This is a genomic window from Burkholderia sp. AU6039 (assembly GCF_002223365.1).
In the GTDB taxonomy this organism is placed as follows: Bacteria; Pseudomonadota; Gammaproteobacteria; order Burkholderiales; family Burkholderiaceae; genus Burkholderia.
The window spans coordinates 2,285,559-2,340,822 of the sequence record NZ_NKFK01000005.1 but is presented as its reverse complement, the minus strand read 5'-3'; the positions used below and the strand labels follow the sequence as shown (position 1 = coordinate 2,340,822).

Sequence of the window (55,264 nt, the reverse complement as noted above, 5' to 3'; positions counted from 1 at the left end):
TTCGGGCTGCACAAGGGGTACGCGCTGGCGGCGATGTGCGAGATTTTCGGCGGCGCGCTCGTCGGCGGGCATACGACCTACGGTGACACGCTGCAGAAGACGAGCGCGATCGTCAACGGGATGCTGTCGGTGCTGATCGACCCGAACGCGTTCGATGCGGCCGACGCGCAGCGCGAAGCCGATGCGTTCGTCGCATGGGCGAAGGCGTCGCCGCAGGCCGGCGATACGCCGGTGCAGGTGCCCGGCGAGCCGGAGGAAGCGAGCCGCGCGGCGCGCGGTGCCGGCGGCATACCGGTCGATCGCGCGACGTGGCGGCAGATTCGCGAGAGCGCGGCGGCGATCGGCTTCGACGAAGCCGAGCTCGACGCGTGGACGCAGCGCTGCAGGGCATCCGCATGAGCTGGCAATCGGAACAGGCGCACGGCGAGGAGATCGCGTATCAGCTCGCGCCGCTCGGCAACGTCACGGTCGTGCGGTTCTTCAGCGGCGCGGCGATGCGGCTCGACGGCGTGATGTTCGGTTTCATGTCGCGCGGGTCGCTGTTCCTGCGTGTGGATGACGTGAACCGTCCGGCGTTCGTCGCGGCGGGGATGGGGCCGTTCTCGTACGAGCGGCCCACGCGCACGGTTTCGCTCGACGGCTATTACGAAACGCCGGCCGACGTGCTCGAGGATGCCGGCGCGCTGTTCGACTGGTGCCGCAGCGCCTATCGCGCGGCGCTGTTGGCGGGGCCGCCGAAGCGGAAGGCCAGGGCGGTGCCGAAGGCGAAGCCGGCGCAGGAAGTGAAGCCGGCGTCGAAGCGGGCCGCCAAGCCGGTATCGGAAGCGTCGTCGAAGTCAGCGCCCCAGCAGCAGGCTAAGCCGGCGTCGAAACGAGTCGCCAAACCGGCATCGAAAGCGTCGCCAAAGCCTGCGCCGGCACAGGAAGCCAAGCCGGCGTCGAAGCGTGTCGTCAAGCCGGTGTCGAAAGCGTTGCCGAAGCCTGCGTCGGCGGAGGAAGTGAAGCCGCCGGCGTCGAAGCGAACCACCAAGCCGGCATCGAAAGTACTCCCGAAAGCGAAGCCGGTTCAAGAAGCGAAGCCCGCGTCGAAGCGAGTCACCAAACCGGCATCGAAAGCGTCGCCGAAGCCTGCTTCTGCACAGGAAGCCAAACCGGCATCGAAGCGAACTATCAAGCCGACGTCGAAACCCCAAGCGAAATCCCCGGCGAAGCGCAAGCAAACATAGTGCCGGCCGCGCGAAGCGAAAGCCGCGCGACTTTTCTTTTTTGTCGGCCCGGCCGTCGCCCGGCGATTCACGCGACATGCGCCGGCTGGCACAAGGGCGGCCGGGGAGGGACACAGTCACGAAAGCGTCAAGCGCGTGCCGCACCGCACATCCCCCATGCTTCACAACGGCGGCCTCGGCGTTTATGATCGGCGCGGGTTGCACCCGTGCCTGGCGCGACCCTCGCCAGCCTCGCCGCCGGCTCCGCGAACGGCGCATCGTACGCCGCGCGGGACGCTTCCCCCACTCATCATTCCAGACGGAGACAGCCGATGCTCGTCCTGATTCTCGGTTTAGCGATCTTCCTCGGTGTGCACTCGATCCGGATCGTCGCGGACGGCTGGCGGTCAGCGACGATCGAGCGGATCGGCGAGAAGCGCTGGAAGGGCCCCTACGCGATCGCATCGATCATCGGCTTCGTGCTGATCATCTGGGGGTACGGCATCGCGCGCCAGGGCGCGACGCTGCTGTGGGTGTCGCCCGTCGGCGTGCGCCACCTCACCGGCATGCTGACCGCGATCGCGTTCGTGCTGATCGCCGCCTCCTACGTGCCCGGCAACCGCATCAAGACGCTCGTCGGCCATCCGATGGTGGCCGGCGTGGCGGTGTGGGCCATCGCGCACCTGCTCGCGAACGGCACGCTGCACGCAGTCGTGCTGTTCGGCGCGTTCTTCGTATGGGCGCTGGTCGATTTCGTCGTGTGGCGCGCGCGTGACCGCCGCGATGGCGTGCGCTATCCGGCGGGCAGGCTGTCGGGCGACGTCGTGGCGATCGTGGCCGGGCTCGTCGTGTGGGCCGTCTTCGCGCGGTTCCTGCACGGCTGGCTGATCGGCGTGCGGCCGTTCGGCTGAGCGGCCAAGAGATTGAGCAACCGAGACGTCGAGCAACCGAGCGGCGGCCGACCGGCGCGCCGCTCTTCCGGAGCAACGGTCAGCGCGCCTTCGCGCCGGCCGTCTCGCCGAGTTGTGCCGGCTTGCGGCGCAGGAAATAGGCCGCGACGATCGCCAGCGCCGTCAATACCGTGAACCAGAACTGGAAGCGCGAATCCGGGTTGAGCGCCTGCGAGCCGAGCACGGCCACCAGCGCCAGCAGCGCGATCCAGTTCGACACCGGATAAAACCACGCGCGGAACGCCTGCGGATCGCGTGGTGCGTGCTTGTCCTGCCGGCGCATCGCGAAGTGCGCGACGATGATGAAGATCCACACGATCATCACGAACGCGCCGCTGCTCTTCGCGAGCATCAGGAACAGGTCGCCGCCGCTCACGAAGTGAACGCCGAGGATCGACACGCAGATCGCGAGACACAGCACGAGTGCGTTCATCGGCACGCCTTTCGCGTTGGTCCGGCCGAACATCGCGGGCGCGTGGCCGCGCTGGCTGAGCGAGAACAGCATGCGCGAGTTCGAGAACAGGAACGAGTTCATCACCGACATGAACGACACGAACAGCACGATCTTCATCGCGACGGCCGCGCCCGTGAAGCCGGCCATGCCGAACAGCGACACGTACGGCGATTTCAGGTTGGCCTTGTCGGTCCACGGCATGCACAGGATCAGGATCGACACCGAGCCGACGTAGAACACCATCACGCGCACGATCACGCTCTTGATCGCGCGGATCACGTTCTTGCTCGGGTTCTCGGATTCGCCCGCCGCGACGGCCGCGATTTCGCTGCCGCCGAGCGAGAAGATCACGACCATCACGCCGGCGAGCACCGGCGAGATGCCGTTCGGCATGAAGCCGCCGTGATCCGTGAGGTTCACGAGCCCCGGCGCGGGAATGCGCGGCTGGAAGCCGAGCAGGATCGATGCGCCGAGCGCCATGAAGATGATGATCGTCGTCACCTTCGCGAACGACAGCCAGTATTCCGCTTCGCCGAACGAGCGCACCGAGTACGCGTTGCTCGCGATCAGCGTGACGAGCATGAACAGCGCGCCGCCCCACACGGGCAGCCACGGCAGGAAATCGTGGAGGATCGCACCGAGCAGGATCGCCTCGACGGTGATCGTCATCATCGACTTGAACCAGTACAGCCAGCCGACCGCGAAGCCGGCCCATTCGCCGAGATAGCTGCTCGCGTAGGTGGAGAACGATCCGCTGTCGGGGTTGCGGGACGCCATTTCGCCGAGCATGAACATGACCAGCGTGACGATCACGCCGCCGATCAGGTACGACAGGATCGCCGCGGGGCCGGCGGTCGCGATGATGGCGCCGGAGCCGACGAACAGGCCCGCGCCGATCACGCCGCCAAGCGCGATCATCGTGATGTGCCGTTGCTTGAGGCTTTGCCTCAACGAGTTGTCCTGCATCTCCTACCTCTAGTTATTGTTGGCCCGTTGGCCGGGAACGCATCGGGCCGCGCGGCGGCAAGCGTGCTGCCGCCGCATGGGGCACCGATGTCGAGGGAGCGTGTGTGACGCGATGTGCCGGGCCGCCGGCGGTGAATCGGAATGGCGGCCGCGAAGTGCCGGTCGGTGCCCGCGAGAGGGCGATGACGACGACCCCCGGATTGTGGGCGGACACCGTCGTCACGGCAAACGAGATATGCGAAAGACGTCTTGCGGTTTGCTCATCAATTGCCGCGACGGCGGCAGGCGTGAGCGCGCGTCAGATCGGCTTGACGAACAACCCGACGGTCAGCACCGCGCCGATGCAGACGATCCCGATCCGCAGCATGCGTTCGTTCACGCGATGCAGCGCCCAGGTGCCGAGCAGCCCGCCGGCGATCGCGCCGCCGCCGAGCGCGAGCGCCTTGCCCCAGTGCAGGTGCGGCGACGTCAGGAACAGCACGACGGCCGATGCGTTCATCACGCCCGCGAGCGCGTTCTTCGTCGACATCGCGTGGCGCGGCGACAGGCCGGCCATCGTCAGCACGGCCATCATCAGGAAGCCGAGCCCGCCGCCGAAGTAGCCGCCGTAGATCGCGATCATGAACTGCGACAACGCGGCGGGGACGGTGCCGAGGTGGGCCGTGCCTTCGCCCGGCTTGCGGAAAAAGCTGCCCCACGCGAACACGATCGTCGCGAACAGCACGAGCCACGGCACGAGGCGCGAGAAGATCGACGAAGGGGTCTTCAGCAACAGCAGCCCGCCGAGCGCACCGCCGACCACGCTGATGAAGAACATCGCGCGAAACGACAGCTTGCCGACGCCGCGCACCATGTTGCGGCTCGCCCAGCCGGTCGTGACCTGCGCGGGAAACAGCGCGACCGTCGACGTGATGTTCGCCGCGAGCGGCGACATGCCCGACACGATCAGCGCGGGCAACGTGACGAACGAGCCGCCGCCGGCGAGGGTGTTCTGCAGTCCGGCCCAGAGGCCGGCGAGGATGACGAGCGCGAGCATTGGAGCGGGAGCGGAAGGTGACGGGGCGCGCCTGCCGGAGGCGGGCAGACGCGGTGAACGCATGCATGGTAATGCAGGACCGCTGACGGCGTGAATCGCTGCGATCGCAGTGTCGTCGCGAGCCTTCCCGGCCGGTGCAGGCGACGATGCCGGCCAGCCCGCGACCAAGGTCGAGGATGGCCCGGGCGGGAGGACGGGCGGTCTTACGACGTCGCGCGGCCAATGTCGGATTGTCGAACGACGCGCGCGAAATAGACTGGTTGATGAGCGGCGGGAAAGAACCGGCAGGGTTGGGGGTCAGCCGGCGCCCGGTGCGCTCGGGAACGCAGTTCCTGTTGACGGGTTCGATTCCGGCCACGCGGTGCCGGCGCGTCGGAATCGGGCCGCCTTTTCTCGGGGGACACGCATGCGCGCCGGCGGGCGAAGAGGCGACCGGGTGTCGATCGCGGCCACGCGACGGCGCTTCGTTGCCGTTGCTCCGCCGCATCGGCGGAGCAAATGAATGTCGCAGTCGGGATGGTGCGCCGCGTGTGCCACGCGCCGTGCGATCGCCGTTGCTCGAACGCCTCGCGACCGTCAGCCGTTGGCCGGTCGTCGCGGGCGAACGGGCGTGAGAGAACAACCATGAAAAAGTCGTTTCGAGGGGTCGGTCCGAGTACGGCCGTCTGCCTGATCTGCACCGCATGTTTCGCCGCATCGCCGGCGGCCGCCTACACGCCGGGCGGCACGCGGCATGCGTATCCGTCGCGCAGCGCGCCGGTGCTTCCGGCCGTGACCGTCCAGCCGACGGCGAACGGCGGCGACCAGGCTGACGCGCTGCAGGCCGCGTTCGATGCATTGCAGCCGGGCCAGCGCCTCGTGCTCGCACCGGGACGCTACACCGTCGGCCGGTCGCTGACGGTGTCCAGGGCGAACGTCGTGATCTCGGGCTATGGGGCGACGCTAGTCGCGACGGATCCGGCCAATCAGACCATCGTGATGAGCGGCAGCGGTTCGACGCTCGTCGGCGTCACGCTGGTCGGCACGGGCACGACGCGGCTGACGACGCCCGCGTCGACGAAGGTCGAGGTGACGGGCACCGGCATCCAGGTGCTCGGCGTGACGATCCAGGGCGGCGCCAGCGCCGGGATCTTCATCTATGGCGGCAGCAACGTCGCGATCGTGGGCAACACCGTGCAGGCGACGCTGGCCGACGGCATCCACGCCACCTATGGCGCGACCAACGTGCTGGTGCGCGGCAACACGGTGAAGGACACCGGCGACGACCTGATCGCCGTCGTCAGCTATCAGGCCGACGGCCGCCTCAGCGCCAACGTGCTGATCGACGGGAATACGGTGTCGGGCAATTACTGGGGGCGCGGCATCGCCGTGGTCGGCGGGCGGACCGTGACGATTTCGAACAACACCGTCAGCGGCGTTCAGAAGGCAGCCGGCATCCTGGTCGCGCAGGAGGATAGCTGGAAGAGCTACGGCGTGTCGGACGTCGTGATCGAGAACAACGTCGTCGGCGCGATCCAGGACGGCACGAATGCGAACAACGGCCTGCCGCCTACCCATCAGGCCGCGATCGAGCTCGATACCTGGTCGGGGACGGTGTCATACGTCGTCGTGAAGGGCAACCGCGTATCGGGCTCGGGCTATGACGGCTTCCGGGCGTTGGGGAACGTCTGCCATTTCTCGGTGGTCGACACGACGCTCGCGTCGATCGCCGGCATGCCGGTGTCGCTGCTGACGAACAACTGCCCGGCCGCCGATATCGTCGCGTACGGCAATGCGCTGGGTGGCGTGGCGCTGGCGCCGCCGGTCGGCGCTTCCCCGTCCGGGACGATTCCGGCCGGCGGCGCGGTGACGTCGGGGATGCCGGCAGTGCGCACGAGCCTGATGCAGGCGAATGGCGCGCCCGCATCGGCGCGGAACTGACGAGGTTCGCGATGCGCTGCCCGCCGTGCCATCGAACGGGGCGCTGCGCCATGCGTTCGGGGGCGCGGTTGCCCCCGGCGCCGTGGCGTCGTCCCCGGCGTCCGGATAGACGATGGTGCCGTCAGGCCGTATCGCCGCGCCGGCCGTCAGGGGCGCGGCTTCCACGCGGTGGGGGCCCATGATGTGCAGCACCGTTTCGCCGCGTGCGATCAGGTAGTCGGACACGATCCGCCGGTGGCGGCGCCACCTCACCGCTTCCGAGCACATGATCGCGCAGCGTTGCCCGTGTTCCGCGACGATAGCCGCTTCCGCTTCGCGACGTGTGCCCGACGCCGCCGCCACACGGCTTCGCGCCGGTATGTGCGGCGGTGGTTGCTCAAGCGCTCGTCGAGACGACATGGCTGCGCGGGATGCCCATGATCCGGTCGCCGATGTTCATTCCCCATTCGGTCATGTCGATGCCCTGACTCAATTGTTCAGCCTGCCAACGCGACAGGGCTGCATCGATGTCGGCATCCGCGGATTGCAGCGCGTTGGCCAACGTCAATGCGTTGGCGGCTGCCTTGGCGGTACTGCCCGCGGTATGCGGGCGCGGAACGAAGGCGGCGTCGCCCAGCAGGATCGCTCTGCCATACACCATCTGCTTCACCTGCAGATCCAGGATGGCCTGGACGAACGGTTCGTGGGTGGCTTCGACCAACGTCTGGAAAGTCGGCGCGAGAAGCGTCTTCGACGCCTGCGTCAGGCTGGCGAGGTCTTCGTCTTTCAATGCGCCCGGAGGCAGCGAAAACGAGTGGCGTATCCCGGAGCGGTCGGTCAACAACGATGAGAGTTCGTCGCCGTGGGCAACCTTCCGGTACCACACCCAGTTCCAGCGCCGCTGACCTTCCTGCGTCGACAGGTCTTCGCCCGGGACGAGATATTCGAGCATCAGGTGGCCGGGGCCTTGCTGGAAGGCAAAGGTTCCCTTGAGAACATCCGCGGCGCTTGCCGGGAGCGCCGCTTCAGGAACGAGCCCGCGCCACGCGACATATCCGGCGTAGGTGGGTGCCAGGCCGGCAGAAACTTGTTCGCGGACCGTGGAGCGTGCGCCGTCCGCGCCGACGAGCAGATCGCCGGTTTCAATGCGGCCGCTGGCAAAGCAGGCGGTGATCCGGTCGCCGTCCTGTTCAAAGCGGACGAAGCGCTCGCCCGGATGAAAGACCTGCGCGGGCAGGTGCGCCTTCATCGTGCCGTAGAGCATGTTCCAGGACGTCTGGGTCTGCGGCATGAAGCTGCGCTGAATGACGCGATCGGTACGGTCCAGGTAGATGCGGTCGCCCGACCGCACGCCGAGCGCGGCGCCGGTCTGAATTCCGGCGAAATGAAACGCTGACAGGACGTCGCCCTGCAACACGATTCCACCGCCTCGGCTGTCCAGTTCACTCGGGGAGCGCTCGAAGATGTCGACGTCCCACCCCGCGGCGTGCAGCGTCGTTGCAGTAAAGAGCCCGCCAAGCGAGCCGCCGATGATCAGTGCGCGCGGCCTGGCTTTTGTGGTGGCGACCATGAATCTCTCCAAACGAGTAGCGTGTGTCGTGCTTGGCGCGCATGCCCGATTCAGCGAATCGAGCGTGCGCGCTTGCGTTCACCCGCAGGGGGCGATTCAGACGGCGGCTTTGGCGGTTGTGTCGCCGGTGGCATGTCGAAGCACTTCAGCGAGTACCGAAACAGGTTGTGCACCGCTAACCGGAACACCGCCCACACGGATTGTCGGCACCGACCGGATGCCGGCCGCCCCGGCCCGCAGTTCGTCGGCAACGACTTCGCGCTCGCCGTCGTTCGTCGCCAGGAAATCGCGCACTTCGTCAGCGTCGAAACCCGTCCTTTCCGCGAGGCTGACCAAAACCTCGGCCATGCCGATGTCCTGTCCGTCGGAGAAGTAGGCAGAGAAAACCGCCTCGAACAGCGCTTCGGTCCTGGCCGCATCTCCCTTGGACTGAGCGAGGAACATCAGGCGATGGGCAAGCCGCGTGTTGGGCGTGACCGCTACGCGGTCGTAGTTGAATTCGACACCTGCGCGTTTGCCCGCCAGCGTGACGTCGGCATCCATTGCCTGCGAACGTGCCCAGCTTCCGAATTTGGCGCTGCGATAGGCTTTTCGATCGATTCCGTCCTTGGGCATGGTCGGATTGAGTTCATACGGAAGGTACTTGACGGTCGGTGCGACGGCCAGGTTGGCCTCCCGGAGCGCTGCCTTGAGATGTGCGTGGCCGATCCAGCACCACGGGCAGATGAAGTCGTACGTGACCTGGATGTCGAGCGGATTCATTTGGAGGCTCCTTGCGTTGACGGTTCAAGCACTTTAGGCTTTGCGTCAGGGTAAAAGAATATGAACCAGTCGCAAACCAGCATTGCGGTGCGCGCAAAGATAAAGGACATGGCGTGGACAAGCTTCTTGCGTTGCGGGCATTCATCGACGTCGCGGAAACGGGGGGCTTTTCGAAGGCAGCTCGCCGCATGGGGGTGGCCACTTCGTCGGTGACGCGCCTGATGGACGCGTTGGAGAAGTCTCTTGGCAGCGCGTTGCTGACTCGCACGACGCGTCACGTGACGTTGACGGATGCCGGTTCCGCGTATCTGGAGCAGATCACGCGCGTGCTGTCGGACCTCGACGAAGCCGACGGGAGTGTGTCCGACACGGGTGCCGACGCGGTCGGACCGCTGCGTGTTTCGATGCCCGTGACTTTCGGGCGCCTGTGCCTGGGGCCGCATATTGCCGGCTTCCTGCAGCAGCATCCCCGCGTATCCCTGGATCTGGTGCTGTCGGATGCGTACCTGGATCTGGCGACCGAGCGAATTGACGTTGCGGTGCGCATCGGCACACCTGCAAACCAGCCGAATCTGATCGTCAATCGCCTGGCGGAACATCATCGCTATGTCGTCGCGAGTCGTGACTATCTGGAAAGCAACGGAATGCCCGCTTCTCCGGACGATCTGCGAAACCATCAATGCCTGCGTTTTGCGTACCAGGCGGCCGTGCAGCGTTGGTCGTTCACCCGCGCAGGCAGCACCGAGCATGTCGAGATCAACGGCAGACTTTCGGTGAACAACTCGGACGTGCTGCGCGAGGCCGTGATCAGCGGGTTTGGCATCGCACTGCTTCCCCAATGGCTCGTCGAAGAGGATGTGATGGCGGGGCGGCTCACGCGTCTTTTCGAAGACTACTCGATCAACCCGCTCGACCAGACCGTCTGCGTTTATGCCGCCTATCTTCCGAATCGCCGCCACTCGCGCAAAGTGCATGCGTTGCTTGAATTTCTTCGACATCGAATCACGCACTCCGGCGCGTTCTCGGATGCGTCGAGCTAGGCCGCGATCTCGCGTGCTCCGGTCACGACACTGCCCGATTTAACGCTTCATTACGATGGGCTGTCCGGAAAGGTGCTAGATTTGCGCATCGATATTTCGCAAGGCGGAGAGGGCAGGCAGATGTTGAAGAAACTGGCGGGGATGGCCGTGGTGGTCGGTGCGGCGGCGGTGGTGTCGCTGCCGGCGGTGGCAGGCGACACGAACAACGCACTGGGCGGCGCGCTGGGTGGCGTCGCCGGCGCGGCGGTCGGTAACGCGATTGGCGGCAGCACGGGCACCGTGATCGGCGGGGCAGTGGGCGGTGGCGCCGGTGGTGCGGTGACGTCGAACAAACACGAACGCACGGGCGCGGTCGTCGGCGGCGCACTGGGCGGCGGCGCAGGCGCCGCTGCGGGCAACGCGATGGGCGGCACGGCCGGCGGGCTCGTCGGCGCCGGCTTGGGCGGTGGCGCGGGCGCGGCGCTGGGCGGCCACGTGTCGCGCAACAACTCGCGTTCCAACGATCATTACCGCGGCAACAAGCACAAGAAGCGCCACAAGCACGACTGACCGGCGGTTCCCCGGCGAGTGTCGACGGCGCCGGGGTGCCGTGCATGAAGGGCGACGGAGGCGGTCAAGCGGTCAATCCGGCTTTCCGTCGCCGGTGATCAACGCGTTGAGCACCAGATTCGAGATCGTGCGGTAAGCCGCGTCGAAATCGTCGTTCCCCAGCGCACGCTTGCCGAGCACCAGCACCATCTGGGGGGCGAAATCCGCATACGCCTGCGTGGCTGCCCAGATCATGAAGAACAGGTGCTCGGCATCGACCTGCCTGACCTTGCCTTCCTCGATCCAGCGTTCGAGCACCCGGATGTCGTCGCGCAACACCGGAATCAGTTGTTTGCGGATTTCCTTTCCGTAGGTCCTGGCCCCGCCGATGATCTCCAGCGCAAACACCCGCGATCCATGCGGGCGATTTCTGGAGAATTCGAGTTTGGCCCGGATATAGGCCGACATGGCTTCCGCGGGCTCGCGATCGGGCGCCGCAAACTCCCGCATCCTGCCGAGCCAGTCCCGCAATACGTCGTCCAGCACGCGTTGGTAGAGCGCCAGCTTCGTGGGGAAGTAGTACATCAGGTTCTGCTTCGACAGGCCGGCGGCCGCTGCGATCGTCGCAACGGAACTCCCCTCGAATCCGTCAATGGCAAACGATTTCTCGGCCGCGGCGAGAATGGTCGCCTCGAGCGTGTCGCGCAGCGCTTCGCGCCGGCCGTGAGGCCGGCCGGGCGTTCCCGCGGTCGGCTCGGACGGGGGCCTCACGATGCGTCCTCCCGCATGTCGGACCGGCGGCGTCGCCCGCTCAACGCGTGCCCGCTTCAGGATAGGTGATGTGTTCGGGCGCGCGCTGCATGATGACCTTCCCGGCACGGAGCGACACGCGCACCTTGGCCTGCGTGCGAACCACTTCATAGTCGGAATCCGCGTCGAGGATCAGCAGGTTGGCCGGCCGCCCGACAGCGATGCCATAGCGATCGCCCAGGGACATCGCACGGGCGCTGTGCTCCGTCACGAAGTCGAGGCATCGCTGCAGGTCTTCGTAGCCGAGCATGTGGCACACGTGCAGGCCGACGTCGAGGATGCGCAGGATGTTGCCGTTGCCGATGGGATACCACGGATCCTTGATCGAATCCTGTCCGAAGCACACGTTGATGCCGGCGCGATCGAGTTCCGCGACACGCGTGATGCCGCGTCGTTTCGGGAACGTGTCGAAACGCCCCTGCAGATGGATGCTTTCGGTCGGACACGAAACAAAATGGATGTCCGACCGCTTCAGCAAGCGGAACAGCTTCGAGCAGTAGGCGTTGTCGTAGGAACCCATCGCGGTCGTGTGGCTGGCGGTGACGCGCGGGCCCATCCCGCGAACCCGCGCTTCCTCGGCAAGCACTTCCAGGAAGCGCGAGTGCGGATCGTCGGTTTCGTCGCAATGAACGTCGACCAGGCAGTCCTTGCGCTCCGCGAGTTCCATCAGGAACTTGATGGAACTCACGCCCTGGTCGCGCGTGTTCTCGAAATGCGGAATGCCGCCCACGACGTCGGCCCCCATGTCGATCGCGCGCTCCATCAGGTCACGTCCGTTCTCGAACGACTCGATGCCTTCCTGCGGGAAGGCGACGATCTGCAGATCGATGAGGTCGCGTGCTTCGTCCCTGACCTCGAGCATCGCCTTCAACGCGGCAAGCGTGTGATCGGTGACGTCCACGTGCGTGCGCACATGCTGGATGCCGTTGTCGCGCAACATGCCGATCGTGGTGTGGGCGCGGGCTTTCGTATCCTCATGGGTAATGGTGGCCTTGCGCTGGCCCCACCGCTCGATACCTTCGAACAGCGTGCCGCTCATGTTCCACTCGGGTTCGCCCGCGGTCAGCGTCGCATCCAGGTGGATATGCGGCTCGACCAGCGGCGGGATGACGAGATGGCTGCCTGCATCGATGACGTCGTCCCCTTGAGGCGGCAGCGGCGACGGCTGGAGGCCGATGCCGCTAATCGTGCCCGCATCGATGTCGATCGTGAAGAGGCCGCTACGGCCGCGCAATCTAGCGTTGATGATTTTCATGAGGATTCCTGTGGTTCGGGGGAGCGGGAGGGTGCGCAGCGGAATCATTCACCCTGAACGGACGGCTCGCGCGTGAACGCGCGGGCAATCTGCAGCAGCACGATGTAGGCGGCGGCGGACGCCGCGATGCCGACGAGCGGCGCGATCCACGGCGATGTATAAGCGAGTCCGGCGCCGATGGCATACGCGGCCAGGCCGACCAGGTTGAAGCGCGGAAGGCGGGCGGCGGCGAGCGACGGGTATTGCCCGCGATGGCGGTACCAGTAGTCCGCCATGATCACGCCGCCGACCGGCGGAATGATCGAGCCGAGCAGCACCAGGAACGGAATCAGCCACGCGTACATCCCGCCGACCGCGAGCACGATGCCGATCGCCGCGCCCACCAGTACGAGCGTGCGGCGCCGTTCGGTGCGCAGCAGATGGCATCCGGCGGCCGCCACGTTGTACATCGTCGGCCCCTGGATGGTCCAGAGATTGAGGCACAGCATCACGACCGCCGCGATCGACAGGCCCTGCAGCATCATCACCTCGACGATGTCGGCTTGCTGATAGACGATCGCGCAGTATGCGCCCGCGATGATCATCAGGCCGTTGCCCGCGAAGAATCCGATCATGCTGGCCGAGACGGCGCTGCGCGCACTGCGTGCGAGGCGGGTCCAGTTGGTGGCCTGGGTCGCGCCGCTGGCAAAGGTGCCGATGACCATGGTCACGGCGGCCGAGAACGGCATCGGCTGGGACGGCGCGACATGCGTGAGGCCGGCCCACCCGCCGATATCGCGGGTGGCGATCCACATCGACGTCATCAGCAGCACGAACATCAACGGCACGGAGACGCGCGACAGCAGATCCATGCCGCGATAGCCGATGATGGCCGTGATGGAAAATCCGAAGCCGAAGAGGATCATCAGCGGCGTGGTCACGGCGGGCGGCCAGCCCAGCAGCTTGACCAATACGATCGCCACCGTCGCGGTTCCCCATGCGTACCAGCCGAGTTCGGCGAAGCCGAGCAGGAAATCGGACAGCTTGCTGCCCGCTTCCCCGAAGCAGAACCGCCCCATCAGCACCGCGTTCAGGCCGCTGCGGGCGGCAATCAGCGCGAGCGATGCCGCATAGACGGCGAGCAACAGGTTTCCGATGACGGCGATCTGGATCATGCTGACGACGTCGAAGGCGACACCGATCTTGCCGCCGGCAAACATCGTTCCCGTGAAGAACGTGAAACTCAACAACACCATCGTGATGGACAGGAATCCGGTGCGTTTCTCGAGCGGGACTTCGCTCAGCGAGAATTCTCCGTGATCCGATTCGGCCATCGGGCTTGCATCCCGGTTCGTGGGCATCTTTCTTGTCTCCCGTCAGCGATTGGGTCGGGTCTGAAAGGGGTTACGGGGGCCGTGCCTGGATGGGTGACGCGCTGTTTCAGCGGGTCATTCTCTCAGTCCAAAATTTTTACAACCGTAAAAATTTCGTCCGGGTGGATGGCAGGAACCTTCACCGGGGCGGTGCGGTTCATGCGCAACGCGTGTCGTGTATCGGCGGATCCGGCGTTTTTTTGCCCGCTTGCCTCCGTGAAATTGCCGTGCTAATTTTTCATGAAATTTCTCGGCGTAAATTTCACGGGAGTCCGCATGTTCGTGCAGTCCGACCGTCACGTCGCAAGCTACTACGCCGGCACTTACCCGGCGCCGATCCCGCATCGTCCGGAGCTGGACGAACGCATCGACGCCGACGTGCTCGTCGTCGGCGCGGGTTTCAGCGGGCTGCATACGGCATTGCGCCTGGCGCTCGCCGGCAAGCGGGTCGTCGTGCTCGAAGCGAGCCGCGTCGCGTGGGCCGCGTCGGGCCGCAACGGCGGGCAGGCGCTGCTCGGCTGGTCGTGCGACATGCAGCCGCTCGAGGATTCGCTCGGCCGCGACGGCGCGCGCCTGCTGTGGGACAGCATGCGCTGGGCCGCGGCCGAGGTGCGCGAACTGCCCGTGCGGCACGGTTTCGACATCGACTACCGGCCCGGGAGCCTGTGGGCGGCCGTGCGGCCGCGGCGTGTCGCGACGCTCGAGCAGGCGCGTGACGAGGCGGCCGAACGCTGGGGCTACGACCGTCTGCGCGTGATCGGCCGTGACGAGATGCCCGAATGGATCGGCGGCACGCGTTACCTAGCGGCGCTGCACGATCCCGAGGCCGGCCACCTGAATCCGCTGAAACTCGCGCTCGGCCTCGCGCAGACGATCGAGCGCACGGGCGGCCGCATCTTCGAGCAGAGTCGTGTGCTCGACTGCCGCGAGACGGCCGGCGGCCACGTTGCCCGCACGGCGCGCGGCGAAGTGCGTGCGGACGTGCTCGTGCTGGCCTGCAACGCGTATGTCGACCGGCTCGATCGCGATCTCGCGCGCCGGCTGCTGCCGGTCGGCACGTACCAGGTCGCGACCGCGCCGCTCGCACCCGACGTCGCCCGTTCGCTGCTGCCGCAGAACAGTTGCGTGATCGACAACCAGTTCGTGCCCGACTATTTCCGCCTGAGCCCCGACAACCGGCTGCTGTTCGGCGGCGGCTGCACGTATCTCGGCGGGATTCCGGCCGATATCGCGGCGGCGACGCGCCCGCACCTCGAACGGGTGTTCCCGCAGCTGGCCGGCGTGCCGATCGATTACGCGTGGGGCGGCCATATCGACATCAGCATGCGCCGCACACCGGACATCGGCCGCCACGGGCAGCGTTTCTGGCTGCAGGGGTTCTCGGGGCACGGCGTGCTGCCGACGCTCGCCGGTGCGCGCGCGGTGGCCGACGCGGTGCTCGGCGACGAACGCCTGCTCGCGCAGTACCAGCGCATCCGCAACCCGCGCTTCCCCGGCGGCGACCGGCTCGCCGCGCCGCTGGAAGCGATCGGCAAGGCCTGGTACCGTCTGCGCGATACCGTCTGACTGCACCGGAACCCACCATGAATGAACAGGAAGAGATAGAAAGCCTGGCGATCCTGATCCGCGACCTGCGCAAGCATCGCAAGGTCACGCTCAACGATCTCGCGGAACGGATCGGCCGCTCGGTCGGCTTTCTGTCGCAGGTCGAGCGCGGGCTGTCGCGCCCGACGGTGGCGGATCTCACCGCGATCGGCGAGGCGCTCGGCGTGCCGACCACCTATTTCTACAGCCTGAGCAAGCCGCGCAGCGTGCCGTGGGTGACGCGGCCCGACGAGCGGCGCACCGTGTATTACGCGGCCGGCATCACCGACATCCTCGTGTCGCCGAACATGCGCTCGCGCTTCTCGATCCTCGAAAGCCATCTCGCGCCGGGCGCGAGCAGCGGCGAGCGGCCCGTCGACGACAGCGACGAGCAGGGCGGTTTCGTGCTCGAAGGCGAACTGACGATCTGGGTCGACGGCGACGATACGCCCGTCACGCTCGGCCCGAACGACGCATTCCAGCTTCCCGCGCACAAGCGCTTTCGTTACGCCAATTTGACTGATGCGCCGACGCGCGTGATCTGGGTATTCACCTGAGTGGTCGGCGGGGCGCGCGGTGATGCAGGCCATCGCGCCACGCAGCATGTTTGCAGTACTGATTTAAATGCGGCGTTTGTTGTCGAGTGTGCCGCATGAATCCGGTTCGCCGCATCGCCGCATCGCGGCACCGCCATACAAGACATGGAAAGGATGAGACATGGCTGACGTCGTTCCCGCGCTGGTCGCCGAGGTCCGCGCATTCCGGCAGGCGCATCCCGAGATCCGTTATGTCGACCTGATCTGCCTCGACCTGCCCGGGCATTTCTACGGCAAGCGCTACCCGATCGACGCGCTCGAGAGGGTGGCGGCCGGCTCGCTGCTGAAGCTGCCGCAGAACTGCATCCTGCTCGGCACGCAGGGCGGGCTCTACAAGATCGGCGACTACTGTTTCAACGACGGCGATCCGGACGCCGTGCGCCGGCTGATTCCCGGCACGCTGAAGCCGGTGACCTGGGAGAAGCAGCCGCTCGGCCAGATGCTGATCACGACGGACGGCACCGACGCGCCGGTCGAGTTCGAGCCGCGCGAGGTGCTGGCGCGCGTGCTGAAACGGCTCGCGCGGCGCGGCATCCGGCCGGTCGTCGCGTTCGAGCTCGAGTTCTACCTGTTCGCCGCGCAGCTCGAGGAGGGGATGCCGAAGTATCCGCGCGACCGCCTGTCCGATGATCGCGACGATCAGCCGAACATGCATATCGAGCGCCTGTCGCGCTTCTCCGACGTGCTGCACGAAATGGTCGACGTCGCGTGCGTGCAGGGAATCGACGCGACCGTGATCACCGCCGAGCTCGGGCCTGGCCAGTTCGAAATCAATTTCGGCCATTGCGACGACGGGCTGCGCGCGGCCGACTGGTCGGCGATGTTCTGCCGCTGCACGCGTGGCGTCGCGTTGCAGCACGGCTATCGCGCGAGCTTCATGGGCAAGCCGTACCTGCATGCGCCGGGCAGCGGGATGCACGTGCACGTGAGCCTCTACGACGATGCGGGGCGCAACCTGCTCGCGGCGGACGGGCAGCGGCCGCTGCGGCACGCGGTGGCCGGCTGCCTCGCGCTGCTGCCGCATTGCATGCCCGTGTTCGCGCCGAATCACAATGCGTTCCGGCGTTACGGTTCGATGGTGAACGCGGCGAGCCGCGCGAGCTGGGGCTTCGAGGATCGCGATGCGTGCATCCGGATTCCCGAGTCGGATGCGCGCAACCTGCGGATCGAGCACCGGCTCGCGAGTGCGGACGCGAACCCTTACCTCGTGCTCGCGGCGATTCTCACCGGGATGGAGCACGGGCTCGACGCGAAGCTCGAACCGATCGCGCCGCTCAACGAGGATCGCGGCAGCGGGATCGATTTCCCGAAGGAGATGCTGTCGGCTGTCGCCGGGATGCAGGAGCACGCGGCCGTGCGCGAAGGGCTCGGCAGCGAGTTCGTGATGGTGTATTGCGAGAACAAGCGGCAGGAGGAGCTGGATTTCCGCAATGAGATCGGGGCGCGGGAGTATCGGTGGTTTCTGTGACTGTCCGCGAGGCGATGCCGATCGCTAGGGAAGTGCGCGCCAGTAGCGCACTTCTTCAATCGGCGCGCCTTCGATCTCGAACGTCTTGATGTCGTCTTCGGCGACGAAGCCCTCGCGTTCATAGAACGCCCGTGCACGATGGTTTTTCACCAGCACCCAGAGCGACACCCATTCATGGCCCAAATCATGCAGCGCACGGCATGCATGGTCGATGAGTGCCGCGCCGACACCTTGCCCGCAATGCGCTGGATGCAGATAGATCGCTTCGATTTCGCCCCAGGTGCGATCCTTGTCGGTGTCGCGCGTCGGACCGTACGCGATCCAGCCGATCGGCTCGCCGTCCGTGAACGCGAGCGCGACACGCGGCCGTCCGGCGTCGAGCGCATGGCGCCACGAAGCGGTGCGTTTTTCGACCGACAGGCCGGCGAGGAACGCGGACGGCATGATGCCCGGATAGGTGGCCTGCCACGATGCGACGTGGATGGCGGCGATGGCCGGGGCATCGGCGGGCGTGGCAGGGCGGATATCGATGTGCATCGTGTTCGGTGTCATGTGTACGCCGCCTGATCGGTTGCCGTGTGCCGCGCCGTCGCGCGCGGGATTCAATTCGCCGGATCCAGACTGGCGTCGATCGCAAAACGGTAATCGATCTCCACCTGAGATGCATCGCCCGGCACGTCGGTTTTCTTCAGCACGAATTCGAACGCGGGCTCGAACCAGCCGTTGCGCGGCACCTCTCCACCGAGGATCTCGACCTCGTACCAGCCGTTGTCGATTTCAATCACGGGCTGGCCGGGTTCACGGTAACGCGCGAGCAGTGCGTTGACCGTCGTGTCGTTGAAGCGTTCGAGAATCCGCCACGTGTAGAGCATGACCGCACGATGCTCGACGCGCAGCACGTACCCGCCGCGCCGATGCTGCAGGCGGCTTCCCGTCTTCAGCAATTCGGGTGTGTCGTCATCCAGCGTGAAGATGACCGTGTACAGATGGTTCTCGATGCCGGCGAGCGGAACGACGACCCCTTCCAGCACCGCGCGATCGCCGCTGTCGCTCGTGGTGAACGCAGATGCGATGTCGTCGGGCAGTCCGTTCTGTTCCTTGAAGTGCTTCAGCAGCAGGAGATCGCCGACGAGAAAATAGTCGACCAGATCGTTGAGGACTTCAGAGGATTCATGTCGCATCGCGGCTCCTTTCAAGGCTCCTTTCGCGGTGCCGATGCGCAGGGTTCGCAAGGGCGCGAAGCGCCGCGTCGCGAAACGTCTCGCGGCGCGGCACGCGCGACGCCCTTACTCGCCGAGCTTCGACGTCACGCAGCCCGTGCTCGAGCATTCGCGCTCACGCTCACGCAGGAACGACAGCCGCGACTGCGTCATGTCGGTCGCGCACTGGAGATCCACGAGATAGCCGTTGTTGCGCGTCTCGCTGCACTGCGCGTCGCGCTGCTTCAGCCACGCGAGCTGGCCGGCCTTCAGCGTCGCCTGCTGGTCACTGCTCAGTTGCTTGCGCAGGCGGCCGTATTCGTCGTTGAGGTCGCGGTCGGTTTGCGAGAACTGCGTGCTGCTGCAGTACACCTGGTCGAACGCGCTGTGCGGCTTCGCGCAACCGGCAGCGTGTGCGGTGAACGGAACGGCAAGCGCGAGCAGCGCGCAGGATGCGAGCAGGTTCTTCATTTTCATGGTGATGCTCCTGACTGGGTGAAAACCGTTGAGCCCGACGGGCGTGATCGTTGTTTATTTCGGCACGGTACACGCGTCGATGCCGCCGGCGATCGCGGTGGACAGCTTCTGGATCGTCTCGCGTCGTGCAAGCCGCGCTTCCTCGTCCGGATTGACGATCACGCCGGCTTCGACGAGCACCGCCGGAATCGGCGCGGTGCGCAGCACGACGAGATCGTCGAAGCGGTGGATGCCGAGCTGCGGATCGATCAGCGGGCGATTCTCGCCGCGGATCGGCTGCGCGTGATACAGCGACGGCCGCTCGCCGGCTGCCACCAGCCGCTCGGCGATCGCCTTCGCGCAACGCAGGCTTTCCGCATAGTGCGGATTGCGTTCCGACACGAACACCGAGAAGCCGCGGAATTCGCGCTGCCGGCCCGCGTCGATGAACTGCTGCTGCATCGAGTCGTGATGGATCGACACGAACAGGTTCGCGTCGGGCGCCTGCGTCGAGCGCTGGTCGAGCGCGATCTCGCGGCCGTCGGCCGACGTGCGCAGCACGCGGTCGCCATGCGCGGCGAGTTTCTCGGCGACCGCCGCGGACAGGTCGAGGTTGTACAGGTATTCGACGCGGCCGCTCGCACCGGTGGAGCCCGGGCGCGCCGGCGTATGGCCGGTGTCGACGACGATGTAGCGCCCGGAGGCGGGGGCGGAGCCGGCCGCATGCAGCGCCAGCGGCGCGCCGAGCAGCGGGGCGCAGGCGAGCACGCGCGCGGCGGTGCGCACGAACGGGCGAAGGCGTCGGATGGTTCGGTTCGTCATTGTTGTTGTCGAGGAGGGCATACGGCGCGTCGGACGGCGCGGCACCGTCGGCCTGCTCAATGCAGTCGGAATGTCGGGCGATTATAGCGGCTGGCGGCGGCGCCGCAATGACGGAGGACGGCCGTCAGGCCAGCACGCGCCGGGCGGCGAGCACGCCCCAGTACGACGCTTCCTCGAACAGCGACAGCCCGGACAGATCTGCATGCGCGAACACGACGGGGCCGTCGGCGTCGCGCAGCGCGAGCAGCCCCGGCCGGCTCAGGAAGCCGACGTCGGGCGTGGCCATCGCGTGACCACGCACGGTGATCTCGAGCGCCGTCGCATGTTTCCACAGTTCGCGCCCGTAGACGGCCTGCAGGTCGGTCGCCGCCTGTTCGCGCAACGCGTCGGGTCGGGCCTGCGCGAGCCAGCGGCGCGTGTCGTCGGGCGCCTGCGTGCTCAATGCCTGGTACGCGGAGAACACCGAGCGCGTCGGCGGCGACAGGCGAATAATCTGGTGCGTCGACACGACATAGCCGAGCCCCGCGCCGTCGTAGACGACGTTGTCCCACGCGAGCGGCACGCCCGCTTCCTCGGCCGGCATGCCGTCGAGCAGGAAGTTGGACACGAGCCACGGCGCACGCGGCGGCAAGTCGCGCGCGGGATCGAAGCCGTACGCGGCAAGCTGCGGAAACACGCGCGCCGCGACGAACAGCGGCATCGCGCAGACGACGCGCCGCGCTTTCAGCATGAACGTCGACAGCGCGCCGTCGTTGCCGATGCGCGCGCACAGCACGTCGACGCCGCCCGCGCGTTCGGTCGCACGCACCGCGAAGCCGTCGCGCGACCACGTGTTCGAGCCGGTGCGCGCGGTGATCGAATCGGTGAGCTTCGTCACCATCGTGTGTAGTCCGTCTGGCCAGGTCAGCACCGCGCCGTCGCTCGCATCGCCCGCATGGCCGCCGCGCGACGAGAAATAGTGCAGCCCGGCCCATGCCGACACATGCTCGTAGCCTGCGCCATAGTCGTCGCGGCAGCAGTAATTCAGGTACCAGTGCAGCGCCTTCGCGGTGTAGCCCTCGTCGAGCAGCCACTGGCGGAACGAGCGCCGGTCCAGCGCGCGCCAGCGCGGGTCGCGCGACGATTCCGCGATCGGGATGCAGAACACCTTGCGGCCATCGGCGCCGCGTGCGGTGCGCAGCCCGTCCGTGTACGCGAAGAAGCGTGCCTGCTGCGCGAGTTCGTCGGCGCCGACGCCCACCGTCGGCACGATGCCGTCCTGCCATTGCCCGGCGATGAAGAGCCGCTCGTCCGGCGCATGAACGAGCACGCGCTCGTCGTACACCGGGCGCGCGGAGAACGGTGCGGATTCGATTACGCCGAGATCGGCGAGCATGTCGCGCAGGTGCGTGGATTCGAGCGACGGCAGCGGCAGGTAGTGCGCGCCTTTCGGGTAACCGAGATCGCCGAAGCGGCCGCCGGCCGCGTTGCCGCCGAATTCGGGGCCGGCCAGCACCGTGAAGCGCTGGTGCCCCGCGCGCGCGAGCTGCCATGCGCACGACAGCCCGGCCGCGCCCGCACCGAGGATCGCGACGTCGGTCTCGATCGTGCCGGACGGCGGCGGCAGCGTTGCATGGTCGCGCAGCGCATGGCCTTCGCGCATGCCGGGGTAGCCGACATGCGGCGTCGTCTCGATCCAGCCGGTGCGCCCGCAGGCGGCGAGCGACGCGGCCGCCGACGCGACGAGGAACGTGCGGCGGTCCATCAGCGCAGCACGTGTTTCCAGTCGTCGTCGAAGCGGCGCACGAGCGGCTGGTCGTTGAGTTCGTTCGGCGACATCGGCAGCGCCGGCATGTCGGCCGGGAAGTGGAACATCTCGGCGGCGGTCTGCGCGTCGAGCCAGCGCGTGGGCACCGCGTAGTGCGTCGGTACCGTGAAGTCGCGGCGCTTGCCGGCGATCACGAAACCCCAGTCGCCGAACGACGGCACGTAGCAGTGGTACGGCCACGTGTTGAGCCCGGCTTCGTGCAGCGTCGCGATGATGGTCCAGTACGCGTGCGGCGCGAAATACGGCGAGGTCGACTGGATCACCGCGTAGCCGTTCTCCGACAGGTGGCGTGCGAGCAGCCGGAACACCGGCACCGAATACAGCCGGCCGAGCCCGAAGTTGGTCGGGTCGGGAAAGTCGACGACGATCGCGTCGTACACGTCGGCATTCGATTCGAGCCAGCGCACCGCGTCGTCGTTGATCACGTGCACGCGCGGGTCCTTCAGCGCGCCCTGGTTCAGCTTGACGAGCGGGGCGGACGTGGAGAACAGCTTCGTCATCGCGGGATCGAGATCGACGAGCGTGATCTGTTCGAGGTTGTGGTGCTTCAGCAGTTCGCGCACCGCGAGGCCGTCGCCGCCGCCGAGCACGAGCACGCGCTTCGCCCACGGCAGCGCTTCGATCGTCGGATGGATCAGCGCCTCGTGATAGCGGTGCTCGTCGCGCGACGAGAACTGCAGGTTGCCGTTCAGGTACAGCCGCATGTCGTCGTGCCACTGCGTGAGCACGATGCGCTGGTACGGCGTCGTTTCCGAATAGATCGTCTCGTCGCCGTACACGCCGTGTTCGGCCCAGTGCGTGATGCGGTCCGACAGCGCGAAGCCGGCGACGAGCAGCCCGATCACGAGCGATGCGCGCATCAGCTTGCCGCGTACGTTGCGGATCTCGTCGCGGAACAGGTGCGTCGTCCACAGCGCGACGAACGCATTCAGGAGCCCGAACAGGAAGCTGGTGCGCAGCAGGCCGAGACGCGGCGCGAGTACCAGCGGGAAGATCAGCGACACGGCGAGCGAGCCGAGATAGTCGAAGGTGAGCACTTCGCTGACGGTATGGCGGAACGCCTGGCGCCGCTGCTGGAACGCGCGCATCACGAGCGGGATCTCCATCCCGATCAGCAGGCCGAGCGCCAGCACGAGTGCATAGAGCGCCGCGCGGAACGGCGCGGCGAGCCACGCGAACACCGCGAACAGCAGTGCGGCCGACACGCCGCCGAGCAGGCCGACGAGCAGCTCGATGTCGACGAAGCGGTCGAGCACGTCGTCGTCCTCGACGAACTTCGCGAGCCACGAGCCGATCCCCATCGCAAACAGGTAGCTGCCGATCACCGACGAGAACTGCAGGATCGAATCGCCGAGCAGGTAGCTGGACAGCGCGCTGCTGATCAGTTCGTAGCCGAGCCCGCACGATGCGAGCACGAGAATCGACAGGACGAGCGCGCGCCTATGCAGCATGGGGCGTCCGTTGTGCGGCGGTCGGCAATGTGGATATACTGGCGCGGAATTTTGTCTGCTGGCCCTGTGCGGGCCGGCCGGCGACGGGGCGGCGAACCGAGCACAAAATCCGAGGGAAAGAATGAATAGTGCCTATCTCTATGCGGTTCATTTACTGTCGGCGTTCGTGCTGCTTCTTGTGTTCGCGGCAGTGTACCTGAAGGTCACCCCGTTCGACGAACTGGCGCTGATCCGCGACGGCAACGCCGCCGCGACGCTGTCGTTCGGCGGCGCGCTGATCGGCTTCTGCCTGACGCTCGCCTCCAGCATCGCGCACAATTCCACGCTCGGCGAAGTCGTGATCTGGGCGGTCGGCGCGATGGCCGTGCAACTGATTACCTACGCGGCGCTGACGCGCCTGATGCCCGGCATGAATCATGCGATTGAGGATCGCAACGTCGCGATGGGCGGCCTGATGGGCACCGCGTCGCTCGTCGTCGGCATCATCAATGCCGCCTGCCTGACCTGACGCGCCACGCGTTTCGAGGAGACCGACATGAGTCTGGGTTCATTCATCCGCAAGCAGTTCATCGACGTCCTGCAATGGACGGAAGACACCGACGGCGTGCTGGCCTGGCGCTATCCGATGGAAGACCAGGAAATCCAGTACGGCGGCAAGCTGACCGTGCGCGAGACCCAGGTCGCGATCTTCGTGAACGAAGGCAAGGTCGCCGACGTGTTCCAGCCGGGGCTGTACACGCTCGAAACGAACACGCTCCCGGTGCTCACGTACCTGAAGAACTGGGACAAATTCTTTCAGTCGCCTTTCAAGTCGGACGTCTATTTCTTCAGCACGCGGCTGCAGCTCGGCCGGCGCTGGGGCACCGCGCAGCCGGTGACGATCCGCGATCGCGAATTCGGCTTCGTGCAGGTGCGCGCGTTCGGCATCTACTCGTACCGGATCGTCGATGCGGGCGCGTTCCATCGCGAAGTCAGCGGCACGCGCGCGCAGTACACGGTCGACGATCTCGAACAGCAGTTGCGCAACCTGGTCGTCACCGCGATGAGCACGACGTTCGGCTCGGCTGACGTGCCGTTCGTCGACATGGCCGCGAACCAGTCGCTGCTGTCGCAGCGCGTCGCCGAGGCGCTGGTGCCGGTGTTCACGCGCTACGGCCTCGCGCTCGACGCGTTCGCCGTTGAAAGCGTGTCGCTGCCGGCCGAACTGCAGAAGGCGCTCGATCTGCGGATCGGCGCGGGGATGGCCGGCGATCTCGCGCGCGCCACGCAATACCAGACGGCGCAGGCGATTCCGCTCGCCGCGCAGAACCCGGGCGGCATCGCCGGGATCGGCGCGGGGCTTGCCGCGGGGGCGGCGATCGGGCAGGCGATGGCCGGCCAGATGGCGGGCGCCGCGCAACCGGCGCCGGCCGCACCGCCTGCGCCTGCCGCGGCACCGGTGGCCGCCGCACCGGCTGCCGCACCGGCGGAAGGCACCGATTACGTGCAGCGGCTCGAACAGTTGAAGGCGCTGTTCGACAAGGGCCTCGTGACCGAAGACGAATATTCGCGCGCGAAGGCCGAGATCCTCGCGAAGCTCACCCGGTAAGCGTCGCGCATGTTCAGTACCTCGTGCCCCCAGTGCGGCGCGCCGGTCGAGTTTCGCTCGGCGGCGGCGGTGATGGCCGTCTGCGCGTTCTGTCGCAGCACGCTGCTCAAGCGGGGCACCGACGTCGAACGCATCGGCGAACTGGCCACGGTGCTCGACGATGCGTCGCCGATCCAGATCGGTACGGCCGGTCGCTACGGCAAGCGTGCGTTCACGGTGCTCGGGCGCATCCAGATGACCTACGACGCCGGCGCGTGGAGCGAGTGGTACGTCGTGTTCGACGATGGCACGTTCGGCTGGCTGTCGGATGCGTCGGGCCAGTATGCGATCACGGTGCGCGAGCCCGACGATGCGTCCGGCGGCGCATGGCCTGCGTTCGGCACGCTGGAGCCGGGCATGCGGATCGACCATGGCGGCCGCGCGTTTCTCGTGTCGGACGTGCGCACCGCGCGCTGCACGGGCGGCGACGGCGAACTGCCGTTCCGCGTCGATGCCGGCTGGGAGGCACGCGTCGTCGACTTGCGCACCGGCAACGCGTTTGCGACCTACGACTATTCCGATGCCGATGCGAACGGCGGGAGCCCGGCCGTCTATACGGGCGAAGCGCTCGAATTCGATGCGCTCGCCTTCACCGGGCTGCGCGATACCGACCACGATACGCGCGAGAAGCGCGGCGCGGAGATGGTGCCGTTCGCGTGCCCGAGCTGCGGCGCGCCGCTGTCGTATGCGCCGAACGTCGCCGACTACGTGGTGTGCGGCAGTTGCCATGCGGGCGTGCAGTGCACGGCCGAGCAGCAGACCGTGTTCGCGGCGCAGCGCAAGCTCGAAGCGGTGAAGGGGGCGCTGGAGCTCGGCGCGATCGGCACGTTCGACGGCGTGAAGTACACGGTGATCGGGATGATGCGTTGCCGCGTGCCGGACGACGAAGAGACGTGGGACGAATACCTGCTGCTGAACCCGAAGCGCGGGTTCCTGTGGCTCGTGCAGAGCGAAGGGCGCTGGGAACGCGTGCAGGTGCTCGACCAGTGGCCGACGATCGGCAGCGATGCCGACGTGACCGACGGCGACAAGACCTACCGCCTGCGCGAGGAATACGATTCGGAGGTCGTCTACGTGGTCGGTGCGTTCAACTGGCGCGTGCAGGTCGGCGATCGCACGTCGATCATCGACTACGGCTGGCAGAAGGACAAGCTGACGCGCGAGCGCAGCGACGCGGAGATCGTCTGGTCGCGCGCGCGGCCGCTGTCGGCCAGCACGCTTGCCGAACGCTTCGGCACGCCGGCGCTCGCGACGGCCGCGGCTGCGGCGGCAACCGGCGCCACCGCGACGACGGGCCTGTTCGGCCGGAAGGGCCCGCACAGTTTTGCGCCGCTGCCGCTCGTGTTCAGCGCGCTGCTCGTGATCCTGAACATGGGCTCGCTGTTCTCGTTCAGCGGCCGTTCCGTTTACCTGCTGATCGGCCTGCTGGTGCTGTGGCTGCCTGAATGGCTGTGGAAGCGCTTTGCATCGGACGGGGACAACGCGTGATCCGGTACATCCTCTACGGTATCTATGGCCTGATCGTCGTCACGCTGTTCAGCTGCGCATCGATCGGCGGCAGCGGCTCGGGCGGCAGCGGCTGGGGCAGTTCGTCGGCGCGCAGCGGGTACTCGTCGTACGGGTCGCACAAATGACCGCGCGCGACGGGATCACGCCGCCGTGCGCGACGTTCGGCTCGCACGTGCTGGCCGACCTGGCCGGCATCGACGCGGCGCTGCTGCGTGACACCGCCCGGCTCGAGTCGATCCTCACCGAAGCGGCGCAGCAGGCCGGCGCGCGCGTGATCGGCGCGCATTTCCATCATTTCGGCGGCGAACATGGCGTGACGGGCGTCGTGCTGCTCGCCGAATCGCACATCACGATCCACACGTGGCCCGAGCATCGCTTCGCGGCCGTCGACGCGTTCATGTGCGGCGCGGCGCGTGCGGCCGATGCGGTCGATGCGATCGCCGCGGCGCTCGGCACGCAGGCGCAAGTCCGGCAGCAGGTTGCGCGCGGCGGCGCGCCGACGTGAGCGGGCGATTCACTTCCTTTGCCGATATGCGTAACAGAATCCGGTGTGCCGCGTTGCTCGGCTGGACGCTGCTTGCCGCCAACGCGGCCGCTGACGTGCCGCCGAAGCCGCCGGGGCCGGTCGTGATGGTGCACTTCGATTACTACGAGAAGGACAAGGCGCGCCTTCACGCGCTGGAGCAACGGCTGGATCGTGCGGTGAAACAGGCGGGTGCCGGCGAGCTGGGCGAGACCGAATTGCATCGCGATGGCAACGACGGCTATCTGTATTTCTATGGCCCAGGCGCCGACCGCCTGTACGCGATCGCACGCCCGATCCTGAAATCGTCAGGATGGCTGACGGGTACGGAGGTCACGTTGCGCCGCGATGCGGGGGCGGAAACGTTCCCGTTGCGCGGGGGCGGTGCGCGTTAGCGCGGATGCGGGTCGAACAGCGCGGCTGGAGGAGCGGCCGTTGCGGATCGGGCCATGCAGTGCGTTTTTACGCTTGCGGATGTCGGCGACAGGCTGCCGAGGTGTCGTTGCGATGACGCATCGCACGTCGATTCATGCCCGGGTGATTGCACGTCACGACGTTCCCGCTAACGCTCGAACCGGAACGACGACACGCTGTGCATCGTCGCGTCGTCGGTGCCGACGATACCCTGCGTATTCGCGACGGCCGCGCGCTTGCCGTTGCTCAGCACGGCCCAATAGCAGTCGCCGCCGGCCGCGTGGAAGCCGGTTTCCGGATCGCTGATGCCGCACGTGATCGTCGCGCGCATGCCGCTCCAGCCGGCGCCGGAGAAGCGTTCGACTGCTTGCGGTGTGCCGCGACCATACGTCGACATCCATTTGCCGTCGTCCTGCCGCTCGAATCCGGCTTCCTTTTCCGCAACGGGCTCGAGCGCGCCATCGACGATCTCGAACGCGATGAAATAGCTGCTGTTCGTCATGTTGCGGCCGACGATCGCGACGCACCGGTCGCCGCCGATTTCAGGGCAGGGCTTCTTGATCTGGCGGTTCCCGAGGTACTCGAACGAGATGCCGAGCGCCGGATCGCGATAGGTTTTCCAGCCTGCGTGCTTCACCTGCTTCAGCGCTGCCGTACGGTCGCGGTAAGCGGTGGCGATGCAGGCTGCATCGGCGCACGCATCGCGTTGCGCGAGCCATGCGCGTTGCGATCGGACGACGGCCTGCTGGTCGGCTGCGATGTCGATCGCGCCGTAGTAGGCGCTTGCCAATGTGCTGTCGGCCGACACGAGCGCCTTGTCGCTGCAGATCAGGCGCTCGGTGCGCGTCTTTGCGCGCGTGCAGTCGATGCTGTCGGCGTGGGCCGATAGCGAGAGGCCGATGGCGGCCAGCGTGAGACCCAGGCGAATGCCAAACACGGAGTGCTCCTCATCGGGTTGGAATGGCGGCTGTCACGCCGCCGTCACGTGACGCAGCGGCGCACGCGGTTCGTCAGGCCTTGAACCCTTGCGCCGTGCGGCGAGATACGGCGAGGTGAAATCAGCGATTGATCTGATCCGCCGAGATCAACTCGGCCACCAGCACCTGCGCGGGCCCTTGCAGGTAATACTCTTGCTCGAGCGGCTCACGCAGCTTCATGAACGTTTCCGCGCCGATCTGCATCGTTTCGCCGGCGTGCATGCGCGCGCCGCTTTCCAGCAGGTAGTGCATCACGTTGTTGAAGATGCCCGAATAGCGTTCGCCTTCGTGATGGCCTTCCGCGAGCGCGGCGAAATCGGGCAGGCCGAACACGTCGGCGCCATAGGTGCGCATCCACACGCCGTCGACGCCTTCGACTTCGTATTTCACGAAGCCGCAGAAGAACAGGTTCAGCGGGATGTCCCGCAGCACCTCGAGGCTTTCCTCGCCGAGTTCCTTCGCATTGAAGACGCCGGCCGGCAGCGACGTGTGCGCGTGCTCGTTCAGCACCGCGAGGCCGTTCTGTTCGGCGAGCGCGCCGGCGACGGCCGCCAGCGCGACATACTGGTCGAGCGGATTGGCTTCGTGCCCGGCGTAGTAGAGGATCACGTGGCTGCGGCTCGCGCGCACCTGCTGCTTCAGGTCCTGCCCGTAGTGGGCCGGCGCGACACACGCTTCCAGGGCCTCGGACGGATAGGGTGCGTCGAAGCCGACGAGCCGGACGACGTGGTTGCCCCAGCCGGCGAGCCCGAATACCTGTTGCAGCGTCGGCTCGGTCTCGACGCGCGCCTGCTTCATGCTCGGGTGGTACGCGCGTAGCGCGGCCGTCAGCGCAGCGATATCGACCTGCAGCGGGCCGTCGAAGACGACCGTCACGCTCAGCGGGTTCTCGACGTCGGGTGCCGCGACCAGCGCGACGGGGTTTTCGGGTTCTTCCTTGCGGCCAAAGAATCGGGATATCAGGCTCATTGGAGTAGGTTCGTGTCGAAGCCGTTGCAGTGAGAGGTGCCCCGTTCTCTCGGTCGGGGCGCGCCGTCCGGGTGACGGCCGCCCGTAGTTTCCCCGGGTTCGGTGAATCTGGCAAATGCGCGGCGCATGCCGGGACGGCGCGGCGATCGCGCGTTCGGACGTATTCGGGGGGAGGTGGCGCGGACGAGCCGGGCCGTGGGGCCCGCGCTCGCCGGTCAGTGCGGCAGCGCCTCGGCTTCGGCCCAGCGCTTGAACGAATCGAGACGCCGGCGCGTCTGCACGAGGTAGAACGCGCCGATCAGCGGTTCGAGCAGCCAGCGCAGCCAGGCCGGCTGGGCGCGGAAGTGGTACGTGAATTTCACTTCGGTCGTGCCGGGCGTGTGCTCGGTGAAGTTCCAGCTGCCGCTGAAGCGCTCGAGCACTTTCGGCCCGTCGACCATTTCGACGGCGGCGACCTGCGGCGGACGGTACGAGATGTAGCGCGACACCATCGTCGCGCCCGACTGGCTGCGGCAGAACGCGTCGACGCCGACGTCCGCCGTCATGCCGTCGAGCAGGTAGGCGTCGGTGAGGAAGCTGTCCCACACGAGCCGACGCGCGTAATCCTGCGACCACGTGAAGAGGCGTCTGCGATCGACGCCGACGGTGCGGCTGACTGAGATCCTCATGATGGCGGGCGCCCTGGCGCGGATTAGGATGAAATCGAGTGTAACCCGCCAATAACGCGTGTTTCGTCAGACTTCGTCAAGTCGAGGAGGGGCTCGAACGGGCTCGATTGACGCACCTCGGGATTTCCCCTAGGATTCGTTTCAACCCTTCGGGAAAGACCCGAAGCGTTTCAATCTCTTGAGGGAGCCTCATGAGTACGCAACAGAACCGGCGCTTCGACGCGCTCGTTTTCATTGGTCGTTTCCAGCCTCCGCATCGTGGTCACCTGAACGTGCTGAAGTCGGCACTGAGCCGGGCCGAGCGCGTGTGCGTGCTGATCGGATCGACCGACAAGCCCCGCACCATCAAAGATCCGTTCTCGTTCGACGAGCGCCGTCAGATGCTGGCTTCGCTGCTCGACGCGTCCGAGCGCGACCGCGTCACCATCGCGCCGTTGCAGGATTCGACCTACAACGACGGCGACTGGGTCCGCTGGGTGCAGGACGCCGTCGCGTCCGCGCTTGGCGACATCGCGCAGCGCAAGGTCGGCCTGATCGGCCACGAGAAGGACGCCACGTCGTATTACCTGCGGATGTTCCCGCAATGGGAGCTCGTCGACGTCGATGCGACCGAAGACATTTCCGCCACCGAGATCCGCGACCAGTATTTCGCCGAGCGCACCAACAGCTTCGTGCAGTGGGCGGTGCCGGAACCCGTGTTCGGCTGGCTCGAGCGTTTTCGCACGCAGCCGGAATTCGCACAGCTGAAGTCGGAAGCCGAATTCATCGCCGGGTATCGCAAGGCGTGGGCGGCGGCCCCGTATCCCGTCACGTTCGTGACGGTCGACGCGGTGGTCGTGCACTCGGGCCATATCCTGCTCGTGCGCCGCCGCAGCGAGCCGGGCCGCGGCCTGTGGGCGCTGCCGGGCGGGTTCGTGAACCAGGACGAGCGGCTCGACGCGGCCTGTATCCGCGAGCTGCGCGAGGAAACCGGCCTGAAGTTGCCGGAGCCCGTGCTGCGCGGCTCGATCAAGGATCGCCAGGTATTCGATCACCCGACGCGCTCGCTGCGCGGCCGCACGATCACGCATGCGTGCCTGTTCAACTTCCCGACCGGCGAGCTGCCGCGCGTGAAGGGCAGCGACGACGCCGACAAGGCGCGCTGGGTGCCGCTCAACGAGTTCGCGCAGATGCGCAGCGTGATGTTCGAGGATCACTTCGACATCGCGTATCACTTCCTGGGGAAGCTGTGATCCGCTGATTCCCCGCATTCCGTCCGCCGCGACAGACGCGGCGGCACTTCAACGGCCTAGAGGAGCTCTAGCCATGCAAAACGATCTCGGCGGCTTTGCCGCGGTTCTCGCCAATCCGATCCTCAACACGGATTCGTACAAGGCTTCCCACTTCCTGCAATATCCGCCCGACGCGTCGGCGATGTTCTCGTACGTCGAATCGCGCGGCGGCCGCTACGACCGCACGGTGTTCTTCGGCCTGCAGATGCTGCTGAAGGAATATCTGTGCAAGCCGATCACGCACGCGATGATCGACGAGGCGCGCGATTTCTTCACGGTGCACGGCGAGCCGTTCAACGAGGCAGGCTGGCGCTATATCGTCGAACGCTACGACGGCTACCTGCCGGTGAAGATCCGCGCGGTGCCCGAGGGCTCGGTCGTGCCGGTGCACAACGTGCTGATGACGGTCGAATGCGACGACCCGCGGGTGTTCTGGCTCGCGTCGTATCTCGAGACGATGCTGCTGCGCGTGTGGTATCCGGTGACGGTTGCGACGCGAAGCTGGCACCTGCGGCAGACGATCCGCCGCTTCCTCGAGAAGACCGACGACGATCTCGCGCAACTGCCGTTCAAGCTGCACGACTTCGGCGCGCGCGGTGTATCGAGTGCGGAGTCGGCCGCGATCGGCGGTGCCGCACACCTCGTGAACTTCATGGGCTCGGATACGGTGCTCGGCGTGCTGGCCGCGAATCGCTTCTATCGCGAACCGATGGCCGCCTACTCGGTGCCGGCGGCCGAACACAGCACGATCACGTCGTGGGGACGCGAACACGAAGCCGATGCGTACCGGAACATGATTCGCCGCTTTGGTCTGCCCGGTGCAATCGTATCGGTCGTGTCGGACTCCTACGATCTGTTCGCCGCGCTCGATCTGTGGGGCGGCGAGCTTCGGCAGGCCGTGCTCGATTCCGGCGCGACGCTGGTCGTGCGGCCCGATTCGGGCGACCCGGTGGCGATCGTGCTGCAGACCGTGCGCGCGCTCGACGCATCGTTCGGCTCGACCGTGAACGGCAAGGGGCGACGCGTGCTGAATCGCGTGCGCGTGATCCAGGGCGACGGTGTCGACGAACTGTCGATCGACGCGATTCTGTCCGCGCTCGACGACGCGGGTTATGCGGCCGGCAACGTCGTGTTCGGCATGGGCGGCGGGCTGCTGCAGCAGGTGAACCGCGATACGCAGCGCTTTGCGATGAAGTGCTCGGCGATCCGGCGCGGCGGCGTGTGGCACGACGTCTGCAAGGATCCGGTCACCGATCAGGGCAAGCGCTCGAAGAAGGGGCGGCTGACGCTGCTGCGCAGTTTCCGCACCGGTGAATATCGGACGACGACGCTGCCCGCCGCGTGGGACGACCGGATGCTGGAAGGCGAGTGGGAGGACGCGCTGGAGACGGTGTTCGATACCGGGCGCCTGCTCGTCGATACGTCGTTTGCCGAAGTGCGGGCGAGGGCGCACGCGGGGGAGGTGTGAGGCAGGCGGCGGGGCGACCCGCCGCCTCGTTGCCACTCAGGCGGCGCGCGTGACAAGCGTGCGCAGCACGGCGTCTGCGTCGAGGTTCCCCTTCAGGACATCCGCAGGCGCCGACGCAAAGTCGATCCAGCCTTCATTGAAACCGTCGAGCATACGCATGCGCGGTTCGGGGTAGCGCATCTGCTGCCGATCGAACAGGCCGGCCCATGTGTCGCGGGGGACGGCCTCGGCTTGTACGGGGCGCCCGAGCACGCGGGCGAACGCGGCGGCCAGGTCGTTCGGGCTGACGCGCCGCGGTCCTTCGAGTTCGACGATGCGCGCGCCCGTCCATTCGTCCTGCAGCAGGGCCGCCGCCGTGCGGCCGACGTCTTCGGTGGCAACCATCGGCACCGGGCGGTCGAGCGGCTGCAGAAAGCTGTGGATCACGCCGTTGTCGCGCGCGGTCGCGACGTCCCATGCGGCGTTTTCAAGGAACCACGCGGGGCGCAGGAACGCGACGGGCATCGGCAGGTCGCCGAACGCCTGCTCGATCATCGTCAACTGCGTCAACAGGTTTACCTGCGTTGCCTGCGCGCCGATCGTCGACAGGCAGACGACCTTGCGCGGCCGCGCGGTGCGCAACGCCGCGCCGACGGCGTCGATGACCGCGCGCGTTTCGGGAAATCCGGGCGACGGATCGAAGTAGGGCGGCAGCAGCACGAATACGCCGGCCGTGTTCGAGAAGGCCGTCGTCAGCGCGGCGGTGTCGGTCATGTCGGCGAGTGCGACGTCGCAGCCGCGCGCGGCCCACGGCGCGGCGCGATTGGCGTCGCGCGCGACGGCCCGTACGGGCTGGCCCGCGGTGAGCAAGGTGCGGGCAAGTGCGCCGCCGACCTGTCCGGTGATTCCGGTAATGGCGTACATGATTCGAAATCCTCATCGAGAAGTGGAGAAGCGGCATGCCGGAACGACCGGGCTTGCCGTCGCGATGCATCGGGTTGCATGATAGGGAGCGGCGATTCCTGATGGAATCGAATCCATGTCATTTGATTGGTGATCTTTTGTCATGAGTGAAATCATGAGCATCGACGGGCGGATCCTGGCGAACGTGGGCGTGCTCGCCGCGATCGTCGAAAGCGGCAGCTTCGCGCGCGCGGCCGACGCGCTCGGCCTGTCGCCGTCCGGTGTCAGCCGGGCCGTGGGCCGGCTGGAGGCGCGGGTCGGCGTACGGCTGCTCGATCGCACGACGCGCTCGGTCACGCTGACGGACGAGGGGCGTCGCCTGTACGAGGACATCGGCCCGCTGCTCGCCGGCATCGGCGACGCGGTCACGCTGGCCGCCGGTTCGGCCGCGGCGGTGCGCGGCAGGCTGCGCGTGAATGTCGACGCGTATTTTTCGCGGCGGGTGCTGGCGCCGCATCTCCCCGCGTTGCTGGCGCGCCATCCCGATCTGTCGCTTGAACTGGCGGCGCGCGAGCAACTCGGCGATCTGGTCGCCGAAGGATTCGATGTCGCGGTGCGGTTCGGCGAACCGCCTTCGTCGTCGCTGGTGGCGCGCAAGCTGCTGGAGACGCGAGCGGTGACGGTCGCCGCACCTGCGTACGTGAAACGATACGGGCGTCCCGAGGCGCCTGCCGACCTCGTCGGCCATGCGTGCATCCAGATGCGCAACACGCTGACCGGCCAGCCGCTCGAATGGGTCTATCAGCTCGGCCGCAAGCGCGTGCCCGTGAAGACGACGGGCAGGCTGCTCGTCAACGACGCCGGCACGATGCTCGGCGCATGCCTGGCCGGCGTCGGCATCGCACGCTTCAAGGCGAGCGGGGTGGCGGAGCTGATCGAACAGGGGCGGCTCGTCGAGCTGCTTGCGGATTGGCGCGGCGAGGCATTTCCGCTGTTCGCGTACTACCCGTCGCGCCACTTGCCGCCCGCGAAGGTGCGGGCGTTCGTCGATTTCGTCGCGGAGATCGTGGCGGCCGGCAGCTAGCGCGCTCGCCTGCCTGCGGTCATGATTCGCGGGCGAGCACGTGCCTGGTCGTGTCCTCCGCCCGCACCGCCTCCATCGCCCGCGCCAGCGCATCGAACACCGCCGGTCCCTTGCAGCGCGACACGTTGAAGCGCAGGTACGACGTTGCATTGTGCGACGCGCTGAACACATTGCCGGGCGCGAGCACCACGTCGTGGTCCAGCGCATGGCGCGCGACGCGCGCGGCGTCGAGCCCGTCGGGCAACTCCGCCCACACGAACAGGCCGCCGCGCGGCTCCGTCCAGATCCTGAGCCCGGCGCGCGTGACGCGCCGGAGCGTTTCGCCCATCGCGTCCGCGAGGCGCGCACGCAGGCTGTCGACGTGGCGCCGGTACGTGCCATCAACGAGCAACCGGTGGACGACGTTCGCGCCGATCTGCGCATGGCCGAACGACGTCGCGAGCTTCAGGTCGACGAGCGCCTCGATCCATTCCGGGCGCGCGGCGACGTAGCCGCAGCGGATCGCGGCCGACAGCGTCTTCGAGAAGCTGCCGATCGACACGACCCGCGACAGCCCGTCGAAGGCCGCGAGGCGCGGTGCAGGCGTGCTCTCGAAATCCGCGAAGATGTCGTCCTCGACGATCAGCAGGCCATGTTCGGCCGCGAGCGTCAGCAGCCGGTGCGCGACGGGCGCCGCGAGCGTCGCGCCGGTCGGGTTGTGCAGCGCCGAGTTGGTGATGTACAGGCGCGGCCGATGCTCGGCGAGCACTTGCTCGAAGCGCGCGAGATCGGGGCCGTTCGGCGTGTACGGGACGCTGACGATCCGCGCACGGTGCGCGCGCAGCAGCGCCTGGAAGTTGAAGTAGCACGGATCGTCGAGCACGACCGTGTCGCCCGGCTCCAGCAGCAGCCGGCAGACGAGATCGAGCGCGTGCGAGCCGCCGTCGGTCAGCATGATCTGCGCGGGTTCGGCCTGGACGCCGTGCTGCGCGAGTCGCCAGGCGAGCTGCTGGCGCATCGCGGGCAGGCCGAGCGGTGTCGCGTAGTCGGTCAGCGCGTCGGCTTCGTCGCGCGACGCGGCGCGCAGCGCGCGGCGCAGGCTCTCGTCCGGCAGCCACGATGGCGGCAGCCATCCGCAACCGGGCTTCACGGACGTCGGCGCCGCTTCGAGCGACTGGCGCGACAGCCATAGCGGATCGAGCCCGCGATCGAGCTGCGGGCCGAGATCGGCGAGCGCGAGCGGCGGCGCATGCCCCGACACATAGAAGCCCGAGCCGCGCCGCGCGACCAGCACGCCTTCGCTCGCGAGCCGCTCGTACGCATCGACGACGGTCGATTTCGACACGCCCAGCGCGTCCGCCATCATCCGGATCGACGGCACGCGCGCGCCGGGCACCAGCGCGCGGCTCGCGATGCGTGCGCGCAACGTATCCATCACGGTCTCCACCCGCGTGCGCGACGGGGTAGGTGGAACGGGAAGCGGGGCGGCCTGGCTCATGGCAAAGATTGAACTGTACGGCCGGTTGTCCAGTACAGTTTGTCCGAATTGTATTGGGCTGTAGCTTACGCGCTTTTCGCGGGCGGCGGATCATCGGTCATCCACTTTCCCCGTTCAGGATTTCCCGTGCAAAAGACGACCGACGGATGGCTCAGCGGCCTGCTGGGCGTGATCATCTTCAGTGGCTCGCTGCCCGCGACGCGTATCGCGGTGCAGGGGCTCGACCCGCTGTTCCTCACCTTTGCGCGCGCGACGATCGCCGGCGCGCTCGGCCTGCTGCTGCTCGTCGGGCTGAAGCAGCGGCGCCCGACGCGTGCCGAGGCCGTGTCGCTCGCCATCGTCGCGCTCGGGGTCGTGATCGGCTTTCCGCTGCTGACGGCGCTCGCGCTGAAGCACGTGACATCAGCGCACGCGATCGTGTTCGTCGGGTTGCTGCCGCTCGCGACCGCGCTGTTCGGCGTGTGGCGCGGCGGCGAACGGCCGCGGCTGCCGTTCTGGATCTTCTCGATCATCGGCAGCGGCGCGGTGGCCGCATTTGCGCTGCGCAACGGCGGCCAGGCGTCGGTGGTCGGCGATGCGCTGATGCTGGCCGCGATCGTCGCGTGCGCGCTGGGCTACGCGGAAGGCGCCCGCCTGTCGCGCGAGCTGGGCGGCTGGCAGGTGATCTCGTGGGCGCTCGTACTGTCGCTGCCGCTGATGTTGCCGCTCACGTGGTTCACCTGGCCCGTGTCGTTCGACGGCGTCGATGCTGCCGCGCTGTGGGGGCTCGCGTACGTGTCGCTGTTCAGCATGCTGATCGGCTTCGTGTTCTGGTATCGCGGGCTCGCGCTCGGCGGGATCGCAGGGGTCGGTCAGTTGCAGCTGCTGCAGCCGTTCTTCGGTTTGCTGCTGGCGGCCGGGCTGCTGCACGAGACGGTGCCGCCGTCGATGGTCGCGGTGACGGTCGTGGTGGTCGGCTGCGTGGCGGGCGCGAAATACTTCTCGAAAATGGCGCCCGTGCGGCGCGCGGGCTGACGTACAAGCCTGAACCGATGCGCGGGCGCGACCGGTCAAGGTCGCGTCCGCGCGCACTCAAGCGTCCGGCGTGCACACGCGCAAGCGGTGGCCGTCCGGGTCGAGCGCGACGAACGTCAGGCCGAACACGGCCGTCATCGGCGCTTGCTCGAACGGCACGCCGAGCGATTGCCATGCGTCGTACAGGCGCCTGACTTCGCGGTCGTCGTCGACCATGAACGCCAGCTCCGACCGGTGGCCGGCGCCGCCCGACACGAAATCGCGCGCGCTGGTCGACCACAGGCCCAGGTGCAGCCCGTTGTCGAACGCGAATGCCGCATAGGTGGGAAACGCGGCCACCGGCGCGCGCCCGAACAGGCGCGCGTAGAACTGCGCGCTGCGCGCCGGGTCCTCGACATACAGAAGAACGAGATTCGGGGAAGTCATGCGGAGCCGTCCTGGGTTCGATTAAGATGCATGTCATTCTATGAATGGATGCTGTCAGAAAGTGGCAGCATGGAACGATGACGCGTGCCGAACGATTGCTCTCGCTGCTGCAGGTGCTGCGGCGCCACCGCCGCCCGGTGAGCGGCCGCGTGCTGGCCGGGGAGCTCGGCATCAGCCTCCGAACGGTCTATCGCGATATCGCGTCGCTGCAGGCACAGGGCGCGGACATCGAAGGCGAGCCCGGTATCGGCTATGTGCTGCGTGCGGGATTCATGCTGCCGCCGCTGATGTTTTCGCAGACGGAACTGGAAGCGCTGATGCTCGGCTTTCGCTGGGTCGGGAAGTTTGCCGATGCGCAGCTCACGGCGGCTGCCGACGATGCCCTCGCGAAGATTTCCGCGGTGCTGCCGGCCGAGCTGCGCCGCGAGATGGAATGCACGACACTGCTCGTCGGCCCGCGCACGATCGTGGATCGGGAAACCATCGACATGGGTGTCGTGCGCGCGGCGATCCGCACCGAAAGCAAGCTCGGGATCCGCTATGCGGGCGAGCGCCGAAAAACGGTCGACGAACGGATCGTGTGGCCGTTCGCGCTCGGCTATTTCAATGACGTGCGGATCCTGGCGGCGTGGTGCGAAGACCGGAACGATTTCCGGCATTTCCGGGCGGATCGCATCGTCGCGCTCGAACCGCTGGAGGTGCGCTATCCACGGCGGCGCGCGGCGTTGCTGAAGGCGTGGCGCGCGGCGGGTGCCGACGTGCGCGTGACGGTGAGGTAGGGGGGGGCGGCCGGGGCGCGCAGGCCGCGCACCCCGTTCCGTCATGCAGGCGTTACTCGAACGTTTCGAGCGCGAGCAATTCGCCGATCGTCTGCCGGCGGCGAATCAGCCGCGGCGTGCCGCGATCGACGAGCACTTCCGGCGCGAGCGGCCGGCTGTTGTAGTTCGATGACATCGACGCGCCATACGCGCCTGCATCATGCAGGAACAGCAGGTCGCCGATCTGCGGCTGCGCCAGCTTGCGGTGCGTGACCACGCCGCCCGCGTCCTGCGTGAACACGTCGCCCGATTCGCACAGCGGCCCCGCGATCGCGAGATCGACGAGCGGCCGTCCGGCCGGCAGCGCGCCATCCTGCGTGTGCACCGACACCGCGTGGTAGCTGCCGTACATCGACGGGCGCATCAGGTCGTTGAAGCCCGCGTCGATCAGCACGAAGTCGTGCTTCGGCCGGCGGTTGACGGCCTGCACTTCGGTGACGAGCGTGCCGGCTTCGGCGACGAGGAAGCGGCCCGGCTCGATCTCGATGCGCACCGGGTGGCCGAGATGACGCTCGATCCGCTTGCGCGCGGCGTCCCACTGGCTGAAGTAGTGATCGACGTCAACGCGCGGCTCGCCGTCGCGATACGGGATCGACAGGCCGCCGCCGGCCGAGATCGCGTCGATGTCATGGCCGAGCGACGTGACGAGATCGACCATCGCATCGCACACCTGCGACAGGTGGCCGTAGTCGACACCCGAACCGATATGCATGTGGATGCCGACGAGCTTCAGCCCGTACTGGCGCACGATCTCGATCGCGCGCGGCACGTCGTCGATCCAGATGCCGTGCTTGCTCTGCGGGCCGCCGGTGTTGGTCTTGTTGCTGTGACCGTGGCCGAAACCGGGGTTGACGCGCAGCCACACGCGATGGCCGGGCGCGTGCTCGCCGATGCGCGCGAGCATGTCGAGCGAACCGGCGTTCACGGTCACGCCGTGCTTCAGCACGGCCGCGAGCGTCGGTCGGTCGATCAGGTCGGCCGTGAACACGACGCCTTCCGGCTCGCCGGCGGGACTGAACCCGGCCGCGAGGCTGCGCTCGATCTCGCCGAGCGATACGGCGTCGACGCACGCGCCTTCCTCGCGCATCAGCTTCAGGATATGGACGTTCGAGTTCGCCTTCTGCGCATAGCGGATCACGTCGAACTGGCGCAGTTGGGCGATGCGGTCGCGGATGACGTCGGCGTCGTACACCCACAGCGGGGTGCCGTATTGCTGCGCGAGCGTCGCGAGCTGGCGGGAATCGAGGGACATGGCAGATGAATCGGGTCGAATGAACGGATAACGGGAATGATGCACCTGATCGTCTATACAGTAAAATGCCTGTTTATCGACATTCGATTCATATCTGATATAGACGATCATGCTCACGCACCGCCATATCGAGGTCTTTCGCGCGCTGATGGTCACCGGCAGCACGACGCGCGCGGCCGAGATGCTCTATACGTCGCAACCGACGATCAGCCGCGAGCTTGCGCGCATGGAGCAGGTCGTCGGCTTCGCGCTGTTCGAGCGCGCGCACGGCCGGCTGCGGCCGACGATGGCCGCGCTCACGCTGTTCGACGACGTGCGGCTCGCGTATGTGGGGCTTGAACGTGTCGCCGCAACCGCCGCGCGCCTGCGCGAGTTTCGTGACGGTCAACTGTCGGTGATCGCGCTGCCGGCGTTCTCGCACGCGATCCTGCCCGGTGCGTGCCGGCGTTTTAGCGAGCAGCATGCTGGCGTCAGCGTGTCGGTGGCGACGCAGGAATCGCCGGTGCTCGAAGAGTGGCTGACCGCGCAGCGTTACGACCTCGGGCTGACCGAGCGCGACGTCGCGCCGGCCGGCACCGTGCTCACGCCGCTGCTCGAAGTCGACGAAGTGTGCGTGCTGCCCGACGGCCATCCGCTGCTCGCGCAGGACGCGATCGATCTGCCGGATCTCGCGGATCGCCCGTTCGTGAGCCTGTCGCTGAACGATCCGTACCGCATCCTGATCGACGAGGCGTTCGCGCAACTCGGCGTGGCGCCGCGCTCGGTCGTCGAAACACCGTCGGCCGTGTCGGTGTGCGCGTTCGTGCGGCAGGGGCTCGGTGCCGCGATCGTTAATCCGCTGACCGCGCTCGATTTCGTCGGGCGCGACCTGCACGTGCGGCCGCTCACGCGATCGTTTCCGTACCGGGTCAGCGTGATCGTGCCCGAGCACCGGCCGAAGAGCCTGCTCGTCGATGCGTTTGCCGACGCGTTGCGCGGCGAGGCGAAGGCGATTCGCCGCCGGTTGGCCGCGCTCCTCGGCTGACGCGGCCGTATGATGGGCGTTTCGCCGTCATCGCCGCCACTTTCCGGAACCCTTCATGACCGACGCTTCTGCTTCCCTCGAACCACCGATCCTCACCGGCCAACATGTCGAACTGAGGCCGCTCGATTCATCCGACCGGCAGGCGCTGCTGGACGCGGCTGCCGACGGCCAGCTGTGGAACCTGAAGGTCACGGTCGTGCCGGGCCCCGAGACGATCGACGCGTATATCGACACCGCATTGCAGGGGCGTTCGGCCGGCACCGTGATGCCGTTTGCGATCGTCGATCGCGCATCGGGCCGCGTGATCGGCAGCACGCGTTTCTGGAAGATCGATCGCAAGAACCGCAAGCTCGAGATCGGCCATACGTGGCTGAGCGAATCGGCGCAGCGCACGCGCGCAAATACCGAAGCGAAATGGCTGCTGCTGGGCTATGCGTTCGACGTGCTGCACTGCGTGCGCGTGCAGTTCACGACCGACGAGCTGAACGAGAAATCGCGCGCGGCGATCCTGCGGCTCGGTGCGAAGCAGGAAGGGATCGTGCGGCACGAACGGATCATGCCGGATGGCCGCAAGCGCAATTCGGTGCGCTTCAGCATCATCGACGACGAATGGCCGGAGGTGCGTGCGCGGCTGTTGGCGAAGCTCGCGACGTAACGTGTCACGCGTGAAGCGTGAAGTGTGACGCTTGACGTGCGTCGCGCCGCCGGAAGGGGAGCGGCGACGCGACGACAGGGGGAAGCAGTGCGCCGCGCGTGATGCGCGGCGCTGCGGCGCGTTACTGCGCCGATGCGAGGTGGTGGCGTTCCGCGAGCTTCTGCGCGTCGGCGTAGTGCTTCTGCAGGATCGGCAGCGACTGGCGTGCGACTTCCTTCAGCTTCGTGTCGCGGCCCGACGCGATTTCGGCCTGGAATGCCGAGATGGCCTTCTGCTGGCCGGCGAGCGCGACCTGCTCGATATACGCCTTGTCGAACTCGGCGCCGCGCAGGTTCTTGATGCTGCTCAGCACGGCCGTGTCGGGATCGTTGGCCGGCACGTCGACGCCGCGCGGGCTGGCCGCGCGCATCGCCTGGATGATCTTTTCATCGTCGGTCGACACGCGTTGCGCGAACGCCTTGACCTGGCTGTCCGACGTGCGCGAATCGGCGATGCGTGCCGCGTCGTGCTGCGTTGACACGGTCTTCGTGCCGTCGGTGATGAAGGCCTGGTCGGCTTCGTGGATACGCGTCGCGGCGGCGGCCGGTGCGTTCGGCGAGGCCGGTGCCGGTTGTGCGGTTTGGGCGGTCGCCGTCACGGCGACGAGAAGCAGGCCAGCGGCAGACAAAGCAAGGCGCGAGAGTTGGGGAAAGCGGTTCATGGGACCTCCTTTCAATCGGGGCTCTGGTTGAAAAACGGATCACGTGATCCGTCGCTGTGCGAGAGACCGGGCGCGCCCGGGCCGGATTCGACCGCCGCTCTGCCGCGGCGCCGGTCGAAGTGTTTCCCGGCCCGACTGATTCTAGGAGAGCGATCCGGTAGCAGGTGCAACCGCGCTGTGGTTTGTGTAACGGATGGTAAGACGAATCGGTGAGCGAGCTTGGCGACAGGTATTGCATACCTGTCGCGTGTGCGACGGCGGCAATTTTTGCGCGCCTGTGGCGTGCGAGATGCACGTTGATGTCATCTGCGTTTCATCGTCGTGCGGCTGTGTCGTGCGATGACGTGTGCATCGCGCGATGAGGCGAACCGGATGCGCGCAGCGCGCGCATGCGTCACACGCGATCGAGCAATGCGTCGAGACGCGGCAGCAACGGTGTCGCGCAATGCGCCTGCAACGCGTCCGGCGCGGTGTAGCCCCACGCGACGCCCTGGAATGCAATGCGCGCGCGACGTGCCGCGTCGGCGTCGCGGATTTCATCGCCGACGTACAGCACTTCGTCGCTGCGCACGCCGGCCTCATGAACGAGTGCGCGCAGGCGACGCGCCTTGCCGAACAGCGGAATGCCGCACGCGAAATGCTCGACACGGCTGCTGGCGTGCGGGCCGAGCCGGTCACGCACGATCGCCTCGGTATTGGACGTGGCGATCGCGATGCGGATGCCGCGCGCGGCGAGCGCGTCGAACGTTTCGTCGACGCCGGGGAACAGCGCCACTTGCGCGACGCGCGGCTGCATCAGGCGGCGCATGTCGATCGTCACGCGCGGCACTTTCCACATCGGCACGTCGAGCGCGCGAATGATGTCGCGCGCCGACATGCCGCGGAGCGCCGGGCGCAGCTCGGGCGTGGCGTCGCGAAAGTCGTGCATGCGCGACGCTTCCGACAGCGCCGCGAGAAAGCTGTCGAGCGAATCGGCGAGCGTGCCGTCGAAGTCGAATGCGATGAGGCGGTAGGGCATGAAGCGGCGTGGTGAGTTGATGGGGCAGGCGACATTGTCACCGAATCTGCTGAAAGCCGATCTCGTAGTCGCCGCTCGCGACGATCGAGGCGACCGGACGGCTGGTGCGGACGAGCGACATGCGAGAGAAAGCCCGGTATGCTGTCCGGCACCCGCAATGGCGGTTTCCCGATGCACATTCGTTTCCGGATCGATCACATGACAATCACTCGTGCACGTCTTGCAATGTGGATGCTGGGTGCAGCCTTTACGTTGGCAGCCGCGACGCAGGTATCTGCCGCACCGGAAAAGCGCTGCGGATGGCTTGAGAATCCGTCGCCGGCCAACTGGTGGCTGAACGACAAGGACGGCACCTGGACACTGTTGACGATGGGCAACGAGCCGGTACCGGGCCTCGACAAGATGCCCGACATGTCGACGAAGGGCTGGGTCGTCACCAACGCCGGCGGGCATGGCTACGGTTGCGCATGCCTCGACCTCGAAATTGACCCGCGCACGCGCGAGGTGACGCGGATAGTCGCGGCGCGGCCGCTGCCGTTGAAGCGTTGCAAGGCAGATCGCGCGTTGCGGGCGCCATGAGCCGCGGGGCGATGCTATTCGTAGTGGTAGCGGCAGGACACGATGCTGATCTGCAAGTCGTCGGCCTCGTAGACCAGACGGTTCGTGTCGTCGATACGGCGCGACCAGAAGCCGGAGAGATTGGCCTTTAACGGTTCGGGTTTGCCGATGCCTTCGAACGGCGTTCGCTGGGCTTCGCGAATGAGCTGGTTGATGCGCTTGAGCGTCTTGCGATCCTGCCCCTGCCAGTAGACATAGTCGTCCCGCGCGTCGGAAGTAAAGAGCACGCGGCGTACACTCATTCGTCATCCGCCGCGAGCTTGTGTTCCTTTGCCTTGCCCTTGCGTAGTTGTGCGATCGAACGCTCGAGATGGGCGACGTTGGCCGGCGAGCGCAGCAAGTGCACCGTCTCCATCAGGCTGTCGTAGTAGTCCTGCGACATGATGACGGCGTTCGGTGCATCGCGGCGCGTGATGAGCGTCACGTCCGCATCGTCGACGACCTGGTCGATAACAGTCTTCAGATTGCCACGGGCATCCGAAAAATGAATCGTGCGCATGATTGCCTCACTTGTACATATAACGGTACAAGTTTAGCACAGTCGATAAGTGTGTACGGTTTGCTGTACAAGTCGACGGCCCCAGCCTCGTTACACACCAGAATCGCCCCGGAATGAACATGCGTGTCGTCTGGCCGTGGCGACAAGTGTCGCCGCTTGTAGCCCGCCGCGCCGCGCGGTATCGTCAGCGTCTCGCCTTCCGCCACCCCAACCGGAGACCGACGTGCCCACTGCCACCCCCGCCACGCTGAGATTTTCCACCGACAAGCGCGAACTCGACGTCGACGCGATCTTCGACTTCCTGCATCGCGACGCGTACTGGTCGCAGGGCATTCCGCGCGACGTGGTCGAGCGGGCGATCGACGGCTCGCTGTGTTTCGGCGCCTACGTGGGTGACCGGCTCGTCGGGTTCGCGCGGCTCGTGACCGATCACGCGACGTTCGCTTACCTGTGCGACGTGTTCGTGCTGCCGGCCGAGCGCGGCAACGGCTACGGCCGCGCGCTGATCGACCACGTGTTTGCACAGGAGATGGTGCAGGGCCTGCGTCGCATCATGCTCGTGACGTCCGATGCGCACGAGTTGTACCGGCCGGTCGGCTTCGAGCCGTGCGCGAATCCCGAACGGATGATGGAGATCCGCCGCCCGGACATCTACGCGAAACGCTGACGTGCGGCGCAGCGCATACAATACGCGCTTTCCGTTTTTGCCGAAGAGAAGCCCATCATGACCGAACAGGAAGCCGAACAGCTCGCGACGCATCGCCATTACAAGGGCGGGCTGTACCGCTACATCGGCGTTGCCCGCCATTCCGAAACCGAGGAATCGGTGGTCGTGTACGAACACCTGTGGCCGCATGCACGCGGGCTGTGGGTCCGGCCGGAAGCGATGTTCAACGGGAACCTCGAAGACGGCACGCCGCGTTTCCGCAAGTTGCGCGACTGATTGACGGCCGGCGCGTAGACATCCGCGCCGCCGCCGTGCCAGCCGGCTGCGTGGACGGCTACGCGCCGGCCAGCGCCTTCACCAGCTCCGGCGGGGCCTGCTGCCCGACCGTGACTTCCGGCGTGCCGTGCCACGCCGCGAGCTTCTTCACCGCCTTCGCGACATCGGCTGCGAGCCCCGTGCCGAACCGCACGCCAGGCTCGACATGCACTGCCTTCAGTTCGAACGTGCCGAGCGTGCGATGCGCCTTTGCGTCGATGCGCCCGACCAGCCGCCCGCGATGCAGCACCGGCAGGCAGAAATAGCCGTAACGCCGCTTGTGCCCGGGCGTATAGCATTCGATCGTGTAGTCGAATCCGAACAGCGTCGACGCTCGCCGCCGGTCCCATACCACCGGATCGAATGGCGACAGCAGCGTCGTGACCGTCGAGCGCAGCGTGTCGGCCTCCGCGGCCGGCAGCAACGCTTCGAGCGAGCGATGCACGTAGGCCGGCTCCTTCCAGTCTTCGATCGCCACCGGGATCAGGTCGCCCGCGTCCGCGAGCTGCTCGAGCTCCGCGCGGTAGGAGCGGCGCGGCAACCGATAGTAGTCGGCCACCCAGTCCGCGCGCACGACGCCGAGCGCCCGGCACGTGTAGTCGAGCAGCGCGGGCAGCACGGCGTGGCGCGGCGGCAGGTCGCGCGTGTCGTCCCAGTCGGGCAGCACGCGCTCGCGCACGTCGTACACGCGCTGGAAATTGCGGCGTTCCGACACCATCAGGTCGCCCGTCGTGAACAGCACTTCCAGGTGCCGCTTCTCGGGCTTGCGATCCCACCAGCCGTTGCCTTTCACACCATCCTCGCGGGCGAAATCGGCCGACCGTACCGGGCCCTCGGCGCGAATCCGCGCGAGCAGCCGCTCGATGTCGGGACGATTCTGCTCATGCCACTCGGCCGCGTATTTCCAGCCCATTCCCGACGGATCGAGCATCTTGTAGCGCATCAGGCCGAACTGCTCGACCGGCAGGAAGCACGCTTCGTGCGACCAGTATTCGAACAGGCGCGCCTCGGCGAGATGTTCGTCGAGCCACTGCGGCGAGAAATCGCCGAGACGGCTGAACAGCACGAGATACGGGCTGCGCGCGACGACGTGAATGGTGTCGATCTGCAGCTGCGCCATCCGGCGGATCGTGTCGAGCACGTCGGATTTGGTTGCCTTGCGGCGGGGCGGCGTCAGCAGGCCTTGCGCGGCGAGATGCAGCGCGCGGGCGGCGGCGGTCGAGAGCGTAAGCATCGGAAGGGCGGCCGGGAGTGATGGTCGGGAACCACTTTAGCGCGAAAGCGGCGCGCGCGTGCGACGTGCCGATGCGCCGCGTCTGACAATGCTTGACAGATGCGTTGCGCAAGTTTCCCTATAGTGCAGTTCATGGCGCAACGATAAACACGCGCAACGATTTTGCTTCCGACGCACATATGTCCATGGCACGCAGGAAGTGAATCCGGGATTCTCAACCCCCATCGGGAGACCCGGAGCCCTGAGCGGACATCCATGCGGCTGTGCACCGGCCCCGTGTGGATGTCCGCTGATTTTTTTGTATTTTCCGGTTTTGCCTCGCGGGTGGTTTTTCCTTTTGCCCGTTTGGCCCCTTTCGTGATTTCCCGCCCGTCTGCCTGATCGCTATTGCCGCTTGCCGCGCGCGACTTCGTCGCCGGCGCCGGGCGGCAGCCGCCGCGTGATCGGAATCGACGCGAACGAGCACAGCCCGACCACCAGAAACGCGGGCCAGAAATCCGACCACATCATCTTCTGATGGCCCTGCAGCCAGTGCGAAATGTGCAGCACGAGGCCGGCGACCGTCACGCCCAGGCCGAGCGACATCTGCTGCACGACGCTGCCGAGGCTCGTCGCGCGGCCCGCGTCGCGCGGCGAGATGTCCGCGTAGATCATCGAGTTCAGGCTCGTGAACTGCAGCGCCGGGAAGATGCCGCCGACGAGCACGATCAGCCAGATCGCCCAGGTCGGCATGCCGGGATGGAACACGCCGTACGCGGCGATCGCGAGCCCCGCGAAGGCCGCGTTGTAGATCAGCACCGTGCGGAAGCCGAAGCGGCGCAGCGTATGGGTGGCCGTCGAGCGGCTCATCGCGCCGCCGAACGCGGACGCGCACGTGATGAGCCCCGAATGGAACGCGCTCATGCCGAGCCCTTCCTGCAGCGCGAGCGGCAGCAGGAACGGCACCGCGCCGAGGCCGATACGGAACAGCGACCCGCCGACGACGCTCGCATGATACGTGGGGATCTTGAGGAAGCTGAGGTCGAGCACCGGGCGCTCCTTGCGGCGCGCGTACGGTACGTACAGCGCGAGCAGGGCGGTGCCGGCCACGCACATGACGAGCGCGTTCGAGCGTGACGTGAGCGAGCCGTCGATCAGCGTGAGGCCCATCAGCAGCAGCGCGGCGCCGCTGGCCGACAGCAGGAAGCCGAACCAGTCGAGCGGGCCCGGATCGGGCTCGCGTGTGTTCGCGATGTGCTTGCTGGCGAGGTAGATTCCGTAGATGCCGATCGGCACGTTGATGAAGAAGATCATCCGCCAGTGCAGGTAGGTCGTGATGAAGCCGCCGACGAGCGGCCCGACCGTGGGCCCGAACAGCGCGGGAATCGCGAGGTAGTTCATCGCGCGCACGAGATCCGAGCGCGGCACGGCGCGGAAGATGATGATGCGGCCGACGGGCACCATCATCGCGCCGCCCACGCCCTGGATGAAGCGCGCGAACGTGAGCACGCCGAGGGAATTGGAGGCCGCGCACATCAGCGAGCCGACGACGAAGATGCCGATCGCGGTGCGGAATACGGAACGTGCGCTGAAGCGGTCGGCCAGCCAGCCGCAGATCGGAATGAACACGCCGAGCCCGACCACGTAGGCCGTGATCGCAATGTTCAACGTGACGGGGCTGTGCCCGAAGTCCCTCGCCATCGCGGGGAGGGCGGTGACGATGATGTTCGCGTCGACGCTTTCCATGAACAACGCACAGGCAACGATGAGCGGTGCTAGAAAGACGGGCGACATGGGCTGGGCGCGCGGTAAAGACGCCATTATGCCCACAATGTGACCGTTGAGTCACGTACGACAACAGTTGTTCCGCATGTTGCAACAGTCGTCCTGGTTGGCGGCGGCGTGGAAAGAACGACCGCAGGACGCTGCTGCGCGCGCTCGGGCTGCGCGATGCGCCGCGCCCGCCTTCGTCGCGCACGATTCGCTCGCGATCGTGAAAGGGCGCGTCGATGCAGCGGGCGCGCGCGGCGAGACCGGTGCGGATGCGTTCGACGCGCGTGCGTGGCGGGCCATGTCCGGTTATCTGTATCTGCGCGAGTTGCACGAATCGAAACTTGCTTGATGTGCACGTTTCGTGCGAAAGTCGGACCCACTCGCACCACAAAACGACGCGCATCGATCGAGGGCCATCGAGACGAGCGCGCGCGCGAACGAGACCTCGTGCCGACCCACTCACCATCGAAAGGAGGGGACACGTCATGACGTCACGTCGTGCCGCATCGATCGCATCGCGCTTTTCAAGCCGCTTCTCAAGCCGCTTCTCAGCCCGTCTCTCACCACCTCTCGCGCCACCCGCGCCGCGTCTTCGCTGGGCTGCCGCGCTGGCCGTCGCGTATCTCGCCGTCGCCGGCTGCGCCGCGCAGGCCGACAACGCGAACCAGGCCGCCGCGCAGGCGGCTGCCCAGTCGGCACCGCCGGCTACGGCCTCGATTGCCACCCCCGCCTCAGGCACGCTGCTGCCGCCGCCGAGCCAGCTCTACGGCGACCTGTTCGTCGCGGTGCAGACCGCGCAGCTCTATCCCGACCAGAAGACCTTCGTCGACGCGACGCCCGATGGCGATCCGGCGACGATCGTGCAGTTGTATCAGCAACAGAAATCGCAGCCGGGCTTCTCGCTGAAGGCGTTCGTTGCCCAGCATTTCACGCCGCCGCCGGAAGGCGGCGTGACGCCGCCGCCGAACCAGACGCTGCGCCAGCACATCGACTGGCTGTGGCCGCAGCTCACGCGCACGAGCACGACGGTGCCGCCGTACAGCTCGCTGATCCCGCTGCCGAAGCCGTATGTCGTGCCCGGCGGCCGCTTCCGCGAAGGCTACTACTGGGACACCTATTTCACGATGCTCGGGCTGCAGGTGTCGGGCCGCGAGGATCTCGTCGACAACATGCTCGACAACTTCGCCCATCTGATCGACACGATCGGGCACATCCCGAACGGCAATCGCACGTACTACGCGAGCCGCTCGCAGCCGCCGTTCTTCGCGTACATGGTCACGCTCGCCGCGCAGGCCGAAGGCGACAAGGTCTATCAGAAATACCTGCCGGCACTGCGCAAGGAACATGCGTACTGGATGCAGGGCGAAGCCACGACGCCACGCGGGCAGGCCACGCGCCATGTGGTCGCGATGCCCGACGGCGCGGTGCTGAACCGCTACTGGGACGCGAGCGATACGCCGCGCGACGAGTCGTATCTCGAGGACGTGACGACCGCGAAGTCGGTGCCGGCGCGTCCGGCGAACGAGGTCTATCGCGACCTGCGCGCGGGCGCCGAAAGCGGCTGGGACTACAGCTCGCGCTGGTTCGGCGACGGCAAGACGCTCGCGACGATCCGCACGACGTCGATCGTGCCGGTCGACCTGAACAGCCTGATGTTCCATCTCGAGACGACGATCGTGAAGGGCTGCGCGGTCACGCGCGACGTGGCGTGCGTGACTGATTTTTCCGCGCGCGCGGCGCGGCGCGCGGCCGCGATCAACCGCTATCTGTGGAACCGCAAAGGCTACTACGGTGACTACGACTGGCAGCAGCGCCAGCCGCGCGACGCGGTGACGGCCGCTGCGCTGTATCCGTTGTTCGCGGGCGTGGCGTGGCCCGAGCGCGCGAAGGCGACCGCCCGCGAGGTGCGCAAGACGCTGCTGCAGCCGGGCGGCCTCGCGACGACCACCGTGAACACCGGGCAGCAGTGGGATGCGCCGAACGGCTGGGCGCCGTTGCAGTGGATCGCGATCGACGGGTTGCGACGCTATGGCGAACCGGCGCTTGCGAAGGACATCGGCACGCGCTTTCTGTCCGACGTGAAGCATGTGTATGCGACCGAAGGCAAGCTCGTCGAGAAGTACGTGGTCGAAGGCGCCGGCACGGGCGGCGGCGGGGGCGGTGAATATCCGCTGCAGGACGGTTTCGGCTGGACCAACGGCGTCACGCTGAAACTGCTCGGGCTGTACGGCGAATGACGCGCGGCGCACGCCGCGCGCTGGCACCGTAAGAAAACGCATGGGCCGGATTGTCGCGCAAGCGGCCGTCCGGCCCGTGTTTGCTTCAGGCCTGCTTTAGAACGTGATCGTCGTGCGTACGCCGACCACCGTTTCGTCGCCGATGCGCGCACCGGCCGCGTTCGGGTTCGGGATGCCGCCGCCCGGACGGAAGAAGTGCTGCAGGTCGGCCTGCAGTTGCCACCACGGCGCGACCTGGTACTGGTACGTCGCTTCGACGACCGTCTCCGCGCGGCGCACCGGATAGCCGGGCGTCGTGTAGACGCCCGTGTCGCCGTCGAGGCCGCGCGCATGCGAGCCGATCTTCGCGTAGCCGACCGCGATGCCCGCGACGTCGTTGTCGCGTCCCTTGAACGGCGCCTTCAGCGTCACGCCTGCGTTGGCCGCGAAATCGACGATATTGCGATCGCCCGGTGCGCCCATCACGCGTGCGAACACGCCGACCGAGCGCGGGCTGTCGGCCGACGGCCGCCACACCATCTGGTCCGCGACCGCATAGAACCCGTAGTTGCCGCGATGGGTGGCGGCGATGCCGTTGCTCGCCGGGTCCGCGAGCGACAGGCCATCGGTGCCGTAGCGCGGGTCGTTCGCATGCTGCGACTGATACCAGAAGCCGAGCTTGTACGTGCCCGGCAGGCCGGCCGGTTGCGGCGCCTTCGGATCGGCGGGCGGCGCGTTCAGCGCGTACTGCACTTCGCCGATCACGAATGCGCCGCTGCGCAGGTTGAAGTTGGTGCCGTGCGCGTTCAGCACCTGCGCATCACCGTCGCTGCGGCCGGCCGGGTTGCCGTCGAATACGCCGACCATCGCGGTCCACGCATCGGACGGCTTCACACGCAGCCGCACGCCGAGCGACGACAGCGGATACGCGGGGCCGCCGGCCGGCAGGTCGGTCGACGGCAGCACGGGCCAGCCGAACGTGGCGTTCATGAACGTCGCCGCGTTCTGGCTCACCATGAATTCCTGGTCGACGCTCTGCTGGCCGACCTTCACGTCGGCCTTGCCGTCGAGCAGCGACTGCTGGTACCAGAGCTCCCACAGGCGCGTGGTCGAATTCGCCTCGATGCCGGTCGCGGTCTGCAGCGTCTGCAGATAGCGCTGCGTGAGGTTGGTGCCGTGAATCTGCAGCGCCGACACGTTGAACGTGCCGCCCGGCAGGCCGACCGCCTTGCCCGTGTCGACGTTGAAACCGAATTGCGTGAGCCCCTGGTACGCGCCGCCGCGATGCGTGCCGCCCGACGTGTTGTACAGGTACTCGCTGGTTTCCTGCAGGCTCAGCGTGATGCCGTGATCGCCGAGCACGTCGCGCAGGCCGCCCATGTTGCCGAGCAGGTTCGAGCGTTCCCAGAAGCCGGTGGGAGCGGGCGCGGCAGCATCGGCGGCCTGTTGTGCGGGCGCGGCGGCGTCGCTGGCGCCGGCCGCCGGTTCGGCCGCGGCCGGCGACGACGCTTGCGCGAACGCGGGCGCAGCGGCGAGCGACAGCAGCAGCGTGGCGAGCGCATTGACGCGGCGCTTGCGCGGGACGGGTTCGAGGTAGTTCTTCATGTGGGTTCCGTTGACGGTTTGATTAGTTAGGCTGAAGAAACGAAAACGTGATGCGGGAAGCGTGGCGAGACGGGGGCGCGGCGGCACCTGGCGCGTGGCGCTGCCGCACGACGGAGGGGTGTTACGGCAACCAGCCGCCGATGCGCCCCACCTGCGCGAAGCCGAGGCGCGACGCGGCCGAGCACAGCAGCGCGACGAGCGCGACCGCGGTCGCCATCACGGCGAACAGCAGGCAGTCGAGCGGGCGGGGCGCGGCCGGCACGTGGGCGAGCGCCGTGCCGCGCCAGTTGCTGAACGCGTGGGCGAGTGGCGAGAGGCCGGACACGAATGAGCGGTCGCATGCGACATGCGCGATGCGCTTGAGTCTGACCGCGAACGATTGAAGAAACATGACGCTGCCTCCGTCCGGTCCGGCGCGGGCCGGACGACGTGGTCGAGCGCGGGCGCATGACGCGGCCTGCGATCGGAGGGTGGAACGTAATGGAGCGTGCAACGGACGAACCGGCGATGACCGGCCCGGAAGGAAGCGCGCTAACCCGACGAATGCGAGCTAGCGGCGAAAGACATGCGTCTGGCTGCTATCTCGCGATGGCTTGGCCGGCCTGGACCGGCATCGAACTGCAACTAGAGCATGTGTCCACGGAGGGACTCCCTTGATGAATTGCGGCGGATTGTATGCGCGTCGTTTGCTGCAGCGCAAGTAAAAAACGCATAAAAATGGCGCACGTTGCGCGGGCACTTCGGCGGCCCGTTCCGGCACGGGACGGGCAATGGATCGACAACGAAGGGGCGCGACCGGACGGGGTGCCGCGTTGTTCATACGCATCGATCCCCGGCTGCACCGCATGCGCTGAAAGGTTGCGCCACGTGTTTTCAAGGGCAATTCTTTCAGTGATGTGACGCGGGAAATTTATTTCGAGAAATGGGGTTTGGAGGGGTTGACTTCACTTTTGGGCGGTCCATAGAATCCGGCATCTTCACTCTTGGGGCCGCCGCCTTGGACGCCTGCAGTAGTCGATCTTCGAACGAAATTTCCGCCTGAGCGACCGACGTCCGCGCCTCATCGAAGCCGCCGTTTGTCTCCCAGGCAAACGGTGCGCGCAGCAGTACTCCGCAGCAAATTCCTACGTGCACCCTGATTCGCGCCGGTTAGCGTGATGCGTTTTCGCATGCGCCCGCCGGTTTCACCGCCGCCTGGCAGGCGGCCGCGTTCGCGCACGCCTTTCGTCGGCTCGCGAATCCCGGCCCGCCCGTCTGGCGGCGGTCAACCGTGTTCTCCGGAACACCGCACAGGAGCCGCCATGAACGACAGTGACAGTTGTCCCTTATGCCCGTTACACGCACAGACCCTTTTGAACCCGGGTCGCAGGGACAATCCGGCCGACTAGCCTGACACGTCGTTCAGGCCCCGGACTGGCCCCGCGCCCCACACGCGGCCGGCAGCCTGCCGTCGCCGCACGGAGCCAGATCATGAACTTCGGCCTACTGCTGTCGAATCTCCCGCACGTCACGGAATCGCGCAACCACTACGACGCGATGCTGATGCTCGACGCCCGTCCTCGGGTGTTCTCCCGCCTGTTGAACCAGCTGAAAGCGTTGATCCGCTGAATGACGCACCGAGCGCGTCTCGGCATGCGCACGTGCAACTGCCCGAGGGCAGGCGCCACGTGCGCATTCCAAGACCACACGCTCATCGCATCGAATAACCATTAGCCGTACGGAACACATCATGTCCACGCCATCCAACGTTTCTCCACCGATCGCCGTCGAACGCAGCGCCGTGCTCGACGAAGCCCACCTGGGCGACATCCGCGGTGCGCTCGGTACGATCGCGCATCACGACACCGGCTCGCGCGGCACGTGGTGGGCGCGCCTGCGCACGTTGCTCGCGATCATCGGCCCGGGCCTCATCGTGATGGTCGGTGACAACGACGCCGGCGCATTCGGCACCTACACGCAGGCCGGTCAGAACTACGGCACGACGCTGCTGTGGACGCTGCTGCTGCTCGTGCCCGTGCTGTACGTGAACCAGGAAATGGTGCTGCGCCTCGGCGCGGTCACGGGTGTCGGCCACGCACGCCTGATCTTCGAACGCTTCGGCAAGTTCTGGGGCGCGTTCAGCGTGATCGACCTGTTCCTGCTCAATGCGCTCACCATCGTCACCGAGTTCATCGGCATCACGTTCGTGCTGGATTTCTTCGGGCTGCCGAAGGTGGCCGGCGTGTGCGTGGCCGCGGCGTTGACCATGGCCGCGGTGAGTACAGGCGACTTCAGGCGCTTCGAGCGGTTCGCGATCGGGCTGTGCGTGCTGAGCCTGCTGCTCGTGCCGGTGCTCGTGTCGATCCATCCGCCCGTCGCGCAGATGTCGCGCGATTTCTTCGTGCCGAACTGGCCCGCGCACGCGAAGCTGTCGGACGTGATGCTGCTCGTGATCGGCATCGTCGGCACGACGGTTGCACCATGGCAGCTGTTCTTCCAGCAGAGCTACGTGATCGACAAGCGCATCACGCCGCGCTTCATGAAGTATGAGAAGGCCGACCTGTGGATCGGTATCGTATTCGTGCTGATCGGCGCGGTCGCGATGATCGGGTTCAGCGCCGCGCTGTTCAACGGGCATCCGGAGGCCGGCAACTTCACCGACGCGGGCGGCATCATCGCCGGCCTCGAGAAGTATGCGGGCCGCACGAGAGCGACGCTGTTCGCGGTGGCGCTGCTCGACGCGTGCATCATCGGCGCGGCGGCCGTATCGCTGTCGACGGCCTATGCGATCGGCGACGTGTTCAAGATCCGCCACTCGCTGCACCGCGGCGTGTCCGATGCGAAGGGCTTCTATCTCGTGTATTTCGGCATCGTCGCGGCCGCGGCCACGCTCGTGCTGATTCCGGGCAGCCCGCTCGGCCTGCTGACCGAAGCCGTGCAGACGCTCGCGGGCGTGCTGCTGCCGAGCGCGACGGTGTTCCTGCTGGTGCTGTGCAACGACCGCCAGGTGCTCGGCCCGTGGGTCAACTCGACGAAGCTCAATGTGTTCACCGGCGCGGTGATCTGGGTGCTCGTGCTGCTGTCGATCATCCTCACGGCATCGGTGATGTATCCGGATATCAGCGGCGAAGCGATCGTCGACGTGCTGGTCGGCGGCACCGTGCTCGCGATCACGGGCTATATCGCCACGGTATTGATCCGCCGCAACAAGCGCGTGGTCGAGCCGGCCGTCGATCGCTCGTTGCGCGACACGTGGCGCATGCCGCCGCTCGACACGCTCGAGCCGCAGAACATGACGGTCGTGACGCGAATCTGGATGGCCGTGCTGCGCGGCTATCTCGTGATCGCGGTCGGTCTCGTGATCGTCAAGGTGGTGCAGATGACGCTGCTGAA

Annotated in this window: 57 protein-coding genes and 1 pseudogene (2 of these 58 only partly in view); 29 read left to right on the top strand and 29 right to left on the bottom strand. The window is 66.9% G+C overall.

Going from position 1 to position 55,264, the window contains the following annotated elements:
* The 3 genes from CFB39_RS28255 to CFB39_RS28245 form a co-directional block, all read left to right on the top strand.
* Nucleotides 1-399: the 3' portion of a malate/lactate/ureidoglycolate dehydrogenase gene (locus tag CFB39_RS28255; RefSeq protein ID WP_089475303.1), read on the top strand. It extends 711 nt beyond the left edge of the window; 399 of the gene's 1,110 nt are visible here — the last part of the coding sequence; the start codon falls outside the window, past its left edge; the stop codon is at nt 397-399.
* Nucleotides 369-1,226: a TfoX/Sxy family protein gene (locus tag CFB39_RS40955; RefSeq protein ID WP_256991469.1), complete on the top strand. Its 858-nt coding sequence runs from the start codon at nt 369-371 to the stop codon at nt 1,224-1,226. Before CFB39_RS28255 ends, CFB39_RS40955 begins: the two co-directional genes overlap by 31 nt.
* A 311-nt stretch (nt 1,227-1,537) precedes the next feature.
* The gene (locus tag CFB39_RS28245; protein WP_089433023.1) at nt 1,538-2,116 is read left to right on the top strand and encodes an NnrU family protein; all 579 of its coding nucleotides are present in this window, start codon (nt 1,538-1,540) and stop codon (nt 2,114-2,116) included.
* Between the two features lie 79 nt (nt 2,117-2,195).
* Here CFB39_RS28245 and CFB39_RS28240 read toward each other — a convergent pair whose 3' ends face one another.
* Entirely contained in the window at nt 2,196-3,575 is a 1,380-nt protein-coding gene (locus tag CFB39_RS28240; RefSeq protein WP_089475302.1) for an amino acid permease, read from the bottom strand.
* Nucleotides 3,576-3,873: 298 nt separating this feature from the next.
* The gene (locus CFB39_RS28230) at nt 3,874-4,611 is read right to left on the bottom strand and encodes a sulfite exporter TauE/SafE family protein (protein ID WP_089475301.1); all 738 of its coding nucleotides are present in this window, start codon (nt 4,609-4,611) and stop codon (nt 3,874-3,876) included.
* Nucleotides 4,612-5,235: 624 nt separating this feature from the next.
* Between CFB39_RS28230 and CFB39_RS28225 the strand changes: the two genes are divergently transcribed.
* Nucleotides 5,236-6,531 carry a nitrous oxide reductase family maturation protein NosD gene (locus CFB39_RS28225; RefSeq protein ID WP_089475300.1) on the top strand — a complete coding sequence of 432 codons (1,296 nt, stop codon included), beginning with the start codon at nt 5,236-5,238 and terminating at the stop codon, nt 6,529-6,531.
* Nucleotides 6,532-6,585: 54 nt separating this feature from the next.
* On the opposite strand, the pseudogene CFB39_RS40950 reads toward CFB39_RS28225, so the two are convergent.
* The 3 genes and pseudogenes from CFB39_RS40950 to CFB39_RS28210 all read right to left on the bottom strand — a co-directional run.
* Nucleotides 6,586-6,831, bottom strand: a pseudogene (locus tag CFB39_RS40950) (DUF488 domain-containing protein); the annotation flags it as partial.
* Between the two features lie 76 nt (nt 6,832-6,907).
* Complete coding sequence (locus CFB39_RS28215; RefSeq protein ID WP_089475299.1) at nt 6,908-8,080, bottom strand: FAD binding domain-containing protein; 1,173 nt, start codon at nt 8,078-8,080, stop codon at nt 6,908-6,910.
* A 96-nt stretch (nt 8,081-8,176) separates the two neighbouring features.
* On the bottom strand, nt 8,177-8,842 hold the full coding sequence (locus CFB39_RS28210; RefSeq protein WP_089475298.1) for a DsbA family oxidoreductase: 666 nt from the start codon (nt 8,840-8,842) through the stop codon (nt 8,177-8,179).
* 113 nt (nt 8,843-8,955) lie between these two features.
* Here CFB39_RS28210 and CFB39_RS28205 point away from each other — a divergent pair, with 113 nt between their 5' ends.
* Together CFB39_RS28205 and CFB39_RS28200 are read left to right on the top strand one after the other, a co-directional pair.
* On the top strand, nt 8,956-9,882 hold the full coding sequence (locus CFB39_RS28205) for a LysR family transcriptional regulator (RefSeq protein WP_089475297.1): 927 nt from the start codon (nt 8,956-8,958) through the stop codon (nt 9,880-9,882).
* A gap of 120 nt (nt 9,883-10,002) precedes the next feature.
* A complete protein-coding gene (locus CFB39_RS28200; RefSeq protein ID WP_089475296.1) occupies nt 10,003-10,431 on the top strand; it encodes a glycine zipper 2TM domain-containing protein in 429 nt (142 codons plus the stop codon).
* A gap of 72 nt (nt 10,432-10,503) precedes the next feature.
* On the opposite strand, the gene CFB39_RS28195 is transcribed toward CFB39_RS28200, so the two are convergent.
* The 3 genes from CFB39_RS28195 to codB are packed head-to-tail and all read right to left on the bottom strand — an operon-like array spanning nt 10,504 to nt 13,815.
* Nucleotides 10,504-11,181 (bottom strand): TetR/AcrR family transcriptional regulator, encoded by a 678-nt coding sequence (locus tag CFB39_RS28195; protein WP_089475295.1) that lies wholly within the window; start codon nt 11,179-11,181, stop codon nt 10,504-10,506.
* 40 nt (nt 11,182-11,221) lie between these two features.
* Nucleotides 11,222-12,475: a cytosine deaminase gene (gene codA, locus CFB39_RS28190; protein WP_089475294.1), complete on the bottom strand. Its 1,254-nt coding sequence runs from the start codon at nt 12,473-12,475 to the stop codon at nt 11,222-11,224.
* Between the two features lie 44 nt (nt 12,476-12,519).
* Nucleotides 12,520-13,815 carry a cytosine permease gene (codB, locus tag CFB39_RS28185; protein ID WP_373452744.1) on the bottom strand — a complete coding sequence of 432 codons (1,296 nt, stop codon included), beginning with the start codon at nt 13,813-13,815 and terminating at the stop codon, nt 12,520-12,522.
* A 288-nt stretch (nt 13,816-14,103) separates the two neighbouring features.
* Between codB and CFB39_RS28180 the strand changes: the two genes are divergently transcribed.
* The 3 genes from CFB39_RS28180 (at nt 14,104) to CFB39_RS28170 (ending at nt 17,475) form a co-directional block, all read left to right on the top strand.
* Complete coding sequence (locus CFB39_RS28180; RefSeq protein WP_089475292.1) at nt 14,104-15,393, top strand: FAD-binding oxidoreductase; 1,290 nt, start codon at nt 14,104-14,106, stop codon at nt 15,391-15,393.
* A gap of 17 nt (nt 15,394-15,410) precedes the next feature.
* Entirely contained in the window at nt 15,411-15,968 is a 558-nt protein-coding gene (locus CFB39_RS28175; RefSeq protein ID WP_089427004.1) for a helix-turn-helix domain-containing protein, read from the top strand.
* A 160-nt stretch (nt 15,969-16,128) separates the two neighbouring features.
* Entirely contained in the window at nt 16,129-17,475 is a 1,347-nt protein-coding gene (locus CFB39_RS28170; RefSeq protein WP_089475291.1) for a glutamine synthetase family protein, read from the top strand.
* A 24-nt stretch (nt 17,476-17,499) separates the two neighbouring features.
* On the opposite strand, the gene CFB39_RS28165 is transcribed toward CFB39_RS28170, so the two are convergent.
* The 6 genes from CFB39_RS28165 to CFB39_RS28140 form a co-directional block, all read right to left on the bottom strand.
* On the bottom strand, nt 17,500-18,027 hold the full coding sequence (locus CFB39_RS28165; RefSeq protein ID WP_089475290.1) for a GNAT family N-acetyltransferase: 528 nt from the start codon (nt 18,025-18,027) through the stop codon (nt 17,500-17,502).
* A 50-nt stretch (nt 18,028-18,077) separates the two neighbouring features.
* Complete coding sequence (locus CFB39_RS28160) at nt 18,078-18,656, bottom strand: hypothetical protein (RefSeq protein WP_089475289.1); 579 nt, start codon at nt 18,654-18,656, stop codon at nt 18,078-18,080.
* A gap of 105 nt (nt 18,657-18,761) precedes the next feature.
* The gene (locus tag CFB39_RS28155; protein WP_089441940.1) at nt 18,762-19,151 is read right to left on the bottom strand and encodes a lysozyme inhibitor LprI family protein; all 390 of its coding nucleotides are present in this window, start codon (nt 19,149-19,151) and stop codon (nt 18,762-18,764) included.
* A gap of 54 nt (nt 19,152-19,205) precedes the next feature.
* Nucleotides 19,206-19,952, bottom strand: a complete 747-nt coding sequence (locus CFB39_RS28150; RefSeq protein WP_089475288.1) for an N-acetylmuramoyl-L-alanine amidase — start codon at nt 19,950-19,952, stop codon at nt 19,206-19,208.
* 124 nt (nt 19,953-20,076) lie between these two features.
* Nucleotides 20,077-21,696, bottom strand: coding sequence for an NAD(P)/FAD-dependent oxidoreductase (locus CFB39_RS28145; protein ID WP_089475287.1), 1,620 nt, complete (start codon nt 21,694-21,696; stop codon nt 20,077-20,079).
* A complete protein-coding gene (locus CFB39_RS28140) occupies nt 21,696-23,210 on the bottom strand; it encodes a polyamine aminopropyltransferase (RefSeq protein ID WP_089475286.1) in 1,515 nt (504 codons plus the stop codon). Before CFB39_RS28140 ends, CFB39_RS28145 begins: the two co-directional genes overlap by 1 nt.
* 121 nt (nt 23,211-23,331) lie before the next feature.
* Between CFB39_RS28140 and CFB39_RS28135 the strand changes: the two genes are divergently transcribed.
* Genes CFB39_RS28135 through CFB39_RS28115 form a run of 6 tightly spaced genes read left to right on the top strand, consistent with a single transcriptional unit; the run spans nt 23,332 to nt 27,264 of the window.
* Entirely contained in the window at nt 23,332-23,718 is a 387-nt protein-coding gene (locus CFB39_RS28135; protein WP_011354425.1) for a DUF350 domain-containing protein, read from the top strand.
* 27 nt (nt 23,719-23,745) lie between these two features.
* Nucleotides 23,746-24,798, top strand: coding sequence for an SPFH domain-containing protein (locus CFB39_RS28130; protein ID WP_089475285.1), 1,053 nt, complete (start codon nt 23,746-23,748; stop codon nt 24,796-24,798).
* A gap of 9 nt (nt 24,799-24,807) precedes the next feature.
* On the top strand, nt 24,808-26,325 hold the full coding sequence (locus CFB39_RS28125; protein WP_089475284.1) for a DUF4178 domain-containing protein: 1,518 nt from the start codon (nt 24,808-24,810) through the stop codon (nt 26,323-26,325).
* Nucleotides 26,322-26,471: a hypothetical protein gene (locus CFB39_RS40365; RefSeq protein ID WP_155291822.1), complete on the top strand. Its 150-nt coding sequence runs from the start codon at nt 26,322-26,324 to the stop codon at nt 26,469-26,471. The genes CFB39_RS28125 and CFB39_RS40365 overlap by 4 nt, the downstream gene beginning before the upstream one ends.
* Nucleotides 26,468-26,851: an adenosylmethionine decarboxylase gene (gene speD, locus CFB39_RS28120; protein WP_089433008.1), complete on the top strand. Its 384-nt coding sequence runs from the start codon at nt 26,468-26,470 to the stop codon at nt 26,849-26,851. The genes CFB39_RS40365 and speD overlap by 4 nt, the downstream gene beginning before the upstream one ends.
* A 26-nt stretch (nt 26,852-26,877) precedes the next feature.
* Entirely contained in the window at nt 26,878-27,264 is a 387-nt protein-coding gene (locus CFB39_RS28115; RefSeq protein ID WP_089475283.1) for a hypothetical protein, read from the top strand.
* Nucleotides 27,265-27,431: 167 nt separating this feature from the next.
* Here CFB39_RS28115 and CFB39_RS28110 read toward each other — a convergent pair whose 3' ends face one another.
* The 3 genes from CFB39_RS28110 to CFB39_RS28100 form a co-directional block, all read right to left on the bottom strand.
* Nucleotides 27,432-28,220, bottom strand: a complete 789-nt coding sequence (locus CFB39_RS28110) for a lysozyme inhibitor LprI family protein (RefSeq protein WP_089475282.1) — start codon at nt 28,218-28,220, stop codon at nt 27,432-27,434.
* 121 nt (nt 28,221-28,341) lie between these two features.
* Nucleotides 28,342-29,229, bottom strand: a complete 888-nt coding sequence (locus tag CFB39_RS28105; RefSeq protein ID WP_089475281.1) for a DUF4261 domain-containing protein — start codon at nt 29,227-29,229, stop codon at nt 28,342-28,344.
* A 215-nt stretch (nt 29,230-29,444) separates the two neighbouring features.
* Nucleotides 29,445-29,897 (bottom strand): type II toxin-antitoxin system RatA family toxin, encoded by a 453-nt coding sequence (locus CFB39_RS28100; RefSeq protein WP_027789550.1) that lies wholly within the window; start codon nt 29,895-29,897, stop codon nt 29,445-29,447.
* A 191-nt stretch (nt 29,898-30,088) separates the two neighbouring features.
* On the opposite strand from CFB39_RS28100, the gene CFB39_RS28095 reads away from it, so the two are divergent.
* Nucleotides 30,089-31,129 (top strand): bifunctional nicotinamide-nucleotide adenylyltransferase/Nudix hydroxylase, encoded by a 1,041-nt coding sequence (locus CFB39_RS28095; protein WP_089458618.1) that lies wholly within the window; start codon nt 30,089-30,091, stop codon nt 31,127-31,129.
* A 73-nt stretch (nt 31,130-31,202) separates the two neighbouring features.
* Nucleotides 31,203-32,636, top strand: a complete 1,434-nt coding sequence (locus tag CFB39_RS28090; protein WP_089475280.1) for a nicotinate phosphoribosyltransferase — start codon at nt 31,203-31,205, stop codon at nt 32,634-32,636.
* A gap of 36 nt (nt 32,637-32,672) precedes the next feature.
* Here CFB39_RS28090 and CFB39_RS28085 read toward each other — a convergent pair whose 3' ends face one another.
* Complete coding sequence (locus tag CFB39_RS28085; protein WP_089475279.1) at nt 32,673-33,539, bottom strand: NmrA family NAD(P)-binding protein; 867 nt, start codon at nt 33,537-33,539, stop codon at nt 32,673-32,675.
* 154 nt (nt 33,540-33,693) lie between these two features.
* Here CFB39_RS28085 and CFB39_RS28080 point away from each other — a divergent pair, with 154 nt between their 5' ends.
* Complete coding sequence (locus CFB39_RS28080) at nt 33,694-34,602, top strand: LysR family transcriptional regulator (RefSeq protein WP_089475278.1); 909 nt, start codon at nt 33,694-33,696, stop codon at nt 34,600-34,602.
* A gap of 19 nt (nt 34,603-34,621) precedes the next feature.
* Here CFB39_RS28080 and CFB39_RS28075 read toward each other — a convergent pair whose 3' ends face one another.
* Nucleotides 34,622-36,079, bottom strand: coding sequence for a PLP-dependent aminotransferase family protein (locus tag CFB39_RS28075; protein WP_089475277.1), 1,458 nt, complete (start codon nt 36,077-36,079; stop codon nt 34,622-34,624).
* A gap of 126 nt (nt 36,080-36,205) precedes the next feature.
* Here CFB39_RS28075 and CFB39_RS28070 point away from each other — a divergent pair, with 126 nt between their 5' ends.
* Nucleotides 36,206-37,093, top strand: coding sequence for a DMT family transporter (locus tag CFB39_RS28070; protein WP_089475276.1), 888 nt, complete (start codon nt 36,206-36,208; stop codon nt 37,091-37,093).
* 57 nt (nt 37,094-37,150) lie between these two features.
* Here the strand turns inward: CFB39_RS28070 and CFB39_RS28065 are convergent, their stop codons facing one another.
* Nucleotides 37,151-37,519: a VOC family protein gene (locus CFB39_RS28065; RefSeq protein WP_089475275.1), complete on the bottom strand. Its 369-nt coding sequence runs from the start codon at nt 37,517-37,519 to the stop codon at nt 37,151-37,153.
* Between the two features lie 77 nt (nt 37,520-37,596).
* On the opposite strand from CFB39_RS28065, the gene CFB39_RS28060 reads away from it, so the two are divergent.
* Nucleotides 37,597-38,298 (top strand): YafY family protein, encoded by a 702-nt coding sequence (locus tag CFB39_RS28060; protein WP_089475274.1) that lies wholly within the window; start codon nt 37,597-37,599, stop codon nt 38,296-38,298.
* Nucleotides 38,299-38,350: 52 nt separating this feature from the next.
* Here CFB39_RS28060 and lysA read toward each other — a convergent pair whose 3' ends face one another.
* Nucleotides 38,351-39,589: a diaminopimelate decarboxylase gene (gene lysA / locus CFB39_RS28055; RefSeq protein WP_089475273.1), complete on the bottom strand. Its 1,239-nt coding sequence runs from the start codon at nt 39,587-39,589 to the stop codon at nt 38,351-38,353.
* A gap of 109 nt (nt 39,590-39,698) precedes the next feature.
* Between lysA and CFB39_RS28050 the strand changes: the two genes are divergently transcribed.
* Nucleotides 39,699-40,613, top strand: coding sequence for a LysR family transcriptional regulator (locus tag CFB39_RS28050; protein ID WP_089427034.1), 915 nt, complete (start codon nt 39,699-39,701; stop codon nt 40,611-40,613).
* 55 nt (nt 40,614-40,668) lie between these two features.
* Nucleotides 40,669-41,268 (top strand): GNAT family N-acetyltransferase, encoded by a 600-nt coding sequence (locus CFB39_RS28045; RefSeq protein WP_089475272.1) that lies wholly within the window; start codon nt 40,669-40,671, stop codon nt 41,266-41,268.
* A gap of 121 nt (nt 41,269-41,389) precedes the next feature.
* On the opposite strand, the gene CFB39_RS28040 is transcribed toward CFB39_RS28045, so the two are convergent.
* On the bottom strand, nt 41,390-41,968 hold the full coding sequence (locus CFB39_RS28040) for a DUF4142 domain-containing protein (RefSeq protein WP_089475271.1): 579 nt from the start codon (nt 41,966-41,968) through the stop codon (nt 41,390-41,392).
* 394 nt (nt 41,969-42,362) lie between these two features.
* Nucleotides 42,363-42,986, bottom strand: coding sequence for an HAD hydrolase-like protein (locus CFB39_RS28035; RefSeq protein ID WP_089475270.1), 624 nt, complete (start codon nt 42,984-42,986; stop codon nt 42,363-42,365).
* Between the two features lie 138 nt (nt 42,987-43,124).
* Here CFB39_RS28035 and CFB39_RS28030 point away from each other — a divergent pair, with 138 nt between their 5' ends.
* Complete coding sequence (locus tag CFB39_RS28030; protein WP_089475269.1) at nt 43,125-43,565, top strand: DUF4087 domain-containing protein; 441 nt, start codon at nt 43,125-43,127, stop codon at nt 43,563-43,565.
* Nucleotides 43,566-43,579: 14 nt separating this feature from the next.
* On the opposite strand, the gene CFB39_RS28025 is transcribed toward CFB39_RS28030, so the two are convergent.
* Nucleotides 43,580-43,846, bottom strand: coding sequence for a Txe/YoeB family addiction module toxin (locus CFB39_RS28025; RefSeq protein WP_089475268.1), 267 nt, complete (start codon nt 43,844-43,846; stop codon nt 43,580-43,582).
* A complete protein-coding gene (locus tag CFB39_RS28020; RefSeq protein WP_060968669.1) occupies nt 43,843-44,103 on the bottom strand; it encodes a type II toxin-antitoxin system Phd/YefM family antitoxin in 261 nt (86 codons plus the stop codon). Before CFB39_RS28020 ends, CFB39_RS28025 begins: the two co-directional genes overlap by 4 nt.
* Before the next feature lie 223 nt (nt 44,104-44,326).
* Here CFB39_RS28020 and CFB39_RS40945 point away from each other — a divergent pair, with 223 nt between their 5' ends.
* Both CFB39_RS40945 and CFB39_RS40940 read left to right on the top strand, forming a co-directional pair.
* Nucleotides 44,327-44,770, top strand: coding sequence for a GNAT family N-acetyltransferase (locus tag CFB39_RS40945; protein ID WP_256991467.1), 444 nt, complete (start codon nt 44,327-44,329; stop codon nt 44,768-44,770).
* Nucleotides 44,771-44,827: 57 nt separating this feature from the next.
* Nucleotides 44,828-45,046, top strand: a complete 219-nt coding sequence (locus CFB39_RS40940; protein ID WP_006480837.1) for a DUF1653 domain-containing protein — start codon at nt 44,828-44,830, stop codon at nt 45,044-45,046.
* Nucleotides 45,047-45,104: 58 nt separating this feature from the next.
* Here the strand turns inward: CFB39_RS40940 and CFB39_RS28010 are convergent, their stop codons facing one another.
* Nucleotides 45,105-46,319, bottom strand: coding sequence for a winged helix-turn-helix domain-containing protein (locus tag CFB39_RS28010; RefSeq protein ID WP_089475267.1), 1,215 nt, complete (start codon nt 46,317-46,319; stop codon nt 45,105-45,107).
* A gap of 384 nt (nt 46,320-46,703) precedes the next feature.
* A complete protein-coding gene (locus CFB39_RS28005) occupies nt 46,704-48,092 on the bottom strand; it encodes an MFS transporter (protein WP_089475266.1) in 1,389 nt (462 codons plus the stop codon).
* Between the two features lie 67 nt (nt 48,093-48,159).
* On the opposite strand from CFB39_RS28005, the gene CFB39_RS28000 reads away from it, so the two are divergent.
* Complete coding sequence (locus CFB39_RS28000) at nt 48,160-48,420, top strand: hypothetical protein (RefSeq protein WP_241026077.1); 261 nt, start codon at nt 48,160-48,162, stop codon at nt 48,418-48,420.
* Between the two features lie 136 nt (nt 48,421-48,556).
* Entirely contained in the window at nt 48,557-50,308 is a 1,752-nt protein-coding gene (treA, locus tag CFB39_RS27995; RefSeq protein WP_089475265.1) for an alpha,alpha-trehalase TreA, read from the top strand.
* 96 nt (nt 50,309-50,404) lie between these two features.
* Here treA and CFB39_RS27990 read toward each other — a convergent pair whose 3' ends face one another.
* Together CFB39_RS27990 and CFB39_RS27985 are read right to left on the bottom strand one after the other, a co-directional pair.
* On the bottom strand, nt 50,405-51,892 hold the full coding sequence (locus CFB39_RS27990) for a carbohydrate porin (RefSeq protein ID WP_089475264.1): 1,488 nt from the start codon (nt 51,890-51,892) through the stop codon (nt 50,405-50,407).
* A gap of 121 nt (nt 51,893-52,013) precedes the next feature.
* A complete protein-coding gene (locus CFB39_RS27985; RefSeq protein ID WP_089475263.1) occupies nt 52,014-52,283 on the bottom strand; it encodes a hypothetical protein in 270 nt (89 codons plus the stop codon).
* Between the two features lie 1,079 nt (nt 52,284-53,362).
* On the opposite strand from CFB39_RS27985, the gene CFB39_RS40360 reads away from it, so the two are divergent.
* On the top strand, nt 53,363-53,500 hold the full coding sequence (locus tag CFB39_RS40360) for a hypothetical protein (protein WP_175019155.1): 138 nt from the start codon (nt 53,363-53,365) through the stop codon (nt 53,498-53,500).
* Between the two features lie 121 nt (nt 53,501-53,621).
* Nucleotides 53,622-55,264: the 5' portion of an Nramp family divalent metal transporter gene (locus tag CFB39_RS27980; RefSeq protein WP_089475262.1), read on the top strand. Its footprint extends 4 nt past the window's final position; the window shows 1,643 of its 1,647 coding nt (coding positions 1-1,643); it begins with the start codon at nt 53,622-53,624; its stop codon lies off the right edge, out of view.

Coding starts and splice junctions, on each gene's coding strand:
- CFB39_RS28245 (WP_089433023.1), top strand. CDS start 1,538: ATGCTCGTCCTGATTCTCGGTTTAGCGATCTTCCTCGGTGTGCACTCG.
- CFB39_RS28240 (WP_089475302.1), bottom strand. CDS start 3,575: ATGCAGGACAACTCGTTGAGGCAAAGCCTCAAGCAACGGCACATCACG.
- CFB39_RS28230 (WP_089475301.1), bottom strand. CDS start 4,611: ATGCTCGCGCTCGTCATCCTCGCCGGCCTCTGGGCCGGACTGCAGAAC.
- CFB39_RS28225 (WP_089475300.1), top strand. CDS start 5,236: ATGAAAAAGTCGTTTCGAGGGGTCGGTCCGAGTACGGCCGTCTGCCTG.
- CFB39_RS28215 (WP_089475299.1), bottom strand. CDS start 8,080: ATGGTCGCCACCACAAAAGCCAGGCCGCGCGCACTGATCATCGGCGGC.
- CFB39_RS28210 (WP_089475298.1), bottom strand. CDS start 8,842: ATGAATCCGCTCGACATCCAGGTCACGTACGACTTCATCTGCCCGTGG.
- CFB39_RS28200 (WP_089475296.1), top strand. CDS start 10,003: ATGTTGAAGAAACTGGCGGGGATGGCCGTGGTGGTCGGTGCGGCGGCG.
- codA (WP_089475294.1), bottom strand. CDS start 12,475: ATGAAAATCATCAACGCTAGATTGCGCGGCCGTAGCGGCCTCTTCACG.
- codB (WP_373452744.1), bottom strand. CDS start 13,815: ATGCCCACGAACCGGGATGCAAGCCCGATGGCCGAATCGGATCACGGA.
- CFB39_RS28180 (WP_089475292.1), top strand. CDS start 14,104: ATGTTCGTGCAGTCCGACCGTCACGTCGCAAGCTACTACGCCGGCACT.
- CFB39_RS28175 (WP_089427004.1), top strand. CDS start 15,411: ATGAATGAACAGGAAGAGATAGAAAGCCTGGCGATCCTGATCCGCGAC.
- CFB39_RS28170 (WP_089475291.1), top strand. CDS start 16,129: ATGGCTGACGTCGTTCCCGCGCTGGTCGCCGAGGTCCGCGCATTCCGG.
- CFB39_RS28165 (WP_089475290.1), bottom strand. CDS start 18,027: ATGACACCGAACACGATGCACATCGATATCCGCCCTGCCACGCCCGCC.
- CFB39_RS28160 (WP_089475289.1), bottom strand. CDS start 18,656: ATGCGACATGAATCCTCTGAAGTCCTCAACGATCTGGTCGACTATTTT.
- CFB39_RS28155 (WP_089441940.1), bottom strand. CDS start 19,151: ATGAAAATGAAGAACCTGCTCGCATCCTGCGCGCTGCTCGCGCTTGCC.
- CFB39_RS28150 (WP_089475288.1), bottom strand. CDS start 19,952: ATGACGAACCGAACCATCCGACGCCTTCGCCCGTTCGTGCGCACCGCC.
- CFB39_RS28145 (WP_089475287.1), bottom strand. CDS start 21,696: ATGGACCGCCGCACGTTCCTCGTCGCGTCGGCGGCCGCGTCGCTCGCC.
- CFB39_RS28140 (WP_089475286.1), bottom strand. CDS start 23,210: ATGCTGCATAGGCGCGCGCTCGTCCTGTCGATTCTCGTGCTCGCATCG.
- CFB39_RS28135 (WP_011354425.1), top strand. CDS start 23,332: ATGAATAGTGCCTATCTCTATGCGGTTCATTTACTGTCGGCGTTCGTG.
- CFB39_RS28130 (WP_089475285.1), top strand. CDS start 23,746: ATGAGTCTGGGTTCATTCATCCGCAAGCAGTTCATCGACGTCCTGCAA.
- CFB39_RS28125 (WP_089475284.1), top strand. CDS start 24,808: ATGTTCAGTACCTCGTGCCCCCAGTGCGGCGCGCCGGTCGAGTTTCGC.
- speD (WP_089433008.1), top strand. CDS start 26,468: ATGACCGCGCGCGACGGGATCACGCCGCCGTGCGCGACGTTCGGCTCG.
- CFB39_RS28115 (WP_089475283.1), top strand. CDS start 26,878: ATGCGTAACAGAATCCGGTGTGCCGCGTTGCTCGGCTGGACGCTGCTT.
- CFB39_RS28105 (WP_089475281.1), bottom strand. CDS start 29,229: ATGAGCCTGATATCCCGATTCTTTGGCCGCAAGGAAGAACCCGAAAAC.
- CFB39_RS28100 (WP_027789550.1), bottom strand. CDS start 29,897: ATGAGGATCTCAGTCAGCCGCACCGTCGGCGTCGATCGCAGACGCCTC.
- CFB39_RS28095 (WP_089458618.1), top strand. CDS start 30,089: ATGAGTACGCAACAGAACCGGCGCTTCGACGCGCTCGTTTTCATTGGT.
- CFB39_RS28090 (WP_089475280.1), top strand. CDS start 31,203: ATGCAAAACGATCTCGGCGGCTTTGCCGCGGTTCTCGCCAATCCGATC.
- CFB39_RS28085 (WP_089475279.1), bottom strand. CDS start 33,539: ATGTACGCCATTACCGGAATCACCGGACAGGTCGGCGGCGCACTTGCC.
- CFB39_RS28080 (WP_089475278.1), top strand. CDS start 33,694: ATGAGCATCGACGGGCGGATCCTGGCGAACGTGGGCGTGCTCGCCGCG.
- CFB39_RS28075 (WP_089475277.1), bottom strand. CDS start 36,079: ATGAGCCAGGCCGCCCCGCTTCCCGTTCCACCTACCCCGTCGCGCACG.
- CFB39_RS28065 (WP_089475275.1), bottom strand. CDS start 37,519: ATGACTTCCCCGAATCTCGTTCTTCTGTATGTCGAGGACCCGGCGCGC.
- CFB39_RS28060 (WP_089475274.1), top strand. CDS start 37,597: ATGACGCGTGCCGAACGATTGCTCTCGCTGCTGCAGGTGCTGCGGCGC.
- lysA (WP_089475273.1), bottom strand. CDS start 39,589: ATGTCCCTCGATTCCCGCCAGCTCGCGACGCTCGCGCAGCAATACGGC.
- CFB39_RS28050 (WP_089427034.1), top strand. CDS start 39,699: ATGCTCACGCACCGCCATATCGAGGTCTTTCGCGCGCTGATGGTCACC.
- CFB39_RS28045 (WP_089475272.1), top strand. CDS start 40,669: ATGACCGACGCTTCTGCTTCCCTCGAACCACCGATCCTCACCGGCCAA.
- CFB39_RS28040 (WP_089475271.1), bottom strand. CDS start 41,968: ATGAACCGCTTTCCCCAACTCTCGCGCCTTGCTTTGTCTGCCGCTGGC.
- CFB39_RS28035 (WP_089475270.1), bottom strand. CDS start 42,986: ATGCCCTACCGCCTCATCGCATTCGACTTCGACGGCACGCTCGCCGAT.
- CFB39_RS28030 (WP_089475269.1), top strand. CDS start 43,125: ATGCTGTCCGGCACCCGCAATGGCGGTTTCCCGATGCACATTCGTTTC.
- CFB39_RS28025 (WP_089475268.1), bottom strand. CDS start 43,846: ATGAGTGTACGCCGCGTGCTCTTTACTTCCGACGCGCGGGACGACTAT.
- CFB39_RS28020 (WP_060968669.1), bottom strand. CDS start 44,103: ATGCGCACGATTCATTTTTCGGATGCCCGTGGCAATCTGAAGACTGTT.
- CFB39_RS40940 (WP_006480837.1), top strand. CDS start 44,828: ATGACCGAACAGGAAGCCGAACAGCTCGCGACGCATCGCCATTACAAG.
- CFB39_RS28010 (WP_089475267.1), bottom strand. CDS start 46,319: ATGCTTACGCTCTCGACCGCCGCCGCCCGCGCGCTGCATCTCGCCGCG.
- CFB39_RS28005 (WP_089475266.1), bottom strand. CDS start 48,092: ATGTCGCCCGTCTTTCTAGCACCGCTCATCGTTGCCTGTGCGTTGTTC.
- treA (WP_089475265.1), top strand. CDS start 48,557: ATGACGTCACGTCGTGCCGCATCGATCGCATCGCGCTTTTCAAGCCGC.
- CFB39_RS27990 (WP_089475264.1), bottom strand. CDS start 51,892: ATGAAGAACTACCTCGAACCCGTCCCGCGCAAGCGCCGCGTCAATGCG.
- CFB39_RS27985 (WP_089475263.1), bottom strand. CDS start 52,283: ATGTTTCTTCAATCGTTCGCGGTCAGACTCAAGCGCATCGCGCATGTC.
- CFB39_RS40360 (WP_175019155.1), top strand. CDS start 53,363: ATGAACTTCGGCCTACTGCTGTCGAATCTCCCGCACGTCACGGAATCG.